Origin of the sequence: Streptomyces sp. BK208 (assembly GCF_004364245.1) — a bacterium.
Classification (GTDB): Bacteria; Actinomycetota; Actinomycetes; order Streptomycetales; family Streptomycetaceae; genus Streptomyces.
On sequence record NZ_SOAV01000012.1, the window covers coordinates 229,394 to 285,623 of the forward strand.

Consider the following 56,230-nt stretch of genomic DNA (forward strand, 5'->3'; position numbering starts at 1 on the left):
GCCGCCGGCGCAGGGGTCGTGGGAGTGACGCGTGCGGCGCCCCGGGCCGGGAGCCGCCGGGTTCGGGATTCGGCGATCGGGAACTCGGGGAGCCCTTGCGGTGTATGACAGGGAGAACCCGCCGCGTCGAAGGGACCAAGATCGTGCAACGTCGAGCCGTGCCGGCCGTGCTGGCCGCCGCTCTCCTGCTGACGGCCGGCTGCTCCTCCGACTCCTCCGGCGGCGCGGATCCGTCGGGTGCGGACGGCGGCGCCTCGGCCCCGGCCCGTACGGGGGCGCCGTCCTCGGCCGCCGGATCGCCCACCGAGCAGGCCCCGCCCGCCAAGGGGTCGGTGAAGGTGCTCCGGACGGTCGCCACGGGGCTGAAGAGCCCCTGGGGGATCGCCCCGCTGCCGGGCGGTGACCTGCTGATCTCCTCCCGCGACGAGGCCACGGTCACCCGCGTCGACGCGAAGACGGGCGAGAAGACGGAGCTGGGCGGGGTGCCCGGGGTGTCGCCGTCCGGCGAGGGCGGCCTGCTCGGTATCGCGCTCTCCCCCGACTACGCCTCGGACCACATGGTCTACGCGTACTTCACCTCGGCCTCGGACAACCGCGTCGTGCGCATGCTGTACGACGAGAAGAAGCCGCCGGGCGAGCAACTGGGCGCGCCGGACACGGTCTTCCGGGGCATCCCCAAAGGCGTGATCCACAACGGCGGGCGGATCGCGTTCGGCCCCGACAAGATGCTCTACGCGGGCACGGGCGAGAGCGGTGACACGGGGCTGTCGCAGGACAAGAAGTCCCTCGGCGGGAAGATCCTGCGCCTGACCCCGGACGGGGAACCGGCGCCCGGCAATCCCTTCCCCGACTCCCCCGTGTACTCCTACGGCCACCGGAACGTGCAGGGGCTGGCCTGGGACGACAAACAGCGGCTGTTCGCGTCGGAGTTCGGCCAGGACACCTGGGACGAGCTGAACGCGATCAAGCCGGGTGACAACTACGGCTGGCCCGAGGCGGAGGGCAAGGGCGGCGGGTCCGGGTTCCAGGACCCCGTCGCGCAGTGGAGGACCGACGACGCCTCCCCCAGCGGCATCGCCTGGGCCGAGGGCTCCGTGTGGATGGCGGGGCTGCGCGGCGAGCGGCTGTGGCGGATCCCGCTGAAGGGCACGGAGGCGTCCGCGGACCCGCAGGCCTTCCTGGAGGGCGAGTACGGCCGGCTGCGGTCGGTGGCGCCGGCGGGCGGCGACAAGCTGTGGCTGGTCACCAGCAACACGGACGGGCGCGGCGACGCGAAGGGCGACGACGACCGGGTCCTGGAGCTGGAGGTGAGGTAGGCGGCGGTCTACGCGTCCCCCGGCTCCGGGTCGGCGTCCCGGGCTTCGGGGGCGTCGGCGGCGTCGGTGCGGGGCCGCTGGACGACCACCTTGCCGGAGGTGAGGTCTATCGGGCCGTGGCCCGGGTCGCCGTCGCCGACGTCCGTACGGGTCAGCTCCAGGCGGTTCTGCTCGTCCCGGGTGTGTTTGCGGCCGGGGGCGAACAGTTCCTCGAACGGGTTGAACACGGTGCCTCCGTCGCTCGGCGTCCCTTACAGCGTAAGCCTCACTCCGCCGGACGGGACGTGACCGGTTCGGCGGGGAACAGCGCCAGCCGGTGGGCGAGGGCCGCCGCCTCGCCGCGGCCGGAGACGCCCAGCTTGGCCAGGATGTTGGACACGTGGACGCTGGCCGTCTTGGGCGAGATGAACAGCTCCTCGGCTATCTGGCGGTTGGTGCGGCCGTTGGAGACCAGCCGCAGGACGTCGCGTTCCCGGCCGGTGAGGCCCAGGGCCTCGGCCGGGTCCGCCGGCTCGGACGCGGGCGCCGGTCCGCCGGGGTGACCCAGGGTGAGGCGGGCGCGGCGGCCGAGCAGGGCGACGGCGTCGGACAGCGGACGCGCGCCGAGGTGGTCGGCGACGGTGCGGGCCAGGCGCAGCAGCTCCGTGGCGCGGGCGCGCTCGTCCTCGCCGCCGGTCGCCAGGAGGGCGCCGGCCAGCCGCTGCCGGACGCGGGCGAGTTCGTAGGGGCGCTCCAGGCACTCGAAGGCGGTGACGGTCTCCGACCACAGCTGCGGGGTGTCGTCGCCCCGGGCCCGGTGCAGTTCGGCGCGGACCCACCGCTCGTGGGCGGCCCAGACGGGGACGCCCGTCGTCAGGTGCTTCGCGGCGTCGGCGAGGCGCTCCAGGATCTCCGCCCGGCCCTCCTCGGCGGCGGGCAGGGTGCTCGCGTCGGCCTCGGCTTCGGCGGCGGCCAGCAGCAGCGGCCAGCCGTAGCGCTGGGTGCCGGGCGGGAAGCCCGCGTCCAGGACGCGGACGAGTTCGGCGCGGGCCTGCGGGAGGCGGCCGTCGGCCGCGGCGAGGCCGATGGTGAGGGCGGCCAGCGGCAGCTGGTACTGCGGCATGGGGTCCTGGGTGCCGTAGGCCGCGCGCGCCTCGGCGAGCAGCCGTTCGGCCTCGGCCCGCTCGCCGCGGGCGAGGGCGACGGCGGTGCGTTTGAGCGCGGCGCCGCCGCGTGGTGCGGGGCTGCGGCCCGGTGCCGCGGCGACGTCCGCGGCCTGGAGCGCCTCCTCCCAGCGGCCCAGGGAGATGAGGGAGTCCGCCAGGTTGCCCCACACCCAGGCCTCGGACTCCAGCAGGCCCATCCGCCGGGTGAGGTCGATGCCCTCGCGCAGGATGACGAGCGCGTCCCGCGAGCGGCCGACGCTCTCCAGGGACGAGGGCAGGTTGACGTGAGTGCGCGCGATCACCGTGGACCGGTTCTGCGCCACCACCCGATCCCTGACCTGGAACATCTCGGCGAGTCCCGCGTCGATCTGCCCGGCGTCCACCATGAGGCCGCCGAGGGTGAGCCGGGCGTTCAGCTCGATCTCTTCGGCGCCCACCATGCGCGCGTACTCGACGGCCCGTTCGGCCGCGATCATGGCGTCGGGCCCCGGGCTGTGCAGCATCGACCAGTTGGCGGACATGGCCAGCACCTCGGCGTGCACCTGGGACGGCGGCAGGCCGCGGACCAGCTCCTGGGCGATGCCCAGTTCCCGCCAGCCGTCGCCGCGGCCCTGCGCCTGGACGAGCAGCGAACGCTGGGTCCAGAACCAGGCCGCGCGCTGCGGGTCCCGGCCGCCCGCACCCGTCCCGCCGACCGAGTCCTGTTCGTCCTCCAGCAGGCGCAGCGCCCGCTTGGTGATCTTCAGGGCCCGCTCGCGCTCCCCGCACAGCCGCCCGGCGACGGCCGCCTCGGCCATCAGGTCCAGGTAGCGCAGGGGTTTGGTGGCGGGGTCGCAGCCGCAGGGCGGGTAGACCTCGGTGTGGTCCACGGGGCGCAGGGTGGCCCGGACGTCGTCCGGCACGGCTTCCCACAGCTCCATCGCGCGTTCCAGCAGCCGCAGCTGCTCGGAGTACGCGTGCCGGCGGCGGGCCTCGACGGAGGCGTCCAGGACGGCGGGCAGGGCCTTGGCGGGCACGTGGGCGTGGTACCAGTAGCTGGCCAGGCGCATCACGCGCTCGGCGGCGGGCACCAGCGTGGGATCGGCGTCGAGGGCTTCGGCGTAGCGCCGGTTGAGGCGGGAGCGTTCGCCGGGGAGCAGGTCGTCGCCGACGGCTTCGCGGACCAGGGAGTGGCGGAAGCGGTAGCCGTCCCCGTCGGGTGCGGGCAGCAGGATGTTGGCGTTCACCGCGGAGCGCAGCGCCTCGATGAGGTCGTCCTCGGCGAGCCGGGCGACGGCGGCGAGCAGCCGGTACTCGACGGTGGAGCCGCCCTCGGCGACGATCCGGGCGACCCGCTGGGCACCCTCGGGCAGGGCTTCGACGCGGACCAGGAGCAGGTCGCGCAGGGAGTCGGTGAGGCCGGTGCAGCTGCCGACGCGCGCGGCGACGGCGAGTTCCTCGACGAAGAAGGCGTTGCCGTCGGAGCGTTCGAAGATCTCGTCGACCTGGAGCGGGTCGGGTTCGTGGGCGAGGATGCCGGCGATCTGGCGGCTCACCTCGTCGCGGGTGAAGCGGCCGAGTTCGAGACGGCGGACGGTGCGCAGCCGGTCGAGTTCGGCGAGCAGGGGGCGCAGCGGGTGGCGGCGGTGGATGTCGTCGGAGCGGTAGGTGGCGAGGACGACGAGCCGGCCGGTGCGCAGGGTGCGGAAGAGGTAGGCGATCAGGTGGCGGGTGGAGGCGTCGGCCCAGTGCAGGTCCTCCAGGACGAGGACGACGGTGTGCCGGGCGGCGACGCGCTCCAGGAGGCGGGCGGTGAGCTCGAAGAGGCGGGCCATGCTCTCCTCGTCGTGCCGGCCGCCGCCGGTGACCGGGGCGCCCTCGGCCAGTTCGGGCAGCAGCCTGGCCAGCTCCTCCTCCTGCCCGGCGGCAGCGGCGGCCAGTTCCTCGGGCAGTTGTCTGCGCAGGGCGCGCAGGGCGGTGGAGAAGGGCGCGAAGGGCAGCCCGTCGGCGCCGATCTCGACGCAGCCGCCCAGGGCGACGACGGCGCCTCGCCGGCCCGCGGCGTCGGCGAACTCCTCGACGAGGCGGGTCTTGCCGACGCCGGCCTCACCGCCGAGCAGCACGGCCTGCGGCTCTCCCCCGGGGGAGGACGCGCGGGCGGTGTCCGCTCCGGCGGCGCGGGCGAGCGCGTCGTTCAACGTGTCCAGTTCGCCGACGCGGCCGACGAACACGGGACTGACGGACCTGGTCTCCACGGACCCGAGCATCGCACGCGGGTACGACAGGGGGTCACCGGTTTTCGACGGGTGGACGGGGTGGAGGAGGGGAGCGGTGTGCAGGGGGGCGGTGTGCAGGGGGGCGGGAACGACGGCGGGGAGGGAGGCCGTGCGGCCTCCCTCCCCGGCTCCCCCGTTCACGCGGCCCGGGCGAACCGGGGCCGGCGCGGTCGCGGCGTATGGCTCTCCGCCTCGACGCCGCCGTGCCGGGCTTCTCGGCGGGCGGCGCGGCGGGCCCGGACCACCTCGCGGGCCAGCCGGGCCTCGTCGGCGCGGCGGATCAGCTCGGCGGAGCGGAACTGCTGGATCTCGTACTCGTACATGGTGTGTCCCTCGGTCTGTCGTCGGTTTCGGCTTCGCTCGTTCGCGATGCCTCAACCTTCGTCTCCCAGGGGGGTGGACCACATCGGGTAAGTTCCGCATCTTCGGCGCCGCACGGGGCCTTAGACGTGCGTGAGGGGTCTTAGGGCGCGCGCCACAGGCGTGCTCCGGCCCTAAGACCCCTCAGAGATGCCCGGTTTTCAGCCGGTGGAGGGCAGTCCCAGCAGGACGTCCGTGTACTTCAGGACGGCGAGCAGCAGGCCGATGACGCCGAGGGCGACGCCCGCCCAGGCGACCGACTTGATCCACGGGGCCTGCGGGCGGCCGGGCGCGCCGAACGCGGGGCGGGCCAGCACGACGACGCCGACGACCAGCGCGACCAGCGCGAAGACGCCGCCCCACATGGCGGTGGCCTGCCAGGCGTTTCCGTAGCCCTTCTCGATCAGGGTGCCGACGTCGGACGACGAGGACGTCTGCAGCTGGCCCATCAGCGACTCGCGCGCGGAGGCGACGGTGCCGACCCAGCTGCCGGTCAGGGAGACGATGCCCAGGGCGGCGGAGACGACGGCGCCCGCGCCCTGGCCGACGCCGGTGGGGCCGGCCTCGGTCGCGTCGGTGCCGTCGCTCTCGTCCGTGACGTCGGCGTCCTCCGGCGTGCCGGTGCCGTCGGCGTCCGTCCCGGCCTGTTCGTCCGTCTCGGCGGTGGTGGCCGCCTCAGGGGCTTCGGCGGCCTCGGTGGACTCGGTGGCCCCGGTCGCCTCGTCCGTCTTGTGCGTGTCGGTCTTCACGCCGGTCTCGTCCACTGTCTTCGTTCCCATGCCTCGCACCGTACGGACGCTGTCTGAGAGGTCCCTTAATGATCCCTGTGTGCGGCACGCGCGCGTACCTCGCGTGCCGCACGCCACTCGGGTGCGAGCACCGCCCACACCTCCATGTCCTGGCGCGTGCCCCGGTAGGGGAAGCTCTCGCGCAGCACGCCCTCACGCATCATGCCGAGTCGCCGCGCGGCGTTGACACTCGGGGTGTTCGCCGAGGAGGCGCGCCACTCCACGCGGTGCATGCCGCGCTCGTCGAAGGCCCAGTCGATCAGCACCCGGGCGCCGCGGGTGACCAGGCCGCGGCCCGTCCCGGCGGGCTCCAGCCAGCAGCCGATCTCGCAGACGCCGGAGGAGGCGTCGAAGACGCGGTAGAGCAGGCCCCCCACGAGCGTGCCGTCCAGCCACAGCCCGTGCAGGAAGCCGGCGTCACGGGCGCGCCGGTCGGCGTAGGACTGGAGCACCTCGCGTGCGGAGCCGACGTCGGTGGCCGTCGCCCCGAAGGGGATGTGCTCGGTGATGAAGTCCCTGCCGCGGTCCAGATGGGCCAGGAACTCCTCGGCGTGCCAGGTCTCCAGCGGGCGCAGTTCGGCTCCGTCGTCACCCAGTGGTATCGCGTACATCCCGGCGTCGCTCCTCCTCCGCGAGGACGTCCGCCACCTCGGCGTCCGTCACGGCGGCCAGCCTCTCATGGGCGGAGCGGCACTCGGGCGGCTCGATGCTGATGCGCGGCAGGACGGCGTCCAGGCGGCGCGGCAGCCACCAGTTGGCGCGGCCGAGCAGGTGCATGAGGGCGGGCACCAGGAGCGTGCGCAGCACGAAGGCGTCCAGGGCGACGGCGGCGGCGAGCGCGATGCCGAACATGGCGATCACCCGGTCGCCGCTGAGGACGAAGGCGAGGAAGACCGAGATCATGATGACCGCCGCGGAGTTGATCACGCGGCCGGTCTCGGCGAGTCCCACCCGGACGGCGCGGCGGTTGTCGCCGGTCTCCAGCCACTCCTCGTACATCCGGCTGACGAGGAAGACCTGGTAGTCCATGGAGAGCCCGAAGAGCACCGAGACCATGATCACGGGCAGGAAGGGTTCGATCGGTCCGGCGCTGCCGAGGCCGAGCAGTTCGCTCCCCCAGCCCCACTGGAAGATCGCCACGACCACGCCGAAGGCGGCGGCCACCGCGGCGACGTTCATGGCGGCGGCCTTGAGGGGGATGCCGACCGAGCGGAAGGCCAGCAGGAGCAGCAGGCAGCCCAGGCCGACGACGACGCCGACGAAGAGGGGCAGCTTGCCGACGATGACGTCGGCGAAGTCGTCGTAGCCGGCCGTCACGCCGCCCACGTGCACGTCGAGCGCGGTGCCGGACTCGGCGCGCGGCAGCACCTCGGAGCGCAGCCGCTCCACCAGCTCGCTGGTCTGCCGCGACTGCGGCGCCGACTCGGGCACGACGGTGAGGTACGCGGCGTCGCCGCCGGAGCTGTACGTCACCGGTGTCACCGAGGAGACACCCTCGGTGGTACGCAGGGTCGCGTCGAGGTTGTCGAGGGCGAGGCGGTCCTCGGCACCGCGGACCTCGGTGACCAGGGTGAGCGGCCCGTTGACGCCCGGACCGAAGCCGTCGGCCAGCAGGTCGTAGGCCTGGCGGGTGGTGGTGCCCTTGGGGTCGTTGCCCTGGTCGGAGGTGCCCAGGCGCAGGCCGAGGGTGGGCAGGGCGAGGACGGTGACGACGACGAGGGCGAGGACGCCGAGCAGCTTGGGGTGGCGCTCGACGAAGGCCGACCAGCGGGCGGCGAACCCGGCCGCCACCTCGGGCTCGGGTCCGTGCTCGGCGAGCCGGCGCCGCTCGCGCCGGCTGAGGGCGCGCGGGCCGATGTACGACAGCAGGGCCGGCAGCAGCGTCACGGAGGCCGCGACGGTGAGCAGCACGGTCAGCGAGGCGGCGACGGCGACGCCGTTGAGGAAGCTCAGCCGGAGGATCAGCATGCCGAGGAGGGCGATGCACACGGTGGCGCCCGCGAAGACGACGGCCCGTCCGGTGGTCGCGACGGCCTCCGCGGCGGCGTCGGCCACGGACAGGCCGCGCTTCAGCCCGCGCCGGTGCCTGGTGACGATGAACAGGGCGTAGTCGATGCCGACGCCGAGCCCGATGAGGGTGCCGAGCATGGGCGCGAAGTCGGCGACGGTCATAGCGTGACCGAGGAGGGTGATACCGGCGTAGGCGGTGCCGACGGAGACCAGCGCGGTGGCGATGGGCAGCAGGGCCGCGGCGACGGTGCCGAAGGCGAGGAACAGGACGACGGCGGCCACGGCCACGCCGACGGCCTCGGCGAGGTGGCTGCCGCCGGACTCGGTGAGCGCTATGGCACCGCCGCCCAGTTCGACGCGGAGCCCGTCCGTCTCGGCCGCCCCGGCGGCGTCGACCACGGCCCGCGCCTCGCCCGCGTCGACGTCCTGGGAGGCGTCCTCGAAGGTGACCGTGGCGTACGCGGTGTCGGCGTTCTCGCTGATCAGAGGCGAGTCGGGGTCGTCGTACGGGTTGGTCACCGCGGCCACCGAGGGCAGCTCCGCGATGCGGTCCAGCGTGCGGGTCATGGTCTGTTCGACGTCGGCGGCGCGGACGGTGCCGGTCGTGGTGTGCCAGACGATCGTGTCGCTGTCGCCGTCGAGGCCGGGAAAGCGGGATTCGAGCAGCCGGGAGGCGCGGTCGGAGCCGGTGCCGGGGATCCCGTAGTCGTTGGAGTACGCGGAGCCGGCGACGACGGCGGCCGTGCCCACGCCGCCGAGGGCGAGCAGCCAGAGCAGGACGGCTACGAGGCGACGTTGAACACACCAGCGTGCGAGGGCTGCCACGAACGTGCTCCCAGGGATGTCTGATTGTGGATCTTCGACCGGGAACACACGGAAGGCCGGGTACGCCGGAAAAGGGCGTCCATGGTGTGAACGACCCGCAAAGAACGCATGAGCTATGCGGAATCACTCTTGCAGGCAGAAGTGATCCTTTGCGGACTTAGTGGGCTTGTTCACAACAACGGCCCTGGGGGGACGCGCCGTGCTCGGCGCGTCCCCCCAGGGCTCGTGGTGTACCGGGGATCAGCCTTCGGTGACGCCCAGCTTCTCCAGGATCAGTTCCTTGACGCGGGCCGCGTCCGCCTGGCCCCGGGTCGCCTTCATCACGGCGCCGACCAGGGCTCCGGCCGCGGCCACCTTGCCGCCGCGGATCTTGTCGGCGACGCCCGGGTTGCCGGCGATGGCCTCGTCGACGGCGGCGGTGAGCGCGCCCTCGTCGGAGACCACCTTCAGGCCGCGCTTGTCGACGACCTCGTCCGGGGTGCCCTCCCCGGCGAGGACGCCGAGGATGACCTGGCGGGCCAGCTTGTCGTTCAGCTCGCCCTTCGTCACCAGTTCGGCGACACGGGCGACCTGGACCGGCGTGATGGCCAGCTCGTCGAGCGACTTGCCCGACTCGTTGGCGCTGCGGGCCAGCTCGCCCATCCACCACTTGCGGGCGGAGGCCGCGTCGGCCCCGGCGTCGATGGTGGCGACGATCGGGTCGAGCGCTCCGGCGTTGAGGATGGACTGCATGTCGTTGCCGGAGATGCCCCACTCCTCGCGGAGCCGGTTGCGGCGCACCAGCGGCAGCTCGGGCAGCCGCGTCCGGAGCTCCTCGACCCACTCGCGGGACGGGGCCACGGGCACCAGGTCGGGCTCCGGGAAGTACCGGTAGTCCTCCGCCTCCTCCTTCACGCGGCCCGAGGTGGTGGACCCCGTGTCCTCGTGGAAGTGGCGGGTCTCCTGGATGATCGTGCCGCCGTCGTTCAGCACCGCGGCGTGCCGCTGGATCTCGAAGCGGGCGGCGCGCTCGACGGAGCGCAGCGAGTTGACGTTCTTGGTCTCGCTGCGGGTGCCGAACTTCTCCCGGCCGTGCGGGCGCAGCGACAGGTTCACGTCGCAGCGCATCTGGCCCATCTCCATGCGGGCCTCGGACACGCCGAGGGCCCGGATGAGTTCGCGCAGCTCGCGGACGTAGGCGCGGGCGACCTCGGGGGCGCGCTCGCCCGCTCCCTCGATCGGCTTGGTGACGATCTCGATGAGCGGGATGCCGGCGCGGTTGTAGTCGAGCAGGGAGTGCGAGGCGCCGTGGATGCGGCCCGTCGCGCCACCGACGTGCAGCGACTTGCCGGTGTCCTCCTCCATGTGGGCTCGCTCGATCTGGACGCGGAAGGTCTCCCCGTCCTCCAGCTGCACGTCGAGGTAGCCGTCGAAGGCGATCGGCTCGTCGTACTGGGAGGTCTGGAAGTTCTTCGGCATGTCCGGATAGAAGTAGTTCTTCCGGGCGAAGCGGCACCACTCGGCGATCTCGCAGTTCAGCGCGAGACCGATCTTGATCGCCGACTCGACGCCGGTCGCGTTGACGACCGGGAGCGCACCGGGCATGCCGAGGCAGACGGGGCAGGTCTGGGTGTTGGGGTCGGCACCGAGTGCGGTCGAACAGCCGCAGAACATCTTGGTGTGGGTGCCGAGTTCGACATGGACCTCGAGGCCCATGACGGGGTCGTACGACGCGAGTGCGTCCTCGTACGACACCAGGTCGGTCGTGGTGGTCACGGTGAAACTTCCCTCTCAGCCCAGCAGGACGTCGTCGTCGCCGAGACGCTTCAGCTCGCGGTACAGGATGGCGAGGTTGGTGACGACGGCGGCGCCGGTGACGACGGCGTCGAGCAGCCGCAGCGTGTCGCTCTCGCTCCGGGCCTTCTTGATCTGCTTGTAGACCCCGACGGCGCCGAACGCCGACGTGGCCATCGAGACGTACAGACCGGACTTGGACTTCTTGAAGCCCTTGGCCTTGGTCAGTGCACTCACAGCGACGGAGCCTCCTCGATCAGCGGGTGGCCCCACTTTTCCACGAAGGCGGCCTCGACGGCGGCGCCGACCTTGTAGAGCCGGTCGTCCTTCATGGCGGGGGCGATGATCTGCAGACCCACCGGCAGGTTGTCCTCGGGGGCGAGGCCGCAGGGCAGCGACATGGCCGCGTTGCCCGCCAGGTTGGTGGGGATGGTGCACAGGTCGGCCAGGTACATCGCCATCGGGTCGTCGGCGCGCTCGCCGATCGCGAAGGCGGTGGTCGGGGTCGTCGGGGAGACGATCACGTCGACCTGCTCGAAGGCCCGCTCGAACTCCTGCTTGATGAGGGTGCGGACCTTCTGGGCGCTGCCGTAGTACGCGTCGTAGTACCCGCTCGACAGGGCGTACGTGCCGAGCATGATGCGGCGCTTGACCTCCGGGCCGAAGCCGGCCTCGCGGGTCAGGGAGGTGACCTCCTCCGCGGAGTGCGTGCCGTCGTCGCCGACGCGCGCGCCGTAGCGCAGGCCGTCGAACCGGGCGAGGTTGGAGGAGCACTCGGAGGGCGCGATCAGGTAGTACGCGGAGAGCGCCAGGTCGAAGGACGGGCAGTCCAGCTCGACGATCTCGGCGCCCAGCGACTTCAGCAGTTCGACGGACTCGTCGAAGCGCTGGACGACACCGGCCTGGTAGCCCTCGCCGCGGAACTGCTTGACGACGCCGACGCGCATGCCCTCGACGTTGCCGTTGCGCGCGGCCTCGACGACGGCGGGGACCGGGGCGTCGATGGAGGTGGAGTCCATCGGGTCGTGCCCGGCGATCACCTCGTGCAGCAGGGCCGCGTCCAGGACCGTGCGGGCGCAGGGGCCGCCCTGGTCGAGGGAGGACGAGAAGGCCACCATGCCGTAGCGGGAGACGCCGCCGTACGTCGGCTTGACGCCGACCGTGCCGGTGACGGCCGCGGGCTGGCGGATGGAGCCGCCGGTGTCGGTGCCGATGGCGAGCGGGGCCTGGAAGGCGGCGAGGGCCGCGGAGGAGCCGCCGCCGGAGCCGCCGGGGATCTTGGTGAGGTCCCAGGGGTTGCCGGTCGGGCCGTAGGCGCTGTTCTCGGTGGAGGACCCCATGGCGAACTCGTCCATGTTGGTCTTGCCGAGGATGACGACGTCGGCGGCCTTGAGCCGCTGGGTGACGGTCGCGTCGTACGGCGGGATCCAGCCCTCGAGGATCTTCGAGCCGACGGTGGTGGGGATGCCCTCGGTGGTGAAGATGTCCTTGAGCGCGAGGGGGACGCCGGCCAGCGGGCCGAGCTTCTCGCCGCGCTCGCGCTTGGCGTCCACCGCACGGGCCTGGGCGAGGGCTCCCTCGCGGTCGACGTGCAGGAAGGCGTGCACCTTCTCGTCGACGGCCTCGATGCGGGCCAGGTGGGCCTCGGTGACCTCGACCGCGGTCAGCTCGCCGGAGGCGATCTTCGCGGCGATCTCGGCCGCGGTGAGCTTGATGATGTCGCTCATGGCGGTTACTCCTCCCCCAGGATCTGCGGCACCTTGAAACGCTGCTGCTCCTGGGCCGGGGCGCCGGAGAGCGCCTGCTCGGGCGTGAGCGACGGACGGACCTCGTCCGGCCGCATGACGTTCGTCAGCGGGAGCGGGTGCGAGGTCGGCGGTACGTCTTGGTCGGCGACCTCGCTGACGCGGGCGACCGCGCCGATGATGTCGTCCAGCTGTCCCGCGAAGTGCTCGAGCTCTTCGGGCTTCAGCTCCAGACGCGCCAGCCGGGCGAGGTGGGCGACCTCCTCGCGCGTGATGCCAGGCATGCAGCGTTCCTCTGGGTGAGTGTGTGGTCGGGGCACGTCGGCCGGGGCAAGTCGCTTGCCCCCGTCGCGTCGGCCCGATCGGTTTGGCCCAATCCTATGGGGCCGGGCACCGTGGCCGTTAAACGGTTTCCCCGGGAGCGGCTCCACGGCGCCGCGCGTCCCGGGCCGTGCTGCTCGGGAAGTGGTTGCCGTACCGCTCCTGCACCTCCGGCAGGCTCCCCCGGGTGGCCTCAGTGAGGGCGATGCGCCGCAGGTGACGGACGTACTCGCGGCGTTCGGTGCCGGCCGGCCGTGCGGGGCGGGCTCAGACCGCGAAGAGCAGCCCGGCACTGATCAGGACAACGACCGCGGTGGCGAGGTGGATCCCGAAGGCCACCGCCTTCTCACCCCCGTGGCGCAGCACGACGAGCGTGTCCGCCAGCGGGATCAGGGCGACGCAGAGCATGAACCACGCCTCGGGGCGGGCGCCGGCGAAGGCCAGCAGCGCCAGTCCCACCACGCCGAGCGTGCCGTCCCTGACGCCCTTGACCGTCAGATAGGCGCCGGCGTCGCCGCCGGGGTCGGCCGGGACGCCGTAGCCGGCGGCGGCCGGGCCGGGCTGGAACAGGAAGCGGTAGCCGAGGAACAGGCAGAACAGGTTGAGCACGACGGCCAGGGTGTACGCGGTGATGGTCATGACCACTCCTTGCTAGCAGCGCTAGTGATGAGAGTGACGCTAGCAGAGCGTCGACAATATGGCTAGCGCTGCTAGAATCGGGGTCATGACGATCCAGACGCGCCGGGAGCGCGAACGAGCGGAGCGTGAGCGGCTCATCGTGACGGCCGCGCGGGACCTGGCCGAGGCGGAGGGCTGGGACGCGGTCACCACGCGTCGGCTGGCCGCCGAGATCGAGTACAGCCAGCCGGTGCTGTACAGCCACTTCAAGGGCAAGGGCGCGATCATGGCGGCGGTCGCGGTACGGGGCTGCGAGGAGCTGACGGTCGAGCTGCGGGAGTCGGCGGCGGCGGCCGAGGGGGCGCAGGCGACGCTGGCGGCGATCGGCCGGGCGTACACGGACTTCGGACGCCGGCGGCCCGCGCTCTACGACGCGATGTGCACGCACCTGGTGGACCTGCCGTTCGCCACCCCCGAGGCTCCGGCTCCGCTCCAGGAGGCGTTCGGCGAGATGCTGCGGGCCGTGGAGGCCGTCGCGGGCGAGGGGGAGGACCCGGGGCTGCTCACGGAGACGTTCTGGGCCGGGCTGCACGGGCTGGTGACGCTGATGCGCAGCGGCCGGCTCCCGCAGGAGGCCCACGACCGGCGGCTCGCCCTGCTGATCGGGCGCTTCGCACCGGGGAGCAGCGCGAGCTGAGCGGCGGCGAGCGGCGGGGCCGGCGAGAGTCCGGAGCCGCGCGGCACGGCAACGCCACCGGGTCGCGCGGCACGGCGGTCCGCGGTCGCGCCACGACGGCGGCCCGGAGTCACGCGGCACGGCGACGGTCCGCGGTCGCGCCACGGCAGCGGCCCGGAGCCACGCGAGACGGCGGCCGTTCGAGGTCGTGCGGGACGGGTCGGCGGGCTGTCGCGGGTGTGGTGCGGGACGGGTCGGCGGGCTGTCGCGGGTGTGGTGCGGGCCTGGGGCAGGTCACTCGTCGCTCGCCGCTGCCGGGAGGGCGGCGGCGGTCCGGACCCAGCCCCGCGAACCTCGGGCGAGCAGCCAGGCGGTGGTCTCCTCGGGCGGCATCGCGGCCGCGACCAGCCAGCCCTGTACGGCGTCGCAGCCCAGGTCGCGCAGGCGCTCCCAGGTCTCGTCGTCCTCCACGCCCTCGGCGACGACGAGCAGGCCCAGCGAATGGGCGAGGTCGACGGTGCAGCGCACGATCTCGGCGTCCTCGTTGTCGATGGCCAGCCGGGCCACGAACGAGCGGTCGATCTTCAGCTCGCTGACGGGGAGCCTGCGCAGGTGGACCAGGGAGGAGTAGCCGGTGCCGAAGTCGTCCAGGGACATCTTCACGCCGTGCCCGGTCAGCGCGTTGAGGGTGTCGGCCGCGCGCTGCGGGTCCTCCAGCAGGACGTGCTCGGTGATCTCGAGTTGGAGCGCTCCCGCGGGAACGCCGTGCCGGGCGAGCCGTGCGGCCACCGAGCCCGCGAAGCCGGGGGTGTGCACGTCGCGCGGGGAGACGTTGACCGCGACCGGCACGAACAGGCCCTGGGAGCGCCACCGGGCGACCTGGCCGAGCGCGGTCTCCAGGACGTACTCGGTGAGGTGGGGCATCAGCCCGGACGACTCGGCGATGGCTATGAACTCGTCCGGGGGGACCTTGCCGCGCTCGGGGTGCACCCAGCGCACCAGGGCCTCCAGGCCGGCGACCTGTCCGTCGAAGCGGACCTTGGGCTGGTAGTGCAGCTGCACCTCGTGGGCGTCCAGGGCGCGGCGCAGGTCGCCCAGGAGGCCGAGCCGGTCGGGGGTGTTGGAGTCCCGCTTGGACTCGTAGACCTCCACGCCCGTGCGGTCCCGCTTCGCCTGGTACATCGCCACGTCCGCGCGGCGCAGCAGTCCCTCGGCGTCCAGCGCGTGGTCGGGGAAGACCGCGACGCCCGCGCTGGCCTCCAGGACCAGGGTGAGACCGTCCAGGTCCATCGGGGAACTGAGCGCGGACACCAGCCCACGGGCTATCCGGGTCGCCGACGTGGTGGAGTCGGCGACGGGAAGTAAGACGGCGAACTCGTCCCCGCCGAGCCGCGCGGCCTCGGCCCCGCGCGGCAGGGCCTGACGCAGCCGGTCGGCGGTCTGCAGCAGCAACCGGTCACCGGCGAGGTGTCCGAGCGTGTCGTTGACCGACCGGAAACGGTCGAGGTCGATCAGCATGAGGGCGGCGCGGGCGCCGATGCGCTCGGCGTCGTCCAGCGCGGTCCAGGTGCGCTCCAGGAGCCACTGCCGGTTGGGCAGTCCGGTGAGCGGGTCGCGCAACTGCTCCTCGGCGCGGGCTCGGGCGATCCACAGCGTGGAGTCGAGGGCGATGAGGGGGATGGCGAACAGCGGCAGCAGCAGCGGCTTGGCGACGGCGACGACGCAGACCAGCGGGGCGATGCCGAGCAGGGCGACGGCGACCAGGCCCTGCCGGACCAGGGCGGTGCGGGCGACGGTGGGCAGCCCGGGGCGCGGGGTCTGCACGTACCACAGCAGGGTGCGGGTGACGGCGAGGTAGGCGACGGCGACGAGCACCACCTTGGGCACCGCGTACACCCCCCAGGTGTCGGGGTCCCAGGGCTGCTCGACCGACGGTACGGAGCCGCAGACGCCGAGCAGCAGGGCCCCCGCGGCGATGCCGAGGATGTCCACGGCTCCGTGCACGACGCCGTGCCGCCAGGGGCCCCGCCGGGCTATGGCGACCAGGACGACGACGGTGAGGCTGACCATGCCGGCCGGCAGCCAGCCGTACAGCAGCAGGACGGCGAGGGTGAGGGCGGCGCCCGAGCCGGTGCCGCCCCACCAGCGGGAGCGGCCGAGCATGACCAGGTGGCCGACGACGATGCCGGCCAGCACGGCCAGGGACCAGCCGACGGTGCCGGACGGGAAGAGGGCGTGGCCGTCGCTGAACGCCCGGTAGAAACCGGCGCCCAGGACGAAGGCGGCGGTCGCGACGATCGCCGCCGGCAACGCGGGCCAGGACAGGTGCCGTTCACCGTCCGGGTCGGCCGGGCCCGCGGTGGGTCCGGCGGCCGGCGGCATGCGGGTGCCCGCAGCGGGATGCGGGGCGCCCCCGGCGCGTTGCCCGGGCCTCAGGCTCACGTGCCACGCGCCCACCCTGCGACGCAGGCTCAGCCGTGAGCCCGCGGCGGCGCTCTCGGTCGGTTCCATTCCCGTCCCTCTCACAGCCGGCGGTGCCCACACCACACGGCCCCCGCCTCGACCACCTTCAACGGCTTGGCGTCGAAGTCCCCTCCCCCTGTCGCTCGGGGCAGGGGGGCGCCCCGACCGCAGCTGGGCACGGCGGGCGCACACCTCAACAGTAGGCCGCGGAAGGCTTCCAGGGGCACTGGTCGTCGACGGTTGCCCGAATGCCACCCGGCCACCCGTATGCATCTGATATGCGCCGATCGGGCGGCCTTCAACCGCTATTCCTCAGCCGAAAGCGCGACATCCGCCGCCGCTTCGGCTCCTTGTTCGAGCAGAACGACGAAGCCGTCCTCGTTCAGAACCGGAACCTTCAATTGCATCGCCTTGTCGTACTTCGACCCGGGGTTGTCACCGACCACGACGAACGACGTCTTTTTGGACACCGATCCGGTCACCTTGGCGCCGCCGTTCTGCAGGGCGTCCTTGGCACCGTCCCGGGTGAAGTTCTCCAGGGTGCCGGTGACCACGACGGTGAGCCCTTCGAGCGGGCGCGGTCCCTCGTCCTCCCCCGTCGAACGGTCCTCCAGCGGGACTCCGGCCGCCTTCCACTTCCGGACGATCTCGCGGTGCCAGTCCACGGCGAACCACTCCTTGACGGCGGTGGCGATGGTGCCGCCCACCCCGTCCGTGCTTGCCAGCTCCTCCTCGGTGGCCTGCTCGATGCGGTCGATCGAGCGGAACTCCCGGGCGAGGGCCTGGGCGGCGACCGGTCCGACGTACCGGATGGAGAGGCCGTTGATGAAGCGGGCGAGGGGGCGGGCCTTGGCCTCCTCGATGTACTTGAGCAGCGCGAGGGTGTTCTTCTTCGGCTCGCCCTCCTTGTTGGCGAAGACCGTGGCGATCTTCTCCTCGCCGGTCTTCGGGTCGCGCTTGGGCAGCCCGCTGTCCGGGTCGAGGACGTACGCCTTGATGGGTAGCAGCTTCTCGACGGTGAGGTCGAAGAGGTCGCCCTCGTCCACCAGCGGGGGCTCGGCCGGCTCCAGCGGCGCGGTCAGCGCGGCGGCCACGACGTCGCCGAAGTGCTCGATGTCCAGGCACTCCCGCCCGGCGAGGTAGGACAGCCGCCCGCGCAACTGGGCCGGGCACTTGCGGGCGTTGGGGCAGCGGAGGTCGATGTCGCCCTCCTTCATGGCCCGCAGCGGCGTCCCGCACTCGGGGCACTCGGCCGGCATCACGAACTCCCGCTCGCTGCCGTCCCTGAGGTCGGCGACCGGTCCGAGGATCTCCGGGATCACGTCACCGGCCTTGCGCAGCACCACGGTGTCGCCGATGAGCACGCCCTTGGCCTTGACGACCTCCTGGTTGTGCAGGGTGGCGAACTCCACCTCGCTGCCGGCCACCGTGACCGGCTCGACCTGCGCGTACGGGGTGACGCGGCCGGTGCGGCCGACGCCCACCTTGATGTCGAGGAGCTTGGTGTTGACCTCCTCCGGCGCGTACTTGTAGGCGATGGCCCAGCGGGGCGCGCGGGCCGTGGAGCCGAGCCGGCCCTGGAGGCGGATCTCGTCGAGCTTGACGACGACACCGTCGATCTCGTGGGCGACGGAGTGCCGGTTCTCGCCGTAGTACGCGATGAACTCGCGTACGCCGTCCAGGCCGTCGACCACCCTGTTGTGCGGGGAGGTGGGCAGGCCCCAGGTCTTCAGCAGGTCGTACGCCTGGGAGAGGCGGGTCAGGCCCGAGTAGCCCTCCAGGATGCCGATGCCGTGGACGACCATGTGCAGCGGGCGGGAGGCGGTGACGCGCGGGTCCTTCTGGCGCAGCGAACCGGCCGCCGCGTTGCGCGCGTTGGCGAAGGGCTTGTCCCCGGCCTCGTTCAACCGGGCGTTCAGCTCCTGGAACTTCTCCATCGGGAAGTAGACCTCGCCCCGGATCTCCACGAGGTCGGGGACCTTCTCGCCCGCCAGGCGGTCGGGGATCTCCGCGATGGTGCGGACGTTGGGCGTGATGTCCTCGCCGGTGCGGCCGTCGCCGCGGGTGGCGGCGCGGACGAGGCGGCCGCGCTCGTAGGTGAGGTTGACGGCGAGTCCGTCGACCTTCAGCTCGCACAGGAAGTGGTACTCCTGCTCGCCCAGCTCCCGGGCGATGCGGTCGAACCAGGCGGCCAGCTCGTCGTCGTTGAAGGTGTTGTCCAGGGAGAGCATCCGGGTGGGGTGCTGCACGGCCGTGAACTCGGTCGCGTAGGAGCCGGAGACCTTCTGGGTCGGGGACTCGGGGGTGCGCAGCTCCGGGTACCGCTCCTCCAGCTCCTCCAGGCTGCGCAGCAGCCGGTCGAACTCCGCGTCGCTGACCACCGGCGCATCGTTCACGTAGTACCGGAAGCGGTGCTCCTCGATCTGCTCGGCGAGCCGCACGTGCCGCTCCCGCGCCTCGGCGGGCACGCTGGTCGTCTCCGCCTGCTTGTCGCCCTGCTTGTCGCCGGCCACCGTATGGTCCTCCCGTTACTCTGGGTTGTCCGCGAGGGATCTCGCCGCCCGGACGCAGTGGGCGAGCGCGTGCCGGGCGTAGTCCGGGGAGGCGCCCGCGAGTCCGCACGCCGGAGTGACGGTGACCGCCTCCGCGAGCAGCTCCGGTCGCAGCCCCAGCCTGCGCCACAGCGTTCTGACACCCATGACGCTACCGGCAGGGTCTGACAACGCGGAGTCCGTGCCCGGCACGACACCGGCGAACAGCCGGGTGCCGCCCTCGACGGCCTCACCGATCGCGTCGTCGTCACGCTCGGTGAGCAGCGAGAAGTCGAAGGAGACGCCGGCGACGCCGGCCCGGCGCAGCAGGGCGAACGGCACGTCCGGTGCGCAGGAGTGGACCACGACGGGGCCGCCGTCGTGCACCCCGCCGACCTCGCGCAGCGTCGCCTCCACCACCTGGCGGTCGACGGCCCGGTGGGTGCGGTAGCCGCTGGCGGTGCGGACCTGGCCGCGCAGCACGGCGGTGAGGGACGGTTCGTCGAGCTGGAGCACGGGCCGGGCGCCTGGCACCCGGCGGCGCAGCTCGGCGAGGTGCAGGCGCAGGCCCTCGGCGAGCGAGGCGGCGAGGTCGCGGCAGGCGCCGGGGTCGGAGAGGACCGCCTCGCCGCCGCGCAGTTCCAGGGCGGCGGCGAGGGTCCACGGGCCGACGGCCTGGACCTTGAGCGGCCCCTCGTAGCCCTGGGTGAACTCCTCCAGCGCGTCGAGGTCCTCCCCGAGCCAGGCCCGGGCCCGCTTGGTGTCCCGCCCGGGCCGGTCGCCGAGCCGCCAGCCGCTGGGCTCCACGCGCGCGTAGAGCTCGACGAGCATCCCCGCGGTGCGGCCGATCATGTCGGCGCCGGGGCCGCGGGCGGGCAGTTCGGGGAGGAAGGGGAAGTCCTCGAAGCTGCCGGTGGCGGTCCTGGCGGCCTCTCGGGCGTCCTGGCCCGGGAGGCTGCCGACGCCGGTGGCGGGACCGAAGCGGGGGCTGGTCTGGCTGTTGTCGCTCACCCGGCCAGCCTAAGCCGCCGTCACCGCCCCGGGCGCACCGTCAGGTCGTTGACCTCCGCGTCCCTCGGCAGGTCCAGGGCCATCAGGATGGTCGTGGCGACGGACTCGGGGTCGATCCACTGCGCCGGGTCGTACGCCTTGCCCTCCTGCTGGTGGACCTTCGCCTGCATGGGGCTGGCGGTGCGGCCCGGGTAGACCGAGGTGACGCGGACGCCGTTCGCGTGCTCCTCCTGGCGCAGGGCGTCGGCCAGGGCCTTCAGGCCGTGCTTGGAGGCTCCGTACGCGGCCCAGCCGGCGTGGGCGTTGAGGCCGGAGCCGGAGTTGACGAAGAGCACCTGGCCCTGGGCGACGCGGAGCTGCGGCAGCAGGAGGCGGGTCAGCTCGGCGGGGGCGACCAGGTTGACGTTGAGCTGGTTGGTCCAGGTCTTCGGGGTGAGGTCGCCGACCGGGCCGAGGTCGACGACGCCGGCGATGTGCAGCAGCGAGTCCACCCGGTCGGGCAGGCTCTGGTGGGACAGGGCCCAGGACAGCTTGCCCGGGTCGGAGAGGTCGCCGACCAGCGTCTTCGCGCCGGGGAACGCGGCGGCCAGCTCCTTCGCGCGGCCCGCGTCGCGCGCGTGCAGCACGATGTCGTCGCCGCGCTCGTGCAGGCGGCGGGCGACGGCCGCGCCGATGCCGGAGCCCGCTCCGGTGATCACATGTGTAGCCATGCCCGCCATGCTCGCATCACCGGCGCCTCACTCGATGCCCTGGCTCTCCTCCAGGTAGGCGAGCGCGCCGACCGGCTCCTCGGCGAAGAACACCAGCTCGGTGAGGGGGCGGGGCAGGAAGCCCTCGTCCTCCATGCGGCGGAACTGCTCCCGGAGGCCGTCGTAGAAGCCCGCGGTGTTCAGCAGGACGACCGGCTTGTCGGTGTGCCCGTGCTTCTTCAGCTCCAGGATCTCGGTGGCCTCGTCGAGGGTGCCGGTGCCGCCCACCATGATGACGACGGCGTCGGCCTTCTGCAGCAGCAGCCGCTTGCGCTCGGCCAGGTCCTTCGCGATCACCATCTCGTCGGCGCCCTCGCGCGCCTTCGCCGCCAGGAAGTCCACCGAGACCCCGAGCAGCCGTCCACCGGCCTCCTGCACGCCGTCGGCGACGACCTTCATCAGACCGGTGTCGGAGCCGCCCCAGACGAGGGTGTGGCCGCCCTTGCCGAGCAGTCCGCCGAACTCCTTCGCGGGACGCGTGTAGCGCTCGTCGAGGTCGGCGGCGGAGAGGAAGACGCAGATGTTCATGGCTCAACGGTACGGCTCGGCCGGAACGGGAAGAACCCGGCGTCCGGGCGCGCTGTAGTGACGGACGGCACTGCCTCCGGGAGGACGATCGTGACCAAGGGACTCAAGGGACTCAAGGCACTCAAGGGACACCGCATCACCGTCGAACCGAGCGGCCGGCACGTGCGCGTGGTGCACGGCGAGCAGGTGCTGGCGGAGAGCGACGGGGCGCTGGTCCTGCACGAAACGGGCTGTCCCGACCGGTACTACATCCCGCCCCAGGACGTGCGCCTCGACCTGCTGACGCCGTCCGGCACGACCACCCACTGCCCCTTCAAGGGCGACGCCTCCTACTGGTCGCTGCCGGACGCGGCGGACCTCGTCTGGGCGTACCCCGATCCGAAGCCCGAGGTGGCGGAGATCAAGGACCATCTCTGCTTCTACGAGGTCGAGGTGTCCTGAGGCGACGGTCCTGAGGCGACGGCCGGGCCGTCCGTGTCCTGACCGATGATTCGCGTGCCGTAGGGCAGTCTGCACAGGCATGGAGAAGAAGACTGTTTCGCGCGACGGCACCGGCATCGCCTACCAGCGCTCCGGGAGCGGGCCGGCGGTCGTGCTGGTCAGCGGCGCGATGTCGACGGGTGCCACGATGGCACCGCTGGCCGCCGAGCTGTCGGACCGTTTCGACGTCGTCGTGTACGACCGCCGTGGGCGCGGCGGGAGCGGTGACACGGCGCCCTACGCGGTGGAACGCGAGGTCGAGGACCTGGCGGCGCTGATCGACGTGCTGGGCGGCGAGGCGTCGCTGTTCGGCATGTCGTCGGGCGGGGCGCTGGTGCTCCGGGCGGCGGCGAGCGGCCTGCCGGTGCGCCGGGTCGCCGTGTACGAGGTGCCGTACGCCGGGGACGACGAGGCCGTGCGGGCCGGGGCCGAGTACACCGAGCGGCTGACCGAAGCCCTGGGGGCCGGCCGGCGCGGGGACGCCGTGGAGCTGTTCCTGCGCCGCACCGGGCTGGGCGAGGAGATGATCCGGGGGGCCAGGCAGTCCCCCATGTGGGCGGGGATGGAGTCGGTGGCGCCCAGCCTGGCGTACGACGACGCCGTGATGGGCGACGGCCGGGTGCCCACGTCCGCGATCTCCTCGGTCACCGCTCCCCTGCTGGCCCTCGCGGGCGGCGCGAGCGACGCGTGGTGGCACGAGGCCGCCCGGGCGATCGCCGGGGCGGCCCCGGACGGGAGGTACGGCACCGTGGAAGAGCAGACCCACAGGGTGGAGCCGGGCGTCCTGGCGCCGGTGCTGGCGGAGTTCCTCACCGGGTGAGCCGCCGGGGCCGACGAGTGGCCCCCGGTGCCCGCCGGGCGGCTCGGGCCGCGCCTGCCGTCGCGCACACCCCTGGCGCCGGTGTGGGCGGAGTTTCCCACCGGGCCGGCCGACAGGCACGAGAGCGCCGCCACGACGTCCGGCTGACGGCTGACGACTGACGGCTCAAGTCCCCCCGGCCGTCGCGCATGTCGAGGACGCCGATACCGCCCAGGATCCACCGGGCCGGCCGGCAGGCACGACGGCGCCGCCACGCCCGCCGGGCGGCTCAGGCCGCTCCGGCCGTCGCGCGCGTCGTGGACGCGATGGTCGCCGAGCCCACCACGCGCGTGCCGTCGTACAGCACGATCGCCTGGCCGGGGGCGACCCCGCGCACCGGCTCGGTGAACGTCACCTCCAGGGTGCCGTCGACCAGTTCGGCGCGGACCTCGGTCTCGCCGCCGTGGGCGCGGAGCTGGGCGGTGTAGGTGCCGGGGCCTGTGGGGGCGGCACCGCACCAGCGGGGCTTGATCGCGCGCAGGGCGTCGACGTCGAGGGCCTCGGCCGGACCGACCGTCACGGTGTTGTCCACCGGGGAGATGTCCAGGACGTAGCGCGGCTTGCCGTCGGGGGCCGGGGTGCCGATCCTGAGGCCCTTGCGCTGGCCGATGGTGTAGCCGTAGGCGCCCTCGTGGGTGCCGAGCCGGTTGCCCGCCTCGTCGACGATGTCGCCCTCGGCCTTGCCCAGCCGGCCGGCGAGGAAGCCCTGGGTGTCGCCGTCGGCGATGAAGCAGATGTCGTGGGAGTCGGGCTTCTTGGCCACCGCGAGGCCCCTGCGCTCGGCCTCCGCGCGGATCTCGTCCTTGGTGGTGACCGTGTCGCCGAGCGGGAACATCGCGTGGGCGAGCTGCCGGTCGTCGAGCACGCCGAGGACGTAGCTCTGGTCCTTGGCCATGTCGGAGGCGCGGTGCAGCTCGCGCACGCCGTCCTCGCGCAGGATCACCTGGGCGTAGTGGCCGGTGCAGACGGCGTCGAACCCGAGGGCCAGCGCCTTGTCGAGCAGCGCGGCGAACTTGATCTTCTCGTTGCAGCGCAGGCACGGGTTGGGGGTGCGGCCCGCCTCGTACTCGGCGACGAAGTCCTCGACCACGTCCTCCCGGAAGCGGTCGGCGAGGTCCCACACGTAGAACGGGATGCCGATGACGTCGGCGGCGCGGCGGGCGTCGCGCGAGTCCTCGATGGTGCAACAGCCCCGGGCGCCCGTGCGGAAGGACTGCGGGTTCGCGGAGAGCGCCAGGTGGACGCCGGTCACGTCGTGCCCCGCCTCGGCCGCGCGGGCGGCGGCGACGGCGGAGTCGACTCCGCCCGACATGGCGGCGAGGACGCGGAGGGGACGGGTGCGCTGCGGGGTCTCAGTCATAACCCCTCCAGGGTACGGGGAGGCGGGAACCGGAGCGCGCGAGTATGCGTTGAAGATCGTATGGGGGCTAAGCAGGGATCCTCGGGCGGATCCGCGGGCGGCGGGCCGGCGGACGGCGACCGGCGCATCGGCCGGCGGGCGCTGATCGTCGGCGGTGCGGCGGCGGCCGCGGGCACCGCCGTGCTGGCCCGTGACGAGCTGTCCCGCCTGTGGTGGCGGACGCCGGGGGTGGACCGGCCCCGCGAGGAGGGCGCCGTCGACTACGCGGGCGCGCGCTGGGTGGCCGCCTCGGACGCGAACTGGCGGCGGGCGGACCGGCCGGACGACTACGGCATCGACATGGTGATCGTCCACGTCACCCAGGGCAGCTTCGCCAGTGCGGTGCGCGCCTTCCAGGACCCGGGGCACAAGGCGGCCGCGCACTACATCGTGGGACAGGACGGGCGTGTCACCCAGATGATCCGCGAGCTGGACGTGGCGTACCACGCGGGCAACCGCGACTACAACGAGCGCAGTGTCGGCATCGAGCACGAGGGTTTCGTCGACCGCCCGCGGGACTTCACCGACGCGATGTACGCCGCCTCCGCGCGCCTGACGGCGGGCATATGCGCACGCTACGACATACCCGTGGACCGCGAGCACATCCTCGGCCACGTGGAGGTGCCGGGGACCGACCACACCGACCCGGGGCCGCACTGGGACTGGGACCGGTACCTGAAGCTGGTGCGGCGAGCCGCCACCGGCGGCCCGTCGAAGCCGCCGGCGAAGGCCTGAGCCCTCCGGCGGCGTCCGCGGCCGACGGCTCCTACGACAGTCCCGCCGCGCGGGCGCGTTCCACCGCGGGGCCGATCGCCTTGGCGAGCGCCGCCACGTCGGCCGCGGTCGAGGTGTGGCCCAGCGAGAAGCGCAGGGTGCCGCGGGCCAGGGCGGGGTCGGTGCCGGTGGCCAGCAGGACGTGGCTGGGCTGGGCGACGCCCGCGGTGCAGGCGGAGCCGGTGGAGCACTCGATGCCCTGCGCGTCGAGCAGCAGGAGGAGGGAGTCGCCCTCGCAGCCGGGGAAGGTGAAGTGGGCGTTGGCGGGCAGGCGCCCCTCCCGGACCGGGTCGCCGCCGAGGATCGCGTCCGGGACCGCCGTGCGGACGGCGTCGACCAGGTCGTCGCGCAGGGCACCGATCTCGCGGGCGAACCACGCGCGCTGCTCGGCGGCGAGGCGCCCGGCGACGGCGAAGGAGGCCACGGCCGGGACGTCGAGGGTGCCGGAGCGCACATGGCGTTCCTGTCCGCCCCCGTGCAGGACGGGGACCGGGGTGTACTCGCGGCCCAGCAGCAGCGCGCCGATGCCGTAGGGGCCGCCGATCTTGTGGCCGGACACCGTCATCGCCGCGAGCCCGGAGGCGGCGAAGTCGACCGGGAGCTGGCCGAAGGCCTGGACCGCGTCGGCGTGCAGCGGCACGTCGAACTCGGCGGCCACGTCGGCGAGTTCCCGCACCGGCATGATCGTGCCGATCTCGTTGTTGGCCCACATCACGGTGGCGAGGGCGACGTCGCCGGGGTCGCGGGCGATGGCCTCGCGCAGCGCGTCCGGGTGGACGCGGCCGTACGCGTCGACCGGGAGGTACTCGACAGTGGCGCCCTCGTGCTCGCCGAGCCAGTGCACGGCGTCGAGGACCGCGTGGTGCTCGACGGGGCTGGCCAGGACCCGGGTGCGGGCCGGGTCGGCGTCGCGGCGGGCCCAGTACAGGCCCTTGACGGCGAGGTTGTCGGCCTCGGTGCCGCCGGAGGTGAGGACCACTTCGCTGGGGCGGGCGCCGAGCGCCTCGGCGAGGCTCTCACGGGCCTCCTCGACGGTGCGCCTCGCCCGGCGGCCGGACGCGTGCAGGGAGGAGGCGTTGCCGGTGACGCTCAGGTGCGCGGCGAGTGCCTCGACTGCCTCGGGAAGCATCGGGGTGGTCGCGGCGTGGTCGAGGTAAGCCATGGTGCGGCCGATTCTACGGGCGGCCCCGCCCGGTCCCGGACCGAGGCCCGCCTCGTCGCACGGGGGTGCGACGGCTCACAGGCTCCACGACAGGGTGCTGTCCGCGGACATGAACGCCACCAGGACCAGCAGGTCGGCGACGCCCAGGCCGAGGCCGAGGAGGGCCCGGCCGCGGCGGGCGGTGCCGCGCCACAGCGCGACGCTCGCGAGGGCGATGGCGATCGGGCCCAGGAAGACGTTGAGGACGAGCAGGCCGAGCAGACCGAGGACGAAGGCGGCGACGGCCATGCCGTCGGTGTCGTGGATGCCGGTGCGGCGGGCGGCGCGGGTGGTGCGGGAGGAGTCGGTGGAGTCGGTGGAGTCGGTGGAGTCGGCGGTGCGGTTGGCCGGTGCGGTGAGCTGCATGGTGGTCTCCCTGCCGTGCGTCGGTGGGCCGTTGCGTCGGTGGAGGTGCGTCGGGGCGCGAGCTGCGTCAGGACGCGAGGCGCGTCAGTGCGCGGAGGTGCTCCGCCGGCGGCCGTGCCGCTCGCGGAGCGCGAAGACGCCGAGCCAGACGGCGATGACCAGGCCGGCCGCGACGGAGAAGGTGAGCGGTGCGTGGGCCACGGCGCCCAGGACCACGCCGAGGAGCAGGAGTGCGACGACGAGGAACAGCATGGAACGGATCCCCCAATCTTGCGTGGGCACTTCGGTGAACGTTTGTGGTTACAGTTGTTTACTGACTTCCCAGTCTAGCGCGCTCCATGGCTTTCCAATTCCGGAGAACAGTTGTTAACTGCATGGCATGAGTCACACCTCCGGCGTTCGGCAGGCGCAGAAGCAGAAGACCCGGCAGGCACTCCTGGACGCGGCGCTCGGCCTGCTGGAGGAGCAGAGCCTGAGCAGCCTGGGGCTGCGTGAGGTCACCCGCGCCGTGGGGGTCGCGCCGACCGCCTTCTACCGGCACTTCCACTCCACGGCCGATCTCGGCGTGGCCCTGGTCGAGGAGGCGCTGGGCAGCCTGCACCCGATGATCCGGATCACGATGTCACCGGCGGAGGACGACGAGGAGCGCATCGCCCGCGCGGTCGAGTTGATCGCCGGTCACGTGGCCGCGCACCCGGCTCACGTCCGTTTCGTGGCCCGGGAGCGGCACGGCGGAGTGCAGCCGGTGCGCCGGGCCATACGTGAGCAGCTGGCGCGGTTCGCCGAGGAGGTGCAGGCCGAGCTGGCCACGGACGCGTCGGCGGCGGGCTGGAGCGAGACCGACCTGCGCATGCTGGCGAGCCTCTACGTCGACCAGATGCTGATCACGGCGTCCCTCTTCCTGGAGACGCTGGACGCCCCCGAAGACGAACGCCGCCGGGCCGTCGAGACGGCACGGCGGCAACTGCGGCTGATCAGCGTCGGCCGCACGCACTGGCTGGACTGAGACGTCGCCGGTTCAGCCGAGCCGCACCCGGGCCAGCTGACGGGACTGGGCGACCAGGCGGTCGGCGCTGTCCCAGACCTCGGCGTCCTCCTCCAGGAAGCCCCCGGCGAGGTTGCGGGTGGCGACGGAGACCCGCAGCGGGCCCGGCGCCGGACGGCAGCGCACGTGCACGGTCAGCTCGACCGTCGGCACCCAGCCCTTGAGTCCCAGCTCGAAGGCGGTCGGCGGCAGCGCGTCCACCGCGAGGAGCAGCGAGAGCGGGTCGGCGTCGCGGCCGTCGGCGAGCCCGAACCAGGCCCGCATCTCGCCCCGGCCCGAGGGCTGTCCCAGCGCCCAGCCCAGGGTGGCGGGGTCCAGCTTGAGCTTGAGGCGGTCGGTGATGGCCGAGCTGCCCTCGACGGGGGCGGGACCGTCCTCCGGACCGAAGCACTGGTCCGGCGGCGGGATGGCGGGCGGCTTCGCCGAGGTGCGGACGTCGTCCGGCAGGGCGTCGAGGTCCCCGTAGGAGGCGAGGACGCGGATGCGCTCGACCTCGCGGCCCTCGTCGTCGTACTGGAAGAGGGAAGCCTGGCCGGTGGAGAGGGTGCGTCCGGTGCGGACGGTCTCGGTGCGCACGACCGCCGGGCCCGGCCGGGAGGCGGTGAGGTAGTGCGCCGAGACGGTGAAGGGGTCGGGGTGCGGGAGCGCGTCGCCGAGGGCCCGGCCCAGGACGGCCAGCAGATAGCCGCCGTTGACGGCGTTGATGATGGTCCAGCCGGCCGACAGGTCGATGTCGTAGACCCCGGGGGCGCGCCGGGTGACGGCGGTGTCCCGGTCGAACTCGCTGTCGCCGATGGTGGCCCGTGTGGCCGCTGCGGAGGCTGCTTCTGGCATGACAGCACGGTACAACAGGAAACTACTAAGCGGTAGCTTTTCTCTGTCGTTCCCGCGCGCTGAGATACGCCTCCAGTTCCGCCGCCCCGGCCACCATCGCCCGGCCCCGGGCGGTCACCCGCTCCTGCCACTCGCGCAGGGCGGTCTCCAGCGGCTCCACTCCCCCGGCCGACCGCACCTGGGCGATGACGGACGCGATCCGCTCCAGTGGATATCCGCCCCGCCGCAACTGGTGCGCGAGGCGGGCGTCCCGTACGTCGGCGGCGTCGTAGCGGCGGTATCCGGTGACCGGGTCGCGGCGTGGGCGCACCAGTCCGGCCCGCTCCCACGCGCGCAGGGTCGCGGGCCGGATGCCCAGCTCCGCCGCGAGGGATCCGATGAAGCCGCCCGCCGTACCCGGCACGTCCCCGGCGGCCTCGGGCACCAGGTCCCGCAGCGCGCCCTCCACGGCCTCCAGCGTCCGCCGGTCGTCGAGCAGCCGGGCGTGGCTCTCGTCGATCAACCGGAGCCCCTCGTCCACCGCGTCCTCGTTCACGGCCCGCATCACCGAGCCCGCCGTCCGGTGGCCGTGGCCCGCCAGCAGGGCGAGGAAAGCGTCCAGGGCCCGGGCGTGCAGCGCGGTGTAGACGCGGTAGCCGTGGGCCGTTCGCTCGGCGGCCGGGAGGATGCCGGCCGCCTCGTAGTTCCTGACGGCCTGCGCCGACAGACCGTGCGCGCGCGCCAGGTCCACCGGCCTGAGTTTCCTCGCGCTTTGAGGGTTGGCGGCCATGATCCCCCTGTTCTCAAGACGAAGTCTCAACCGGTAGTTCAACGATACCGTTGAAGCCATGGCCGAACGCACCGAGACCACAGCCGACATCGCCGACATCGCCCGTCCCCTGGACGCGGCCGCCGTCATGCGGCTGTTCCCCGCCCCGCCCCGGCTGCTCGCGCTGGGCGAGCCCACGCACGGCGAGGACGCCCTGCTCGACGTCCGCAACGCCCTCTTCCGGCAACTCGTCGAGCGGCACGGCTACCGGACGATCGCGATCGAGAGCGACTGCCTGAGAGGGCTGGTCGTGGACGACTACGTCACCTGGGGCACCGGGACCCTCGACGAGGTCGTGGAACGGGGATTCAGTCACCCCTGGGGACCGAGCGCCCCCAACCGGGAGCTGGTGCGCTGGATGCGCGCGTACAACGAGGACCGGCCCGTGGAGCAGCGGATCCGCTTCGCCGGTTTCGACGGCCCGCTGGAGATCACCGGCGCCGAGAGCCCCCGGCAGGCCCTCACCGCCCTGCACGGCTGCCTCGCTGCCTGGCTGGACCCCGGCCTGCTCCCCTGCACGGCGGGGACACTGGACCGCCTGCTCGGCACCGACGACCGGTGGACCGAGCCCGAGGCGATGATGGACCCGGGGCGGTCGGTGGGACGGTCGGCCGGGGCCAGGGAGTTGCGGACGCTCGCCGAAGACCTCGTGTCGCTGCTGGACGAGCAGACACCGCACCTGCTCGCGGCCTCCTCCCGGGACGAGTGGGAGCGGGCCCGCCTGCACGCCCGTACCGCCACCGGCCTGCTGACGTACCACCACGCGATGGCCGACGACTCCCCGGCCCGCATGACCAGGATGCTCGGCGCGCGGGACCGGATGATGGCCGGCAACCTCCTCGCGCTCGCCGAACGGGGGCCGGCCTTCGTCCACGCCCACAACTCCCACCTCCAGCGCGAGAAGAGCTCGATGCGGATGTGGCAGGGCCCGCTGGAATGGTGGAGCGCAGGGGCCCTCGTCGGCGCCCGGCTCGGCGGGGAGTACGGCTTCGTGGCCACGGCCCTGGGCACGATCCGGCACCAGGGCGTGGACACCCCGCCGCCGGACACCGTCGAGGGGCTCCTGTACGCGCTCCCCGACGACCCCTGCGTCGTCGAGCCCGCGCGACTGGCGGACGCCCTCGGCGATCCGCGGCCCGCGCCCCGGGTCTCCTCCTGGTTCGGCTACGCCCCGCTCGACCCCGGTCACCTGGACACGGTCGACGGTGTCGTCTTCGTCAAGGACATGCCGCACCCCTGACGGATGCCGGGGTCAGTCCCCCTCGACCACCGTCGACCTGCGGTTCCAGGCGCGGGGCGCCCGCCAGTGGTAGCGCATGGCGAGCAGCCGCAGGACGAAGGCGGTGACGACCGCCAGACCGCTGGTGAGCGGGGTGAGCGCCTCGTAGCGGATGCACAGGGCGACCATCGCGGAACCGACGATCGCCGGGACGGCGTACAGGTCGCGGTCCCAGCGCAGCAGTGAGGGCACCTCGTTGGCGAGCACGTCGCGCAGCACGCCGCCGCCCACCGCGGTGGTCAGTCCCAGGCAGGCGGAGGCGGTCAGGCCGAGACCGTAGTCGTACGCCTTGGTGGTGCCGGCGACGCAGAACAGGCCGAGCCCGGCCGCGTCGAAGATGTTCACGCCGGTCTGGAGGCGCTCCACGTGGGGGTGGAGGAAGAACACCAGCAGTGTCGCGAGCAGCGGGGTGAGGAAGTACCCGAGGTCGGTGAAGGCGGCGGGCGGCACCGCGCCGATCACCAGGTCCCGGAACAGTCCGCCGCCCAGCGCGGTGACCTCGGCGAGGACGGCGATGCCGAAGACGTCGAAGTTCTTGCGTACGGCCAGCAGCGCGCCGGAGATGGCGAACACGAAGATGCCGACCAGGTCGAGCGTGTGCTGGACGGTGGGACTGAAGAGTTGCTCGTACACCCTTCCATTCTTACCTGCCAGTGAGCCCCCGCCTTGCAAACGAAGGCGGGGGCTCACGGGCAGTCGGGTGAGTGCGGTCACTTCTCCTTGGCGGGAGGCTCCTCGTCACCGTTCTCGGCGCCGGCGGCACCCTCGGCGGCGGGCTCGGCACCTTCGGCGGCGGGTTCGGCACCCTCGGCGGCGGACTCGGTCCGCCCGGCGGTGGGCGCCGCCTTCTCGGCAGCCGGCTCAGCCCCCTCGACAGCGGGCTCGGTGCCCCCGGGGGCAGACGCCGCCTTCTCACCGGTCGGCTCAGCCTTCCCCGCGGTGGGCTCCGCCTTCCCGCCGGTCGGCTCAGCCTTCCCCGCGGTGGGCTCCGCCTTCTCGCCGGTCGGCGCCGCCTCCCCAGCAGGCGCCGCCTTCTCGGCAGCCGGCGCCGGCTTCCCGGCGGCGGGCTCGTCGGTGTCGTCCGACGCGGTGGACGCCGAGGCCTCGACCTCCGCCGCCACCGCCGCCGAGGTCGCCGCGGACTCGGCCAGCGCCTGATCCGACACCAGCTCCGCCGCCTCCTTCGCGGCGGTGAGTAGGACGACGTCCTGCGGGGCCTGGTCCGCGAAGTTCTCGGGGTGGTGGCAGGCCACCTGCTGGCCCGGCCGCAGCTCCTTGAGCGGCGGCTCGGTGGTCGTGCAGATCTGCGTCGCCTTCCAGCACCGGGTGTGGAAGCGGCAGCCACTGGGCGGCGCGATCGGCGAGGGCACGTCGCCCTTGAGCAGGATGCGCTCGCTCTTGGCCGACTTGCGGGCCGGGTCCGGGATCGGGACGGCCGACATCAGCGCCTTGGTGTACGGGTGCATCGGCGACTTGTAGAGCAGGTCCCGGTCGGCCAGCTCCATGATCTTGCCGAGGTACATCACCGCGATGCGGTCCGAGACGTGCCGCACGACGGACAGGTCGTGCGCGATGATCACGTACGTCAGACCCAGCTCGGTCTGGAGGTCGTCGAGCAGGTTGACGACCTGGGCCTGGATGGACACGTCGAGCGCGGAGACCGGCTCGTCGGCCACGACCAGCTTCGGGTTGAGCGCGAGCGCGCGGGCGATGCCGATGCGCTGGCGCTGGCCGCCGGAGAACTCGTGCGGGTAGCGGTTGTAGTGCTCGGGGTTGAGGCCGACCACCGACAGCAGCCGCTGCACCTCCTTCTTGACCCCGCCCTCGGGCACGACGCCCTGGAGCTTGAAGGGGGCGCTGACGATCGTGCCGATGGTGTGGCGCGGGTTCAGCGAGGAGTACGGGTCCTGGAAGATCATCTGCACGTCGCGGCGCAGCGGACGCATGCCGCCGACCCCGAGGTGGGTGATGTCCTTGCCCTGGAACTCGACCTTGCCCGCGGTCGGCTCCAGCAGCCGGGTGATCAGCCGGCCCATGGTCGACTTGCCGCAGCCGGACTCGCCCACGACGCCCAGCGTCTCGCCGGAGCGGACCTCGAAGTCGATGCCGTCGACGGCGCGGACCGCGCCGACCTGGCGCTGCAGCAGGCCCTTCCTGATCGGGAAGTGCTTCTGCAGCCCGGTCACCTTGAGCAGGGTCTCGCCGGGGGCGGCGTCCTTGGTCAGGGTGGCACCGCTGGTCTGTGCGGGGATGGTCACCGCTTTGTCCTCTGCCTGGTCGCTCACAGCTTCGGCGCAATCTCTTCGGTCCAGATACGCTCCCGCTGCTCCTGCGACATGTGGCAGGCGGCCCAGTGCTGGCTGCCGACCTCGGACAGCTCGGGGCGGACCGTGCGGGTGACGTCGTCCTTGGGCACGTCGGCGTACGGGCAGCGCGGGTTGAAGGCGCAGCCGGACGGGAGGTTGATGAGGGAGGGCGGCGATCCCTTGACCGGGATGAGGCGTTCCTGCTGGTCGCGGTCGAGCCGCGGCATCGAGCCGAGCAGACCCCAGGTGTAGGGGTGCCGGGGCTCGTAGAACACCTTCTCCGCCGGACCGCGCTCGACGCACCGGCCGCCGTACATCACCAGGAGGTCGTCGGCCAGCTCGGCGACGACGCCCAGGTCGTGGGTGATGATGATGACCGCGGAGCCGAACTCCTTCTGCAGGTCCCGGATGAGGTCGAGGATCTGCGCCTGGACGGTCACGTCCAGGGCGGTGGTCGGCTCGTCCGCGATGAGCAGCTCGGGGTTGTTGACCAGCGACATCGCGATCATCGCGCGCTGGCGCATACCGCCGGAGAACTCGTGCGGGTAGCTGTCCACCCGCTTGTCGGGCTGCGGGATGCCGACCCGGTCGAGCATCTCCACCGCGCGGCGCTTGGCGGTCTTCTTGTCCACCTTGTGGTGGATGCGGTACGCCTCCACGATCTGCTGGCCGATCGTGTAGTACGGGTGCAGCGCCGACAGCGGATCCTGGAAGATCATCGCCATCTCGCGGCCGCGCAGCTTGCGCACGTGGTCGGGGTCGGCGGACAGCAGCTCGGTGCCGTCCAGCCAGATCTCGCCGGATATCTGCGCCTTGCGCTTGCCGTACTGGCCGGCGGTGTGCAGGCCCATGATGCCGAGCGAGGTCACCGACTTGCCGGAGCCGGACTCGCCCACGATGCCGAGGGTCTTGCCCTTCTCCAGCTGGAAGGAGAGCCCGTCGACGGACTTGACCAGGCCGTCGTCGGTCGGGAAGTGGACCTTGAGGTCGCGTACTTCCAGGAAGGCGGTCGGCGCGGGCGAGGCGCCGGTGGGCTCGCCCACCGCTGCCCCGCTCTTGCTCAGTTCGGTCATGAGAGCCTCACTCGGGGGTCGATCACGGCGTACAGGACGTCCACCACGAGGTTGGCGATCAGCACCGCGAGAGAAGTGATCAGGACGACGCCCAGGATGAAGGGCAGGTCGTGGTTCTTGATCGCGTCCAGCACCTTCTGGCCGAGGCCGGGGAGGCTGAACGTGGTCTCGGTCAGGACCGCGCCGCCCATCAGGGCGCCCAGGTCCATGCCGAGCATGGTGAGCAGGGGGGTCAGGGTCGAGCGCATCGCGTGCTTGCTGATGACGACCTGTTCCTTGAGGCCCTTGGCCCGTGCGGTGCGGATGTAGTCCTCGCCGAGGATCTCCAGCATGGTGGCGCGGGTGATCCGGGCGTACATCGCGGCGTACAGGAAGGCCAGCGTGATCCAGGGCAGGATCATGCCGCCGAACCAGCCGCTGAAGCTGTCCTCGAGCGGTACGAACTCACCGTCGATCCAGCCCAGTCCGTAGGAGAAGATCGCCAGGCTGAGCAGACCGGTGAAGTAGATGGGGAGCGAGACACCCGCCAGGGCGACGACCATCGCGCCGCGGTCCCACAGCGTGCCGCGCTTGAGGGCGGACAGCACACCGGCGGCCACACCGAAGATCAGCCACAGCACGGCTGCGCCGAGCGCGAGAGCCAGGGTCACCGGGAAACGCTCGGTCAGGACCGGCCAGACCGACTGCTCGGTCTTGAAGGAGTAGCCGAAGCAGGGCGCGGCGCAGTGGGTCACGTCGCCGCCGGCCGCGTAGGTGCGGCCCGCGAAGATGCCCTTGAAGAACTCCCAGGCCTGCACGAGGACCGGGTCGCCCAGACCCAGCTTCTCCCGCACACCCTCGACGGCGGCGGGGTCCGCCTGCTTGCCGACGAAGTTCAGGGCGATGTCGACCCCTGCCCACTTGGGGACGAGGAAGAAGATGCAGAAGACCACCAGGACGATGACCACGAGCATCACTGCGGCGGCGAACAGCCGCCTGATGAGGTAAGCGAGCACGGGTTGCGGCCCGCTGCGCCCCGCGGGCCGCCGGAGATTGTCCGACGGCCCACGGTCACGCCGCGCCGGCCTTCACCTGCCTTTCGTGCCGTACGGCGGGTGTACCGGTTACTTCTTGGGGTTCTTCAGGCCGAGGTTGACGAAGTCGTACATACCGCTGTACGCGTCGGTGGTGTAGACGTTCGCCACGTTGCTGGAACGCCAGTTGATGAACTTCTCGAAGACGAAGGGCAGGTAGTACGCGCCCTCCATCACCTTGTGGTTGATCTCCGAGGCGATCTTCGTCTTGCCGGAGTCGTCCAGCTCGGTGAGGTAGTCCGCGAAGAGACCGTCGATCTTCTTGTCGTCGATCATCGCGAAGTTGTTGTTACCGCTGTCGAGGATGTAGTCGCTGTGCCACAGCGGCAGACCGTAGCCCTGCACGGACGGGAAGTCCGGGCCCCAGCCCATGATGATGATGCCGTAGCCCTTCTTCTGCACGTTCGAGGGGCTGCCGATGACGCTGGCGTACTGCGAGCCGTCGTACTGGTCGATCTCGACGTCGACGCCGATCTTCTTCAGCGAGGCCTGGAGGGACTCGGCGGTGGCGACCTCGACCGGCTTGTTGTTGCGGACCGCGACGGTGGTCTTGAAGCCGTTCGGCTTGCCGCAGGCCTTCAGCTCTTCCTTGGCCTTCTCGACGTTGCCCTTCTTGTTGGCACCGGCCATCTCGTACGGGTCGTACTTCTGGCCCTCGGAGCCCGGAACGGCGGGCGGCAGCATGTTGGTGCCGATGTCACCGCCGGCCACCGGGCCGCCGCGCGCGGTCTGCAGGGAGACGTGGTCGGCCCCGTAGAGCACGGCCTTGCGGCAGTGCAGGTTGTCGAAGGGCTTCACGTTCTGCGGGAACGTGGCGTACCGGATGTAACCCGAGACCGGGTTGTCCAGGTTCGCCTTGTGCTCCTTCAGCGCCGTGGTGCGACCCTGCGGGGACAGACCGGTCTGGGCCAGGTCGATGTCGTAGTCGCCGGCGATCAGGCGGGCGTCCAGGTCGTTGGCGTTGGTGAAGAACTTGATCGTGATCTTGTCCGGGTACGCCTTGCGGACCGGGTCCGAGCTCTGCTTCCACTCGGCGTTGCGGACCAGGGTCAGGTCCTTGCCGGGGTTGTAGGACTCGAACTTGTACGGGCCCGAGGAGAACGGGTGCAGGCCGTACTTGGACTTGGTGTCCTTGTCCTGGCGGACCGGGGAGGCCGAGGTCAGCGCGAGCATCTCCTCGAAGTCCGAGTTGGCCGCGGGCAGGTGGAAGACGATCGTCTTGTCGTCCGGCGTCTCGATCGCCTTCAGACCGAGCTTGTCCTTGGACTTGTCCTTGTACGGGCCCTGGTACTCGTCCTTGGGGTCGAGCACCTCCTTGAGGTACGTCGGGCCGCCGGACAGCACGTCCTGCGCCCAGACGCGCTCGATGCCGTACTTGACGTCCTTGGAGGTGATCGGCTTGCCGTCCTCCCAGGTGACGCCGTCACGCAGGGTGTACGTGTAGGTCTTGCCGTCGTCCGAGACCTTGGCGACGTCGGAGGCGAGGTCGGGGGTGACCTCCGCACCGGTCTTGCCCGGCTCCGTCTTGTTCGTGACGAGCTGGCGGCTGTAGTAGCGGGAGAAGTTCCACATGAAGCCGTAGTAGCCGCGCGTGGTGTCCCACGAGTCGGCGTCCTGCGAGCTGGCGAACTTCAGCGTGCCGCCCTTCTTGGCCTCGGAGGCCTGGGCGACCTTGTTGTTGGCCGCGTCGAAGCCGGCCGCGCCGTTCTTCGAACCGCTGCCGCCGTCGTCGTCGCCGCCGCCGCCGCACGCCGCCGTGGTCAGCAGCGCGGCGACCACTGCGGCAGCGGCCAAAGCCTGCTTGCGCCGCCCTGAGGTGCGTTGGGTAGTCACGATCTCGGATCCTCCGGATTAGATGAGAGACCCCGTGCAGGTGCCACGGGTCGCCTTGCGGTACGGCGGGTCAGCGGGAGCCCTTCGGGTCCAACGCGTCGCGCACGCCGTCACCGAAGAGGTTGAAGGCAAGAACGGTGATGAAGATCGCCACACCGGGGACCACCATGTACATGGGGTCCGACTTGTAGTAGTCGATCGCGCTCGAGAGCATCTGCCCCCAGGACGACGTGGGCGGCTTGACGCCCACGCCGAGGAAGCTGAGCGCCGCCTCGGTGAGGATGTTGGTGGGGATCATCATCGTCGTGTAGACGATGATCGGCGCCACCAGGTTGGGCAGCAGTTCCTTGAACAGGATGTAGAACCGTCCGGCCCCCAGCGACCGGGCCGCCTCGACGTACTCCCGTTCCCGCATGGAAAGGGTCTGTCCGCGGACCACTCGGCCGATGTAGGGCCAGCCGAAGAAGCCGATGACCACGATCATCATGAGCAGGCGGACGCCCGTGCCGCTCAGTCCCAGCATGGAGTCGGGCAGGACGGAGACCAGCGCGATGATGAACAGGAGCTGGGGGAAGGCCAGCAGGCCGTCCATGACGCGGCTGATGAGGGAGTCGACCCAGCCGCCGAAGAAGCCGGCCAGGACACCGAGGACGGTGCCGATGATCACGGCGACCATCGCGGACAGGAAGCCGACGAGCAGCGAGATCCGGGCGCCGTGGACGATGCGGGCGAAGATGTCACGGCCGTTGACCGGCTCCACGCCCAGCCAGTGGTCGCCGCTGATGCCGCCCATGGAGCCCGTGGGGGTGCCGAACAGCGGGTCGATCATGTCCTCGTTGTACGCGTTGGGCTCCTGCCCGTACAGGGAGGTGATCACGGGCGCCAGCACGGCGATCACGATGAGCACCAGCACCACGATGCCGCCCGCGAGCGCCAGCTTGTCCCTCTTCAGGCGCTCCCAGGCGATCCGGCCCAGTGAGCGCCCTTGTACCGACTTGGCCTCGGCGCCGGCGACCGCCGCTTCCTCTGCCGCACTCGGGGCCGCTTCCGCGGTCGGCTCGTGCAATGGTGCCGTCATCTGGCAGGGACCCCTCTCAACCGGCGGTAGCCGGCCCGCACTTGCCGCTGTAGCGGCGTGATCAGTCCGTCGTACAAAGAGGCGAGCATCCACCCCTTGTTGCGGGAGTCTTCAACGCTTTGGCGATCTGTAGCCAGTGCTGACGGGGAATGGATGCGCAAACGTGATGCTGTTCGAGGTGTTCCGTTATCCGGACAGTGGGTAACGGGGGCCGGACGCGGGCGAGTTGGGACATCGGGGACAAGGGGGCGCTTTGCGTCGTCATCTACGCGCGAAGATGCCCTCCGCTGCCCCCGCCCCGGGGCCCTGCCCGGCGAGCGGGCCGACGGTTTCGACCGTCAGTGACGGCCGCCGGCCGGAGGGTATCCGTACCCGCCCGCCGGCGCCTGGGCGGGGGCGGCCGCGTGGGCCTCGCGGTCGTAGAACGGACGGGCGTTGGAGCGCAGCCACAGGGCGACCGGGTCGTGGGCGTCGGTCATCGCCACCGTCGACACCGGCAGCCCGTCCGGCACCGCGCCGACGGACTGCTGCATCATCGCGCGCACCGCGTCGACGGCCGGCGGGGAGGTGTCGTACACGTCGAGGCCGATGGCGAGGTACGGCGCGCCCAGCGCCGGCTGCACCCAGGCTCGGCGCAGCGCGCGGACCGCCGGGGTGCGATGGGCGTTCTGCGCGAGCAGGGCGTAGAACTGCGGGATTTCGATGGCCGGTTCGGACAGGCGCAGGGGACCCGCAGGCTGACGGTCCAGTCCCGAGGCGATACGCCGCAGGTCGAGCCAGGGAATGCCGACGCCGCCACCGGGGGCGTGCGGGTTGAGCCACAGGCCGTAGTGGTCCGGGTAGAGGGCGCGGGCCACCTCCAGGCCGTCGACCACCTCGTACGACCGGTTCCAGCCGCTGGCGGACAGCTCCTGGGCGGAGGTCACGCAGGGCGCGTAGCCGTAGCCCTGGACCTCCATCTTCCCGTACTGGGCGTCCGGCGAGCCGGCCTGGCCGTGCCACAGCAGCATCCAGACCTGGCCGGAGGCGGGGGTGGCGAGGGCGCGCAGCAGGGCCTCGTAGGCGTCGTAGCGCCCGGGCGTCACCTGGCGCAGCATGTGCTCGACCTGCCCGGTCGTGGTGCCGCTGGCGCTCACGCGTATCGCCCCTTCGAGAAGTCCCCCGTTGTCGGAACCAGCTTACGGCTCCGCCGGGAGCGGGGGGCTATGCGCTCGGGGCGTGCTGCCGTCCCGGGCGCGGTGGTCCCGGCGCGGCCCGTCGCGCCCACGCGGCGCAGCCGCACACGTCGCGGCACCGCGCCCCTCGGCCGCGTCGTCCTGACCGGCGGTCAGAAGCCCTGGTCGTAGAAGGGCCTGACCGTTTCCCGCATCCAGTCGCAGACCGGGTCCTGGGCCGCCTCCAGGAGGACCAGGTTGACCTGCCACTTCAGCGGGGACTTGGCCAGGGCCCGGCCCAGGGCGTCCAGGGGGAGGGCTCGGGCGTCACCCTCCCAGCGGGAGAGCTCGACGCCTATGTAGAGGACCGGGTCGGCGGTCTCGACGGCGGCCAGGCAGCGGCGCGCGCTGCGGACGACGCCGGTGGCGGCGAACTCGGCGGAGGCCGCGGCCAGGAAGTCCACCGGGTCGTCCTGCCAGTCCGGCTCGAAGAGACGGACCCGGCCACCGGACGCGGGCCCGTCCAGCGAGGTGCGCCCGGCCCGGCACAGCTCGGCCACGGCCGGCGGCGGCAGCGGGATGCCGACGACGCCCTCCGGGTTCACCACGATGCCGACCTGCGGGGGCAGCCCGCGCGCGAACTCCACGGCGGGGGCGACGGTGTACGCCATCTGCGCCCCGGCGACCTGCCGGAACTGCTCCTCGGAGCTGAACACCGGCACGTAGGCCTGACCGTCGATCTCCAGCGAGGGCAGGTCGAGGGGGCCGCTGTGCGGGCCGCCGCCGTTGGGCAGGGGTATCCACAGGAAACTGCGGCCGAGGACCTCCACGATCCGGCCGCCGGCCGTCGGCACGCCGAGGGAGACGGACAGCACCTCTTCCAGCTCGTTGCCGGGCCACCCGCCGTGCGGATGGGGGTGTGCCTGTGCCGGGAAGTCCATCTGCCTACCTACCGCCTGCCTGGTACCGCTGTCCGTGGCTGAAAGGCTAACCCGTCCGGCCCGGGGCCCTCCCGTGTGTCATCCCGTGAAGGAGATCCGCCGCAGGGCGTCGGCGGCGGCCCGGTCCAGGACCACCGCGGAGGCGCAGCCGGCCGGCAGGGCGCCCTCCGTCACCGCGCGCAGCAGGCGGGCGTTGGCCGTGCGGTGCCTCAGGAACGCGTACCGCGACACGCCCCGGCCGCGCTCGCGCTGGCCGGCCAGGGCCTCGCCGGGAGCGACGTCGAGGAGCAGCAGGTGCAGGGCGCCGCCCCGACGGCGGGCGGTGCGGGCCAGCCAGCCCCGCACCCAGGTCTGGGTGCCGCAGTCGTGCACGACGACGCCCTCACCGGAGCGCAGCGCGCGGCGCAGCCCGGCGTAGTGGGCGAGGCGGACGAGGGGGCGGTAGAGCGCGTAGGGCAGCAGGCGCGGCATGCGGCGGTCCCAGCGGTCGCGCGCGTCCTGGGAGTCGACGCGCCCGCCGCGCACCGTGCGCCGCATCAGCGTGGACTTGCCGCTGCCGGGCAGGCCGGTGATCACCACCAGGTCCCGGGGCCCGAAGAGCAGGGCGTGCGGACTGCGGCCGTCGCGGTCCCGCAGGTCGCGGACGACGGGAGCGGGCAGTGCGGTGCCCGCCCGGGAGGCCGGGGCGGCGGGCTGCTCGGGCAGCGCGAGTCCCGAGGTCGTGGCGCAGGCCGTGGTCCTGTTCACCGTGATCGTCCTCCCCTGGGGCGGTTCACGAGTCCCTCTCCCCGTCGAGTGTAAAGAGAAGGTAATGCGCGGGTCTCGCGTTTTGGTTCGCTTACTGCCACAAGCCGGTTACAGATCACGGTCTCCCACGAAAGAGCCGGTCGTGCAATGATGGCGGCGCCAACTGCATACCGGCCGTTTGAATCCGCGCGGGAGAGTCCCCGGCCGCGCCGGGGCGCCGAAGGAGCAAGTCCCTCCCTTGAATCTCTCAGGCACCGTTACCGCGCGGGCGAGGCACATCTGAAAAGCGGGCCGCCCCCGACGGCGGTCCCACCCAAGGTGCAAGCCCTGATCGCCGTTCTCCGGTGGACGGGGCGAACCTCTCAGGTTCCGATGACAGATGGGGAGGATCGACCTCGCCACGTCCTGTCATGGGAGACGACCGACCGATGAGCAGCACCGAACCCCGCCGTACCGCACTCGATGCCACGCATCGCGCACTGGGCGCGACGATGACCGACTTCGCCGGCTGGGACATGCCCCTGCGCTACGGCTCCGAGCGGGACGAGCACCTCGCGGTGCGCACCCGCGCCGGTCTCTTCGACCTCTCGCACATGGGCGAGATCACCGTCACCGGGCCGCAGGCGACCGAGCTGCTGAACCACGCGCTGGTCGGCAACATCGGCACCGTGAAGCCGGGCCGCGCCCGCTACACCATGATCTGCCGCGAGGACGGCGGCATCCTGGACGACCTGATCGTCTACCGCCTGGACGACACCGGGGCCGAAGCCGCTCACTACATGGTCGTCGCCAACGCCTCCAACGCCCAGGTCGTGCTCGACGCGCTGACCGAGCGGGCGGCCGGCTTCGACGCCGAGGTGCGCGACGACCGCGACGCCTACGCGCTGCTCGCCGTGCAGGGCCCCGAGTCCCCCGCCATCCTGGCGAGCCTCACCGACGCCGACCTGGACGGCCTGAAGTACTACGCCGGACTGCCCGGCACGGTGGCGGGCGTCCCGGCGCTGATCGCGCGCACCGGTTACACCGGCGAGGACGGCTTCGAGCTGTTCGTGAAGCCGGAGCACGCCGTCGAGCTGTGGGAGGCGCTGACCCGGGCGGGTGAGGGCGCCGGCCTGGTGCCGTGCGGCCTGTCCTGCCGGGACACGCTCCGCCTGGAGGCGGGCATGCCGCTGTACGGGCACGAGCTGACGACCGCGCTGACGCCGTTCGACGCCGGTCTGGGCCGGGTGGTGAAGTTCGAGAAGGAGGGCGACTTCGTCGGGCGCGCCGCGCTGACGGAGGCCGCCGAGCGCGCCGCCACCCAGCCGCCCCGCGTGCTGGTCGGCCTGGTCGCCGAGGGCCGCCGGGTGCCGCGCGCCGGTTACCGGGTGGTCGCGGACGGCGAGGTGATCGGCGAGGTCACCTCCGGCGCCCCGTCCCCGACGCTGGGCAGGCCGATCGCCATGGCCTACGTCGACCCCGCGCACGCGGCCCCGGGCACGGCGGGTGTCGGTGTGGACATCCGGGGCAGTCACGAGCCGTACGAGGTCGTGGCGCTGCCGTTCTACAAGCGCCAGAAGTAGCCCCGGCGGCGCCGCCCCGCGGCGTTCGTCCCCTCCCCCCTCACCCCCTTCACCAGCCCCTTCCTCGCGTACAGGAGAATTCAGGTCATGAGCAACCCCCAGCAGCTGCGCTACAGCAAGGAGCACGAGTGGCTGTCGGGCGCCGAGGACGGCGCCTCGACGGTCGGCATCACGGAGCACGCGGCCAACGCGCTCGGTGACGTCGTCTTCGTCCAGCTCCCCGAGGTCGGCGACCAGGTGACCGCGGGCGAGACCTGCGGCGAACTGGAGTCGACCAAGTCCGTCTCCGACCTCTACTCCCCCGTCTCCGGTGAGGTCACCGAGGTCAACGAGGACGTCGTCAACGACCCGTCGCTGGTGAACAGCGCCCCCTTCGAGGGCGGCTGGCTGTTCAGGGTGCGGATCACGGACGAGCCGGCCGAGCTGCTCTCCGCCGACGAGTACACCGCCTTCACCGCCGGCTGAGGAGTCCCGACCGCATGTCGCTTCTGAACACACCCCTGCACGAACTGGACCCGGACGTCGCGGCCGCCGTCGACGCCGAGCTGGACCGCCAGCAGTCCACCCTCGAGATGATCGCCTCGGAGAACTTCGCCCCGGTCGCGGTCATGGAGGCCCAGGGCTCGGTCCTCACCAACAAGTACGCCGAGGGCTACCCCGGCCGCCGCTACTACGGCGGCTGCGAGCACGTCGACGTGGTCGAGCAGATCGCCATCGACCGGGTCAAGGCGCTCTTCGGCGCCGAGCACGCCAACGTGCAGCCGCACTCGGGTGCCCAGGCCAACGCGGCCGCGATGTTCGCGCTGCTCAAGCCCGGCGACACGATCATGGGTCTGAACCTCGCCCACGGCGGGCACCTGACCCACGGCATGAAGATCAACTTCTCCGGCAAGCTCTACAACGTCGTGCCCTACCACGTGGGCGAGGACGGCCAGGTCGACATGGCCGAGGTGGAGCGTCTGGCCAAGGAGACCAAGCCGAAGCTGATCGTGGCCGGCTGGTCGGCGTACCCGCGTCAGCTGGACTTCGCCGCGTTCCGCAAGGTCGCGGACGAGGTCGGCGCGTACCTGATGGTCGACATGGCGCACTTCGCCGGTCTGGTCGCGGCGGGCCTGCACCCGAACCCGGTGCCGCACGCCCACGTCGTCACCACGACCACCCACAAGACGCTCGGCGGCCCGCGCGGCGGTGTGATCCTCTCCACGGCCGAACTGGCCAAGAAGATCAACTCCGCCGTCTTCCCCGGTCAGCAGGGTGGCCCGCTGGAGCACGTGGTGGCCGCCAAGGCCGTCGCCTTCAAGGTCGCCGCGAGCGAGGACTTCAAGGAGCGCCAGACCCGTACGCTGGAGGGTGCCCGCATCCTGGCCGAGCGCCTGGTACGGGACGACGCCAAGGCGGCGGGCGTGTCCGTCCTGACCGGCGGCACGGACGTCCACCTGGTCCTGGTGGACCTGCGCGACTCCGAGCTGGACGGTCAGCAGGCCGAGGACCGCCTCCACGAGGTCGGCATCACGGTCAACCGCAACGCCGTCCCGAACGACCCGCGTCCGCCGATGGTGACCTCCGGTCTGCGCATCGGTACGCCGGCCCTGGCGACCCGAGGCTTCACCGCCGAGGACTTCGCCGAGGTCGCGGACGTGATCGCCGAGGCGCTGAAGCCGTCCTACGACGCGGAAGCCCTCAAGGCCCGGGTGAAGACCCTGGCCGACAAGCACCCGCTGTACCCGGGTCTGAACAAGTAGACACCGCGTCCGAGGGTGGGGCGCCCCGTCCGCCACAAGCGGGGTCCGGCGCCCCACCCGAAGCACCCCCTCCGCACCACCCCCGTTCTGAGGAGTCCCCGTGGCCATCTCGGTCTTCGACCTGTTCTCGATCGGCATCGGCCCGTCGAGCTCGCACACGGTCGGCCCGATGCGCGCGGCCCGCATGTTCGCCCGCCGCCTGCGCAACGAGGAGCTGCTGGACTCCGTCGCCTCGGTCCGCGCCGAGCTGTACGGCTCGCTCGGTGCCACCGGCCACGGCCACGGCACCCCCAAGGCGGTGCTGCTCGGCCTGGAGGGCGACTCGCCGCGCACGGTGGACGTGGAGAGCGCGGACGACCGGGTGGAGACGATCAGGTCGTCCGGCCTGATCAGCCTCCTCGGTGACCACGAGATCGCCTTCTCCTACGACGACGACATGGTCCTGCACCGCCGCGAGACCCTCCCCTACCACGCCAACGGCATGACGCTGTGGGCGTACGACGCCGAGGGCGCCGAGGTGCTGACCAAGACCTACTACTCGGTCGGCGGCGGCTTCGTCGTCGACGAGGACGCGGTGGGCGCGGACCGCATAGTCCTGGACGACACCGTCCTGAAGTACCCCTTCCGCACCGGCGACGAGCTGCTCCGCCTGGCCCGCGAGACGGGCCTGTCCATCTCCGCCCTGATGCTGGAGAACGAGCGGGCCTGGCGCGACGAGGACGAGATCCGCGCCGGGCTGCTGGAGATCTGGCACGTGATGCAGGCGTGCGTGGAGCGCGGCATGACCCGCGAGGGCATCCTGCCGGGCGGCCTGAAGGTCCGCCGCCGCGCCGCGAACACCGCCCGCAAGCTGCGCTCCGAGGGCGACCCGCAGGCCCTGGCGATGGAGTGGATCACCCTCTACGCGATGGCCGTGAACGAGGAGAACGCGGCGGGCGGCCGGGTCGTCACGGCCCCCACCAACGGCGCGGCCGGCATCATCCCCGCGGTCCTGCACTACTACGTGAACTTCGTCCCCGGCGCCGACGAGGACGGCGTGGTCCGCTTCCTCCTGGCGGCCGGCGCCATCGGCATGCTCTTCAAGGAGAACGCCTCCATCTCCGGCGCCGAGGTCGGCTGCCAGGGCGAGGTCGGCTCCGCCTGCTCGATGGCGGCCGGCGCCCTCGCCGAGGTCCTCGGCGGCTCCCCGGAGCAGGTGGAGAACGCCGCCGAGATCGGCATGGAGCACAATCTCGGCCTGACCTGCGACCCGGTCGGCGGCCTGGTCCAGATCCCGTGCATCGAGCGCAACGGCATGGCCGCGGTCAAGGCGGTCACGGCCGCCCGGATGGCGATGCGGGGCGACGGGTCCCACAAGGTCTCCCTCGACAAGGTCATCAAGACCATGAAGGAGACGGGCGCCGACATGTCGGTCAAGTACAAGGAGACGGCGCGGGGCGGGCTCGCGGTGAACATCATCGAGTGCTGACCGGGGGGTCCGACCGGCCAGGAGGCGGGTGCGTCGCGCGTCCGAGACGTCTCGGTGTCTCGGCATCTCGGCATCTCGGCATCTCGACGTCTCACATCGTGACATCGGCTTTCCGAAAAACAAGACGACTGAGATCGTTGCAGGGCCCATGTTTCGCACGTGAAAGACCGAGCCATGCCCGCACCTGCCTCCGGCCCAGCAGCACAGACACCCGTCAATCCCCGGTCGCGGGTCATCGTCGCCAGCCTCATGGGCACGACGATCGAGTTCTACGACTTCTACATCTACGCGACCGCCGCCGTCCTCGTCTTCCCGAAGCTCTTCTTCCCGAGCAGCGACCCCACCACGGCGCTGCTGTCGTCGTTCGCGGTCTTCGGCGCCGCGATGGTCGCCCGGCCGATCGGTGCCGTCTTCTTCGGGCACCTCGGCGACCGGCTCGGCCGCAAGAGGACGCTGGTCGTCTCGCTGCTCACCATGGGCATCGCCACCTTCCTGATCGGCGCCCTGCCGACCTACACGCAGGCCGGCTGGGTCGCCACCGCCTTGCTCGTGCTGCTGCGGATCGCGCAGGGCTTCGCGCTCGGCGGCGAGTGGAGCGGGGCCGCGCTGGTCGCGACCGAGAACGCGCCCCGCGGCAAGCGCGCCCTGTACGGGACCTTCCCGCAGCTCGGCGCCCCGCTCGGCTTCATCATCGGCAACGGCCTGTTCCTGATCATCGGGGCGCTGCTGCCGTCCACCGCCGGTGCCGACCCCACCCAGCCGTCCGAGGCCTTCACGAGCTGGGGCTGGCGCATCCCGTTCCTGTTCTCCGCCGTGATGGTCGCGATCGGCCTGTGGGTGCGCTCGCGGCTCGTGGAGTCGACGGTGTTCGCCAGGACCCGCGAAGCCGGCAAGGTGCACAAGCTCCCGCTGGCCACCGTCGTCCAGGGCCACTGGAGGCAACTGGTCCTCGGCACCTTCATCATGCTGGCGACGTACGTGCTCTTCTACCTGATGACCACGTTCTCGCTGAGCTACGGCCGCGCCGCGAAGGACGCCGACGTGCCGGGCCTCGGGTACAGCTACACCACGTTCGTCCTGATGATGATCTTCGGTGTGCTGTTCTTCGCCGTGTTCACCCTGGCCTCCGGCCCTCTCGCCGACAAGTACGGGCGCCGCACCACCCTGGTCTGGATCACCGCCGCGATCGCGGTCTTCGGCCTGGTCTGGGTGCCGCTGATCGGCCTGGGCACGCTCGGCGTGGTGCTGTGGCTGGTGCTCGGCTTCACGCTGATGGGCATGACGTTCGGGCCGATGGGCGCGCTGCTGCCGGAACTGTTCCCGACGAGTGTGCGCTACACCGGCTCCGGCATCTCCTACAACGTCAGCTCGATCCTCGGCGCGGCCGTCGCCCCGTTCATAGCGGTGGCGCTGTGGGAGGCCGCGGACGGTTCACCGTGGCTGGTCGGCGTCTACCTCTCCGCGATGGCCGTGCTGACGCTGACCGCCCTGCTGCTCGGCAAGGAGACCAAGGACGTCTCCCTGGACGAGGGCGAGCCCGGCTCCGTGGAGCCGGGCCCCCAGGCGGCCGGGGAGAGCCCCCGGACCGCGCCCGAGGCCGCCTCCCCCGCCTCCTGACCCGCCCGGCGGCGGTCCGCCGTCCCACGGCACGCCGGGCGGCCCTCCCGCGCCTCAGATGCCGCAGTTGGGCGCCGACCAGTACGGGGACGGGTCGAGGGCCACGTGGGTGTGGTCGTTGTGGTCGGGGTAGCCCGGGCCGAGGATCTCCGAGAAGCCGTGCGTCCTGGCCTGCTGGGCGAGGCGGCAGAAGCTGGGCGAGCCGGTGAGGTCGGCGGCGTCGCCGTAGAGGTGACGGCTGGTGGACGAGCCGCCCACCGCGCTGTTGCAGGCGCGGGAGCGGAAGCCGCTGGAGATGGTGAGCGGCACGTCGCCGAGGGCGTGCCGCATCGCCTCCAGCTTCCACATGGTCTTCAGCGCGTTCGACTTGGCGGTGGCGGCGGAGACCGCGCCGCCGGACCAGTCCGAGTTGCACTTGTTGAGCTCCGCGTAGGTGAAGTGGACGGGCGTGCAGTCCGCGTCCTGGAGCGCGTAGATCTTGCTGAAGGTCGCCGGACCGGCGACGCCGTCCGCGCCCAGGCCGTAGGCGGCCTGGAACTTCTTCACGGCGGCGGTGGTCCGGGCGCCGTACTGGCCGTCGTAGGAGAGCCGCTCGCCGGAGGTGACCCAGCCGGCGACGCGGATCTGGAGCTGCGTCACGTCGCTGCCGGAGGAGCCCTCGGAGAGGGTGCGGTTCCAGGTGTAACAGGAGTCGGCGTGCGCGGCGCCGGCGGTGGCGCCCACTCCGATCACTGCTCCAGTCATGAGCATGACAAATGAGAGAAGGAGACGTGACACGCGTCTGAACATCCCGGCCTCCCGACCGTCGAGTCGTCCCTGATCCGGAGCCCAGCGTGCGGCACCGCGCTACGCGCGTCAATGGCGCCCGGACGAACCGAAGTCGACTTTTCCGCTTCCGGCGGGGATCACCCGTGCCATCGTGGGGAATAAGCAACTCCCGTCCGCCCCACCGTTCTTCAGGGAGGCCCCATGCTGCGCGGCATCGACGTCAGCGCGTACCAATCCTCCAGCTACGGCACCGACGGCCTCTCCTTCGTCTTCGTGAAGGCGACGGAAGGCCGCTCGTACGTCAACCCCAAGCTCGCGGCCCAGACGGCGCGGGCCCGCGACGCCGGACTCGTCGTCGGCTTCTACCACTTCCTGTGGCCGGGCAACCTCACCGCCCAGGCCGAGTACTTTCTCTCCAAGGCCCCGGACCGCAAGGGCGACATCCTCGCCGTCGACTGGGAGACGAACGGCGAGGGCACGCACCCGAGCAACGCGGAGAAGGACAGCTTCATCAGGAAGCTGAAGGCCCTGCGGCCGGACAACCGGGTCCTGCTCTACTGCAACCGCAACTTCTGGCTGAACGTCGACACCACCTCGTACGCCGGTGACGGCCTCTGGATCGCCGACTACGTCTCGGCGGGCAAGCCGCGTATCCAGGCGAAGTGGCGCTTCCACCAGTACACGGACGATCCGGTCGACACCAACGTGGCCGACTTCGCGAGCAAGGCCGCGCTGAAGGAGTGGGCGCAGAGCGCCTGACGGGCGGGGTCAGCCCCGGAAGGCGGCGGGCCGCTCCGGGGACGCCTCGGCCAGCGCCTCGGTGACGCCGTCGACGCCCTCGCGCAGGCCGTACACCGGGGTGTCGGGCTGCTGGCGCCAGGAGTCGTCGATGCCGCCGGCGTCGACGGTGTCGAAGCCCAGCTCGTCGATCAGGGCGCGGACCTTCGTCTTGGCAGCCTCGTCGTCGCCGGCCACCGGGAGCGCGATCCGGTCGGGCGCACCGGCCGGCCGGGGGCGGTCGAGGATGTCCTGGGCGTAGGTGCCGTTGAAGGCCTTGACCACCGGGTGACCGAGGTGGCGTTCGGTCCAGCGGCTCTCGGTGAGGCCCTCGTCCTCGATGGCGGCGATCCGGCCGTCCCGCTGCTGCGGGTAGTAGTTGCCGGTGTCGATGACCGCGACGCCGTCGGCCGCCCCGTCCAGGAGGCCGGACGGGAGGTCCGGGACCCGCTTGAGCGGGATGGTGACGACCACGATCTCGGCGCCGCGCGCCGCCTCCTCCACCGGTACGGGGGTGGCTCCGGTCTCGTCCGCCAGCGCGGTCAGGGTGTGGGGTCCGCGCGAGTTGGCGACGGAGACGTCGTGTCCGAGGGCGGTGAGCCGCCGGGTGAGGTTGCCGCCGATGTTGCCCGCGCCGATGATGCCGATCTTCATGATGCCGACTCGCCTGCTTCCGGAGGTCGTGTCGTGCGGAGCCCCCGTGGCTCGCGCCCGTGACCTGCGTCAACCTCCGGCAGAGGTGCGCTATTCCGCGCAGAGGCGCCCGTCCGGGTGACCGGCGGGCGCCCCTCGTGGCACGTCGTCGCTACTTGTTCAGGTGGGCCCAGAACTCGTCGAACGACAGCTTCTTGTCACCGTCGAGGTCGCGGCCGGCGATGATCGCCTCGGCCACCGACTCGGTGACGTTCCAGTCGCCGCCCTGGGCGAGCGCGGTCTTGAACTCGGCCGCGGTGATCTGGCCGTCACCGTCCGTGTCGATGCGGTCGAACTGCTTGCGTGCTTCCTCGATGTCGGCCACCGGTCCGCCCCTCGTTCCGTGCATTGGGTCCATCTGACGCAGGTCAGACTAGCTGCCGGTCCTAGCCTCCAGGGCGGCGACCACCCACCCGAACCGGTCCTCGTGGGCGGCGGACGGCGGACGGCGGACGGTTCCTGGCTCGCGGGTGGCGCCGGTCAGTGCCAGGGCCGGTAGTGCGGGTTGCTCTCGCACTCGCTCATGATCTCGGTCCTGGTCTGCCGGTCGACCGGGCACACGCCGATGACGTACGTGCGATGGATGCCGCCGGGGAAGGCGACCTCGGCCTGGTCGGCCCACCGGTGGGTGTCGCCGATGGTCTTGTTGACGTCGATGCCGCCCGGGGCGTCGATGTAGTAGTTGTAGCCGGACTTGTACCAGGTCTTGTACAGGTCGTGGTCGTAGCTCGTCGAGACGAACGGCGAGGACTGGTTGACCAGGACGTACTTCTCGACGTCGTACTGGCCGTTCACGACGTCCTTGGCGTGGAAGCCCTCTTCGAAGACGACCTGCGGTCCGCGGGTGTCGCTGCGGTAGAGCGTGCCGCAGGTGGTGCGCCAGACCGGCTCGGGGGTGATGCGGTCGACGTCGACACCTCGGTCTGCCGCGGCCTTGGTCCTGTCGTCGAACTGGGGGCAGGCCGGGGCGGCCTTGGCGGGGGTCGTCGCCGGGGGCGCGGCCGCACCGGGGGCGGTGGCGGCGGTGGTGGCGAGGACGGCGGAGAGCGACAGGACGGCGGCGGCGGTCCGGCGGCGCAGGCGAGTGGTGATCATGCGGATACGATCGCGGCCGCGGAGGGATGCGTTCCGGATTCTCACCCGTAGGTGGCGTGTCCGGGGAACGGGGTTGCTTCGGGCGGCAGATGGGCGGTCAGCGGTCCGTGACCCGGATCTCGAACCAGGTGGTCTTGCCGCGCGGCAGCAGGTCCACGCCCCACCGGTCGGAGAGCTTGTCGACGAGGAAGAGGCCCCGCCCGCTGATGTCCGTCTCCTGCACCGGCATCAGGCAGGGCAGTCCCCGGGAGGGGTCGCGGACCTCGACGCGGATCCAGCCGGGGCGGCGGCGCATGTGCAGGCCGAAGACGCGGGCGCCGGTGTGCCGTACGGCGTTGCCGACCAGCTCGGAGACGAGCAGGACGACGTCCTCCGTGACCTTGGGGCCGAGCTTCCACTGGCGCAGGACGACGACCTGGGCCAGCCGGCGTGCGGAGGCGGCGGACTCGGGGCGGGAGGGTAACGGAACCTCGCGCTCCGTCGGGTTGCCGAACAGGTCCAGCGCCTCGAGTGCGCGCTCGTCCTCGACCGCCGGCGACCAGCGCGCCGCGGTCGCACGTCCGGCTCCCCGCGGCTGTTCCGTATCATCCAGCCCCGCCATGCCCCCATCATGGCCGCCTTCCAAGGGCTCCGGGGCGGTTCCCGGGGAATACGCCCCCGCGGGCGCGGGGTGGACAGACGGTCGACCGGCATATGCCAGAGGCAGTTCGGAACCGGAAACAGGCCTACTGACCTGGGGGAACGGCTCGGCCGGAGACAAGCGACGGACTCCCTCGACAAGGCGCGCTTAATGGTGCGTTAAGGCTCCCATAAACCGCCCCGTCGAGGGGGCCGGATCAGACATCACGTCAACAGCGAGTGCGGCGCGCGGACTTCGTCCCGGACGCGGCTCCGCACCCGGCGCGGGTCAGAGGAACTTCGCCTTGCCGGGGCCCTCTTCCACGAAGCTGCGCATGCCGCGCTCACGGTCCTCCGTGGCGAACAGGCCGGCGAACCAGTTCCGCTCGACGGCGAGGCCGGTCTCGATGTCCGTCTCCAGACCCGTGTCGATCGCCTCCTTCGCCGCGCGCAACGCGATGGCGGGCCCCTTGGCGAGCCGCGCCGCCCACGCGTGCGCCTGCTCGTAGACCTCGGCGGCCGGCACCACGCGGTCCACCAGCCCGATGGCCAGCGCCTCGTCGGCCTTCACCTGGCGGCCGGTGAAGATCAGGTCCTTGGCCTTGGAGGGGCCGACCAGCCGGGACAGCCGCTGGGTGCCGCCCGCGCCGGGGATGAGGCCGAGCAGGATCTCGGGCTGGCCCAGCTTGGCGTTCTCCCCGGCGATGCGGAAGTCGGCGCAGAGCGCCAGTTCGCAGCCCCCGCCCAGCGCGTAGCCGGTCACGGCCGCGACCACCGGCTTGGGGATGCGGGCCACCGCGGTGAAGGAGTCCTGCAGGGCACGGGACCGCGCGATCATCGCCGCGTGGTCCATCACCTGCATCTCCTTGATGTCCGCGCCCGCCGCGAACACCTTCTCGCCGCCGTGGATCACGACGGCGCGTACGTCGTCGCGCCGGGTGACCTCCTCGGCCAGCTCCTTCAGCCGGTCCTGGGTGGCGACGTCAAGCGCGTTCATGGGCGGGCGGTCCAGGCGCAGCGTGCCGACGCCGTCCGCGACTTCGAGAATTACGGTCATGCCCAGCAGGTTAACGGGGACTAACGGGGACGGCCCCGGTGCCGTGCCTCACATCGAGGGCACGCGCCGGGGCCGTACGCCTTGTCTGCCGCCCGCGCTCAGGCCTTCCACTTCTCCCAGGACATGTTCCAGCCGTTGAGGCCGTTGTCGGGAGCGATGGTGGCGTCCTCGGAGTTCTTCACCACGACCACGTCGCCGATGATCGAGTGCTCGAAGAACCAGCTGGCCGGGGTCCCCTCGTCCCAGCCGCCGCGCACGTCGCGCAGGCCGATGCAGCCGTGACTGGCGTTGCTGTTGCCGAAGACGCCGCCGCCCCAGTAGTTGCCGTGGATGAAGGTGCCGGAGGTGGACAGCCGCATGGCGTGCGGGACGTCCTTGATGTCGTACTCGCCGCCGTAGCCGACGGTCTCGCCGTTCATCCGGGTCACCGCGAGCCGCTCCGTGATGACCATCTGGCCGTTCCAGGTCTCGTAGCCGGGTGCACCGGTGGTGACCGGGATGGTCTTGATGGTCCTGCCGTCGCGCACGACCTTCATCGTGTGCTTCTTGGCGTCCACGACGGAGACCTGGCTGCGGCCCACGGTGAAGGAGACGGTCTTGGCCTGCTTGCCGTAGACGTCGTCCCGGCCCTCGACGCCGTCCAGGTCGAGGTCGACGGTGACCTTGGTGCCGGGCTTCCAGTACTTCTCGGGACGGAAGTCGAGGCGGTCGTTGCCGAACCAGTGGCCCTCGACCTCGACGGCGGGCTCGGTCTTGACGGTGATGGCCTTCTCGACGTCTGCCGGGTTGGTGATGCCCCGGGTGAAGCGGATCGAGAACGGCATGCCGACACCGACCTTCGAGCCGTCCTCGGGCGTGAAGGTGCCGACGAAGGTGTTCTTCGGCGTCAGGGTGGTGAAGCGGGAGTCCTCGGCGGCCGTGCGCCCCTCGGAGTCCTTGGCCACGGCGTGCACGCTGTACGTGGTGGAGGCGGCCAGGTGGGTGGACGGCGTCCAGGAGGCGCCGTCCCCGGATATCTTCCCGTCGACCTTCGCGCCCTTGGTGTCCTTGACGACGACCTCGGTGAGCCTGCCGTCCGCGGCGCCGATCTTGAGGGCGCCCTTGGTGTCGACCGCCTTCGCCCCGTTCTCCGGGGCGATGGTGACGACGGCCCGGGACTGCTCGCTCTGCGCCGCGGTGGCGTCCTTGCCCTTGTCCCCCTTGCCGTCCCCGGTCCCCGAACCCGAGCCGCCGCCACCGCACGCGGTGACGGTCAGCATCAGCAGCCCGATCACCGCCCCCGCCATCGGACGCACGTTCACCCTTGTCTCCCCTCGCCGGGCCTGGTCGGGCCCGCACCCCGGTGCGCCCGCTCGCGCACCGGCGCATCGTAACCGCAGGCCAGGGGGATGAGGGACTGGTGAATTGTCACCGTTCCGTACCGAGTTGGCGGATCGGTGGTGCCGGGTGCGTCGGCGTCACTTCACCGCGCCGCCCGCCTTCCACTGCTTCCATTTCATGTTCCAGCCGCCCAGCCCGTTGTCGGGGTCGACCGTCCTGTCCTTGCTGTGGACCACTTCGACGACGTCACCGATGAGGCTGCGGTCGAAGAACCAGCCCGCCGGGGTGTCGGAGCCGCCGCCCTTGTCGTCGCGCAGTCCGACGCAGCCGTGGCTGACGTTGGCGCGGCCGAAGGTGTCGGCGGGGGCCCAGTAGTTGCCGTGCAGGAAGGTGCCCGAGCTGGTCAGGCGAATGGCGTGCGGGACGTCGGGGATGTCGTACTCGCCGCCGAAGCCGACCGTGCGGCTGTTCATGCGGGTGACCTCCAGCATCTCGGTGATCACCATCCGGCCGTTGTAGGTGGGCGTCGTCGGCGCCCCCGCGGTGATCGGCACGGTGGCCAGCAGGGTGCCGTCCCGGCGCACCTCCATGGTCCGTTCGAGGGCGTCGACGCGGGAGACCTGGCTGCGGCCGACGGTGAAGGAGATCGTCTTGTGCTGGAGCCCGTAGACCCCCTTCGCGCCCTCGACGTCCCGCAGGTCCAGGGCGACGGTGACCTCGGTGCCGGGCTTCCAGTACTCCTTGGGGCGGAAGTCGAGGCGGTCCTTGCCGAACCAGTGGGGGCGGACCTCGGTGGCGGGCTTCGCGGTGACGCTGACGGCGCGTTCGACGGCGGCGCGGTGGGTGATCTCCCGGTTGAACTCCAGCGAGACGATCATGCCGGTGCCGACGACCGAGCGGTTCTCGGGGGCGGCGTAGGCGATGAAGCGTTCCTCGGGCACCTCGGTGGTGAACGTGGTGTGCCGGGCCGAGCGGCGTCCCCGGCCGTCCAGGGCGACGACGTCGACGGTGTACTTGGCGGCGAGGGCGAGCTCGCCGTCGTCGGGCCGCCAGCCCAGGCCGTCCTCGGAGATCCGGCCGGGCACCGGGGTCTCCCGGGCGTCCTGCGACCTGACGACCTTCACCGATTCCAGGCGTCCGTCGGGCACCCGCACCGACAGTTCCCGGTCTCGCCCGACGGCCTTACTCCCGTCGTCGGGGGTGACGCGGATGACGTCCTCGGGGGCGGGGCGCTTGCCGAACATCTCGCCGATGCCCGAGCCGACGCCACCGCCGTCCGAGGTGCATCCGGCGGCCCCGGCCAGCAGTCCTGCCCATGTCAGTAGGGCGCCGAGAGCGGCCCCCGCGCGCCGTGCGCGCCCGTGTACGTGCCTCACACCCACCCGTAACGACCGGTCGGCCCTGGGGAAACGTGAGTGCGAGCCACCCGGTGGGCAGAACTGTGGGGAGGACGACGCGACGGGGAGCAGCGGCCGGGACGCCGTACGCCCTCCTGCCGGACGTCGTTCCACGAGCCGTGGGAGGCTGACAGGTGTCCAGCGCAGCCGAGCAGGAGGCGGTGGCCGGGAAGCGGGCCGCCGCGGACGGGCGGAGCACCGCGGACGGTCGGACCGTCGCGGACGGGCGCCCGGCCGTCGTGGTGAACGGCGGGCGGCGGGCCGCGCCGCCGCCCGCCGCGCCGGCCTGGCCGGGTACCGCGGTGCCGCTGGGCGCCCGGTTCCGGACCGGCCCGGACCAGGTGGCGGGGACCAACTTCGCGCTGTGGGCGGGCGGGGCGGAGGCGGTGGAGCTGTGTCTGTTCGACGGGCCGGGCCCCGGTGCCGGGGAGCGACGGGTGCCGCTGACGGAGCTGACGCACGAGATCTGGCACGGTTTCGTGCCCGGCGTCGCGCCCGGCCAGCGCTACGGCTACCGGGTGCACGGCCGCTGGGACCCGTGGACCGGCGCCCGCTGGAACCCGGCGAAGCTGCTGCTCGACCCGTACGCCCGCGCCGTGGACGGCGACTTCGCGCTGCCGCCCGAGGTCTACGGGCACGTGCGCGACTGGCCCGAGCAGCGGGTGGCGGACACCGTGCGCGACGACCGGGACTCGGCGCCGTACGTCCCCAAGGGTGTCGTGGTCCACGACGACGCCACCGACGACGAATGGACGTACGACCGGCGGCCCAAGACGCCGTGGGCGGACTCGGTCATCTACGAGCTGCACGTGCGCGGCTTCACCAAGCTCCATCCGGACATCCCGCCCGAGCTGCGCGGCACGTACGCGGGCCTCGCGCATCCGGCGGCGATCGAGCACCTGACGCGGCTCGGCGTGACGGCGGTGGAGCTGCTGCCGGTGCACCAGTTCGCGCACGAGAGCCACCTGCTGGACCGCGGCCTGAAGAACTACTGGGGGTACAACTCGGTCGGCTACTTCGCCCCGCACGCCGCCTACGCCGCCTCCGGCACCACCGGTGGACAGGTCGGCGAGTTCAAGCGGATGGTGCGCGCGCTGCACGAGGCCGGCATCGAGGTCATCCTCGACGTGGTCTACAACCACACCGCGGAGGCGGGCGAGCTGGGCCCGACCCTCTCCCTCAAGGGCATCGACAACCGCGGCTACTACCGCCTCCAGCCGGACGCCCGCCGGTACGCCGACTACACCGGCTGCGGCAACACCCTGCACGTCGTCCAGCCGCACGTGCTGCGCCTGATCACGGACTCGCTGCGGTACTGGGTCACGGAGATGGGCGTGGACGGCTTCCGCTTCGACCTGGCGGCGGCGCTGGCCCGCTCGATGCACGACGTCGACATGCTCTCCCCGTTCCTCGCGGTGATCGCCCAGGACCCGGTGCTGCGCCGGGTGAAGCTGATCGCCGAGCCGTGGGACGTCGGCTCGGGCGGCTACCAGGTGGGCGCGTTCCCGCCGCTGTGGACCGAGTGGAACGACCGCTTCCGCAACGCGGTGCGGGACTTCTGGCGGCACGCGCTGCCGGACGTGCGGGAGATGGGGTACCGCTTGTCGGGCTCCAGCGACCTGTACGCGTGGGGCGGGCGCAGACCGTACGCCTCGGTCAACTTCGTCACCGCCCACGACGGCTTCACCCTGCGCGACCTGGTGTCGTACGAGCGCAAGCACAACGAGGCCAACGGTGAGGGCAACCGGGACG

53 protein-coding genes, 1 pseudogene and 1 riboswitch (2 of these 55 cut by a window edge) are annotated in these 56,230 nt (G+C 71.9%); of the genes and pseudogenes, 15 read left to right on the top strand and 39 right to left on the bottom strand.

Annotated elements, in window-relative coordinates; all coding sequences use genetic code 11:
• Positions 1 to 28, top strand: partial view of an aldo/keto reductase gene (locus tag EV562_RS27450; RefSeq protein ID WP_133889536.1) — the final stretch only. 971 nt of this gene lie to the left of the window's left edge; the window shows 28 of its 999 coding nt (coding positions 972-999); its start codon lies beyond the left edge, outside the window; the stop codon is at positions 26 to 28.
• 76 nt (positions 29 to 104) lie between these two features.
• The gene (locus EV562_RS27455; protein ID WP_133889537.1) at positions 105 to 1,316 is read left to right on the top strand and encodes a PQQ-dependent sugar dehydrogenase; all 1,212 of its coding nucleotides are present in this window, start codon (positions 105 to 107) and stop codon (positions 1,314 to 1,316) included.
• 8 nt (positions 1,317 to 1,324) lie between these two features.
• Here the strand turns inward: EV562_RS27455 and EV562_RS27460 are convergent, their stop codons facing one another.
• The 11 genes from EV562_RS27460 to EV562_RS27515 form a co-directional block, all read right to left on the bottom strand.
• On the bottom strand, positions 1,325 to 1,543 hold the full coding sequence (locus tag EV562_RS27460; protein ID WP_133889538.1) for a DUF6191 domain-containing protein: 219 nt from the start codon (positions 1,541 to 1,543) through the stop codon (positions 1,325 to 1,327).
• Positions 1,544 to 1,581: 38 nt separating this feature from the next.
• Positions 1,582 to 4,707, bottom strand: a complete 3,126-nt coding sequence (locus EV562_RS27465; protein WP_166662017.1) for a LuxR family transcriptional regulator — start codon at positions 4,705 to 4,707, stop codon at positions 1,582 to 1,584.
• 146 nt (positions 4,708 to 4,853) lie between these two features.
• Positions 4,854 to 5,039: a hypothetical protein gene (locus EV562_RS27470; protein WP_133889540.1), complete on the bottom strand. Its 186-nt coding sequence runs from the start codon at positions 5,037 to 5,039 to the stop codon at positions 4,854 to 4,856.
• Positions 5,040 to 5,237: 198 nt separating this feature from the next.
• Positions 5,238 to 5,855, bottom strand: coding sequence for a hypothetical protein (locus EV562_RS27475; RefSeq protein ID WP_133889541.1), 618 nt, complete (start codon positions 5,853 to 5,855; stop codon positions 5,238 to 5,240).
• Positions 5,856 to 5,890: 35 nt separating this feature from the next.
• Positions 5,891 to 6,475, bottom strand: coding sequence for a GNAT family protein (locus EV562_RS27480; protein ID WP_133889542.1), 585 nt, complete (start codon positions 6,473 to 6,475; stop codon positions 5,891 to 5,893).
• Positions 6,453 to 8,699, bottom strand: coding sequence for an MMPL family transporter (locus EV562_RS27485; RefSeq protein ID WP_133889543.1), 2,247 nt, complete (start codon positions 8,697 to 8,699; stop codon positions 6,453 to 6,455). Before EV562_RS27485 ends, EV562_RS27480 begins: the two co-directional genes overlap by 23 nt.
• A 240-nt stretch (positions 8,700 to 8,939) precedes the next feature.
• Positions 8,940 to 10,454, bottom strand: a complete 1,515-nt coding sequence (gatB, locus tag EV562_RS27490) for an Asp-tRNA(Asn)/Glu-tRNA(Gln) amidotransferase subunit GatB (RefSeq protein ID WP_133889544.1) — start codon at positions 10,452 to 10,454, stop codon at positions 8,940 to 8,942.
• Between the two features lie 15 nt (positions 10,455 to 10,469).
• Entirely contained in the window at positions 10,470 to 10,709 is a 240-nt protein-coding gene (locus tag EV562_RS27495) for a hypothetical protein (RefSeq protein WP_133889545.1), read from the bottom strand.
• On the bottom strand, positions 10,706 to 12,199 hold the full coding sequence (gene gatA, locus EV562_RS27500; RefSeq protein WP_133889546.1) for an Asp-tRNA(Asn)/Glu-tRNA(Gln) amidotransferase subunit GatA: 1,494 nt from the start codon (positions 12,197 to 12,199) through the stop codon (positions 10,706 to 10,708). The genes EV562_RS27495 and gatA overlap by 4 nt, the downstream gene beginning before the upstream one ends.
• 5 nt (positions 12,200 to 12,204) lie before the next feature.
• Positions 12,205 to 12,501: an Asp-tRNA(Asn)/Glu-tRNA(Gln) amidotransferase subunit GatC gene (gatC, locus tag EV562_RS27505; protein ID WP_003973500.1), complete on the bottom strand. Its 297-nt coding sequence runs from the start codon at positions 12,499 to 12,501 to the stop codon at positions 12,205 to 12,207.
• 304 nt (positions 12,502 to 12,805) lie between these two features.
• Entirely contained in the window at positions 12,806 to 13,177 is a 372-nt protein-coding gene (locus EV562_RS27515; protein WP_133889547.1) for a DUF4267 domain-containing protein, read from the bottom strand.
• 85 nt (positions 13,178 to 13,262) lie between these two features.
• Between EV562_RS27515 and EV562_RS27520 the strand changes: the two genes are divergently transcribed.
• Complete coding sequence (locus tag EV562_RS27520) at positions 13,263 to 13,853, top strand: TetR/AcrR family transcriptional regulator (RefSeq protein WP_133889548.1); 591 nt, start codon at positions 13,263 to 13,265, stop codon at positions 13,851 to 13,853.
• Positions 13,854 to 14,126: 273 nt separating this feature from the next.
• On the opposite strand, the gene EV562_RS27525 is transcribed toward EV562_RS27520, so the two are convergent.
• The 5 genes from EV562_RS27525 to EV562_RS27545 all read right to left on the bottom strand — a co-directional run bounded on the left by EV562_RS27525 (position 14,127) and on the right by EV562_RS27545 (position 21,114).
• On the bottom strand, positions 14,127 to 16,343 hold the full coding sequence (locus tag EV562_RS27525) for a bifunctional diguanylate cyclase/phosphodiesterase (RefSeq protein ID WP_133889549.1): 2,217 nt from the start codon (positions 16,341 to 16,343) through the stop codon (positions 14,127 to 14,129).
• A gap of 257 nt (positions 16,344 to 16,600) precedes the next feature.
• On the bottom strand, positions 16,601 to 18,808 hold the full coding sequence (gene ligA, locus EV562_RS27530; RefSeq protein ID WP_133889550.1) for an NAD-dependent DNA ligase LigA: 2,208 nt from the start codon (positions 18,806 to 18,808) through the stop codon (positions 16,601 to 16,603).
• A gap of 15 nt (positions 18,809 to 18,823) precedes the next feature.
• Entirely contained in the window at positions 18,824 to 19,837 is a 1,014-nt protein-coding gene (locus EV562_RS27535) for a methionine synthase (protein ID WP_133889551.1), read from the bottom strand.
• A gap of 20 nt (positions 19,838 to 19,857) precedes the next feature.
• Positions 19,858 to 20,547, bottom strand: coding sequence for an SDR family oxidoreductase (locus tag EV562_RS27540; RefSeq protein WP_166662018.1), 690 nt, complete (start codon positions 20,545 to 20,547; stop codon positions 19,858 to 19,860).
• A gap of 27 nt (positions 20,548 to 20,574) precedes the next feature.
• Positions 20,575 to 21,114: a TIGR00730 family Rossman fold protein gene (locus EV562_RS27545; protein WP_133889553.1), complete on the bottom strand. Its 540-nt coding sequence runs from the start codon at positions 21,112 to 21,114 to the stop codon at positions 20,575 to 20,577.
• A gap of 90 nt (positions 21,115 to 21,204) precedes the next feature.
• On the opposite strand from EV562_RS27545, the gene EV562_RS27550 reads away from it, so the two are divergent.
• Entirely contained in the window at positions 21,205 to 21,555 is a 351-nt protein-coding gene (locus EV562_RS27550; protein WP_133889554.1) for a DUF427 domain-containing protein, read from the top strand.
• Between the two features lie 79 nt (positions 21,556 to 21,634).
• A complete protein-coding gene (locus EV562_RS27555; RefSeq protein ID WP_166662019.1) occupies positions 21,635 to 22,414 on the top strand; it encodes an alpha/beta hydrolase in 780 nt (259 codons plus the stop codon).
• A gap of 268 nt (positions 22,415 to 22,682) precedes the next feature.
• Here EV562_RS27555 and mnmA read toward each other — a convergent pair whose 3' ends face one another.
• Positions 22,683 to 23,813, bottom strand: coding sequence for a tRNA 2-thiouridine(34) synthase MnmA (mnmA, locus tag EV562_RS27560; protein ID WP_133889555.1), 1,131 nt, complete (start codon positions 23,811 to 23,813; stop codon positions 22,683 to 22,685).
• Between the two features lie 60 nt (positions 23,814 to 23,873).
• Here mnmA and EV562_RS27565 point away from each other — a divergent pair, with 60 nt between their 5' ends.
• Positions 23,874 to 24,587, top strand: a complete 714-nt coding sequence (locus tag EV562_RS27565) for an N-acetylmuramoyl-L-alanine amidase (protein WP_133889556.1) — start codon at positions 23,874 to 23,876, stop codon at positions 24,585 to 24,587.
• A gap of 31 nt (positions 24,588 to 24,618) precedes the next feature.
• Here the strand turns inward: EV562_RS27565 and EV562_RS27570 are convergent, their stop codons facing one another.
• From EV562_RS27570 to EV562_RS27580, 3 genes are all read right to left on the bottom strand, one after another.
• Positions 24,619 to 25,788: a cysteine desulfurase family protein gene (locus EV562_RS27570; RefSeq protein WP_133889557.1), complete on the bottom strand. Its 1,170-nt coding sequence runs from the start codon at positions 25,786 to 25,788 to the stop codon at positions 24,619 to 24,621.
• A 75-nt stretch (positions 25,789 to 25,863) separates the two neighbouring features.
• Positions 25,864 to 26,193 (bottom strand): DUF4190 domain-containing protein, encoded by a 330-nt coding sequence (locus EV562_RS35720; protein WP_133889558.1) that lies wholly within the window; start codon positions 26,191 to 26,193, stop codon positions 25,864 to 25,866.
• A gap of 84 nt (positions 26,194 to 26,277) precedes the next feature.
• Positions 26,278 to 26,475: a hypothetical protein gene (locus EV562_RS27580; RefSeq protein WP_166662005.1), complete on the bottom strand. Its 198-nt coding sequence runs from the start codon at positions 26,473 to 26,475 to the stop codon at positions 26,278 to 26,280.
• A gap of 97 nt (positions 26,476 to 26,572) precedes the next feature.
• Here EV562_RS27580 and EV562_RS27585 point away from each other — a divergent pair, with 97 nt between their 5' ends.
• Entirely contained in the window at positions 26,573 to 27,199 is a 627-nt protein-coding gene (locus tag EV562_RS27585; protein WP_133889560.1) for a TetR family transcriptional regulator, read from the top strand.
• Positions 27,200 to 27,211: 12 nt separating this feature from the next.
• On the opposite strand, the gene EV562_RS27590 is transcribed toward EV562_RS27585, so the two are convergent.
• Entirely contained in the window at positions 27,212 to 28,072 is an 861-nt protein-coding gene (locus EV562_RS27590) for a thioesterase family protein (RefSeq protein WP_133889561.1), read from the bottom strand.
• 25 nt (positions 28,073 to 28,097) lie between these two features.
• A complete protein-coding gene (locus tag EV562_RS27595) occupies positions 28,098 to 28,841 on the bottom strand; it encodes a TioE family transcriptional regulator (protein WP_133889562.1) in 744 nt (247 codons plus the stop codon).
• Between the two features lie 58 nt (positions 28,842 to 28,899).
• Between EV562_RS27595 and EV562_RS27600 the strand changes: the two genes are divergently transcribed.
• Positions 28,900 to 30,120 carry an erythromycin esterase family protein gene (locus tag EV562_RS27600; RefSeq protein ID WP_133889563.1) on the top strand — a complete coding sequence of 407 codons (1,221 nt, stop codon included), beginning with the start codon at positions 28,900 to 28,902 and terminating at the stop codon, positions 30,118 to 30,120.
• A 12-nt stretch (positions 30,121 to 30,132) separates the two neighbouring features.
• On the opposite strand, the gene EV562_RS27605 is transcribed toward EV562_RS27600, so the two are convergent.
• The 9 genes from EV562_RS27605 to EV562_RS27645 all read right to left on the bottom strand — a co-directional run bounded on the left by EV562_RS27605 (position 30,133) and on the right by EV562_RS27645 (position 40,364).
• The gene (locus EV562_RS27605; RefSeq protein WP_133889564.1) at positions 30,133 to 30,792 is read right to left on the bottom strand and encodes a trimeric intracellular cation channel family protein; all 660 of its coding nucleotides are present in this window, start codon (positions 30,790 to 30,792) and stop codon (positions 30,133 to 30,135) included.
• 77 nt (positions 30,793 to 30,869) lie between these two features.
• Positions 30,870 to 32,417 carry a dipeptide ABC transporter ATP-binding protein gene (locus EV562_RS27610; protein ID WP_243860188.1) on the bottom strand — a complete coding sequence of 516 codons (1,548 nt, stop codon included), beginning with the start codon at positions 32,415 to 32,417 and terminating at the stop codon, positions 30,870 to 30,872.
• A gap of 23 nt (positions 32,418 to 32,440) precedes the next feature.
• Positions 32,441 to 33,538, bottom strand: coding sequence for an ABC transporter ATP-binding protein (locus EV562_RS27615; protein WP_133889566.1), 1,098 nt, complete (start codon positions 33,536 to 33,538; stop codon positions 32,441 to 32,443).
• Positions 33,535 to 34,533 carry an ABC transporter permease gene (locus tag EV562_RS27620; protein WP_133889567.1) on the bottom strand — a complete coding sequence of 333 codons (999 nt, stop codon included), beginning with the start codon at positions 34,531 to 34,533 and terminating at the stop codon, positions 33,535 to 33,537. The genes EV562_RS27615 and EV562_RS27620 overlap by 4 nt, the downstream gene beginning before the upstream one ends.
• Positions 34,534 to 34,641: 108 nt before the next feature.
• Positions 34,642 to 36,444, bottom strand: coding sequence for an ABC transporter substrate-binding protein (locus EV562_RS27625; RefSeq protein ID WP_133889568.1), 1,803 nt, complete (start codon positions 36,442 to 36,444; stop codon positions 34,642 to 34,644).
• Positions 36,445 to 36,514: 70 nt separating this feature from the next.
• Entirely contained in the window at positions 36,515 to 37,522 is a 1,008-nt protein-coding gene (locus EV562_RS27630; protein ID WP_133889569.1) for an ABC transporter permease, read from the bottom strand.
• A gap of 338 nt (positions 37,523 to 37,860) precedes the next feature.
• Complete coding sequence (locus EV562_RS27635; RefSeq protein ID WP_133889570.1) at positions 37,861 to 38,658, bottom strand: enhanced serine sensitivity protein SseB C-terminal domain-containing protein; 798 nt, start codon at positions 38,656 to 38,658, stop codon at positions 37,861 to 37,863.
• A gap of 191 nt (positions 38,659 to 38,849) precedes the next feature.
• Positions 38,850 to 39,617: an enhanced serine sensitivity protein SseB gene (locus EV562_RS27640; protein WP_133889571.1), complete on the bottom strand. Its 768-nt coding sequence runs from the start codon at positions 39,615 to 39,617 to the stop codon at positions 38,850 to 38,852.
• A gap of 78 nt (positions 39,618 to 39,695) precedes the next feature.
• Positions 39,696 to 40,364: an AAA family ATPase gene (locus tag EV562_RS27645; RefSeq protein ID WP_133889572.1), complete on the bottom strand. Its 669-nt coding sequence runs from the start codon at positions 40,362 to 40,364 to the stop codon at positions 39,696 to 39,698.
• A 179-nt stretch (positions 40,365 to 40,543) separates the two neighbouring features.
• Positions 40,544 to 40,637, top strand: a riboswitch (glycine riboswitch).
• 155 nt (positions 40,638 to 40,792) lie between these two features.
• Here EV562_RS27645 and gcvT point away from each other — a divergent pair.
• From gcvT to EV562_RS27670, 5 genes are all read left to right on the top strand, one after another.
• On the top strand, positions 40,793 to 41,926 hold the full coding sequence (gene gcvT, locus EV562_RS27650; protein ID WP_133889573.1) for a glycine cleavage system aminomethyltransferase GcvT: 1,134 nt from the start codon (positions 40,793 to 40,795) through the stop codon (positions 41,924 to 41,926).
• 87 nt (positions 41,927 to 42,013) lie between these two features.
• Entirely contained in the window at positions 42,014 to 42,391 is a 378-nt protein-coding gene (gene gcvH / locus EV562_RS27655; RefSeq protein WP_133889574.1) for a glycine cleavage system protein GcvH, read from the top strand.
• A gap of 14 nt (positions 42,392 to 42,405) precedes the next feature.
• The gene (gene glyA / locus EV562_RS27660) at positions 42,406 to 43,668 is read left to right on the top strand and encodes a serine hydroxymethyltransferase (RefSeq protein ID WP_133889575.1); all 1,263 of its coding nucleotides are present in this window, start codon (positions 42,406 to 42,408) and stop codon (positions 43,666 to 43,668) included.
• A 100-nt stretch (positions 43,669 to 43,768) separates the two neighbouring features.
• Entirely contained in the window at positions 43,769 to 45,136 is a 1,368-nt protein-coding gene (locus tag EV562_RS27665) for an L-serine ammonia-lyase (RefSeq protein WP_133889576.1), read from the top strand.
• A gap of 174 nt (positions 45,137 to 45,310) precedes the next feature.
• A complete protein-coding gene (locus EV562_RS27670) occupies positions 45,311 to 46,753 on the top strand; it encodes an MFS transporter (protein WP_243860190.1) in 1,443 nt (480 codons plus the stop codon).
• Positions 46,754 to 46,807: 54 nt separating this feature from the next.
• On the opposite strand, the gene EV562_RS27675 is transcribed toward EV562_RS27670, so the two are convergent.
• Positions 46,808 to 47,542 carry a D-Ala-D-Ala carboxypeptidase family metallohydrolase gene (locus EV562_RS27675; protein WP_133889577.1) on the bottom strand — a complete coding sequence of 245 codons (735 nt, stop codon included), beginning with the start codon at positions 47,540 to 47,542 and terminating at the stop codon, positions 46,808 to 46,810.
• A gap of 180 nt (positions 47,543 to 47,722) precedes the next feature.
• Between EV562_RS27675 and EV562_RS27680 the strand changes: the two genes are divergently transcribed.
• Entirely contained in the window at positions 47,723 to 48,280 is a 558-nt protein-coding gene (locus tag EV562_RS27680) for a glycoside hydrolase family 25 protein (RefSeq protein WP_133889578.1), read from the top strand.
• A 9-nt stretch (positions 48,281 to 48,289) separates the two neighbouring features.
• Here the strand turns inward: EV562_RS27680 and EV562_RS27685 are convergent.
• The 7 genes and pseudogenes from EV562_RS27685 to EV562_RS27715 form a co-directional block, all read right to left on the bottom strand.
• Positions 48,290 to 48,958 (bottom strand): annotated as a pseudogene (locus EV562_RS27685) (NAD(P)-binding domain-containing protein); the annotation flags it as partial.
• Positions 48,959 to 49,103: 145 nt separating this feature from the next.
• Complete coding sequence (locus EV562_RS27690) at positions 49,104 to 49,316, bottom strand: EF-hand domain-containing protein (protein WP_133889609.1); 213 nt, start codon at positions 49,314 to 49,316, stop codon at positions 49,104 to 49,106.
• A gap of 155 nt (positions 49,317 to 49,471) precedes the next feature.
• On the bottom strand, positions 49,472 to 50,086 hold the full coding sequence (locus tag EV562_RS27695) for an ADP-ribosyltransferase (protein WP_133889580.1): 615 nt from the start codon (positions 50,084 to 50,086) through the stop codon (positions 49,472 to 49,474).
• A gap of 97 nt (positions 50,087 to 50,183) precedes the next feature.
• Positions 50,184 to 50,687, bottom strand: a complete 504-nt coding sequence (locus EV562_RS27700) for an ATP-binding protein (protein ID WP_166662020.1) — start codon at positions 50,685 to 50,687, stop codon at positions 50,184 to 50,186.
• 306 nt (positions 50,688 to 50,993) lie between these two features.
• Positions 50,994 to 51,761: an enoyl-CoA hydratase-related protein gene (locus EV562_RS27705; protein ID WP_133889582.1), complete on the bottom strand. Its 768-nt coding sequence runs from the start codon at positions 51,759 to 51,761 to the stop codon at positions 50,994 to 50,996.
• Positions 51,762 to 51,859: 98 nt separating this feature from the next.
• Positions 51,860 to 53,047, bottom strand: coding sequence for an Ig-like domain-containing protein (locus EV562_RS27710; protein WP_208298437.1), 1,188 nt, complete (start codon positions 53,045 to 53,047; stop codon positions 51,860 to 51,862).
• Positions 53,048 to 53,218: 171 nt separating this feature from the next.
• On the bottom strand, positions 53,219 to 54,457 hold the full coding sequence (locus EV562_RS27715; protein ID WP_133889584.1) for an Ig-like domain-containing protein: 1,239 nt from the start codon (positions 54,455 to 54,457) through the stop codon (positions 53,219 to 53,221).
• A gap of 155 nt (positions 54,458 to 54,612) precedes the next feature.
• On the opposite strand from EV562_RS27715, the gene glgX reads away from it, so the two are divergent.
• Positions 54,613 to 56,230 carry the 5' portion of a glycogen debranching protein GlgX gene (gene glgX / locus EV562_RS27720; RefSeq protein ID WP_133889585.1) on the top strand. It continues 689 nt past the right edge of the window, so the window shows 1,618 of its 2,307 coding nt (coding positions 1-1,618); its start codon is at positions 54,613 to 54,615; the stop codon falls past the right edge of the window.

Excerpts from the sequence above, each read along its gene's own strand:
- EV562_RS27455 (WP_133889537.1), top strand. The coding sequence starts at position 105 with ATGACAGGGAGAACCCGCCGCGTCGAAGGGACCAAGATCGTGCAACGT.
- EV562_RS27465 (WP_166662017.1), bottom strand. The coding sequence starts at position 4,707 with ATGCTCGGGTCCGTGGAGACCAGGTCCGTCAGTCCCGTGTTCGTCGGC.
- EV562_RS27470 (WP_133889540.1), bottom strand. The coding sequence starts at position 5,039 with ATGTACGAGTACGAGATCCAGCAGTTCCGCTCCGCCGAGCTGATCCGC.
- EV562_RS27475 (WP_133889541.1), bottom strand. The coding sequence starts at position 5,855 with ATGGGAACGAAGACAGTGGACGAGACCGGCGTGAAGACCGACACGCAC.
- EV562_RS27480 (WP_133889542.1), bottom strand. The coding sequence starts at position 6,475 with ATGTACGCGATACCACTGGGTGACGACGGAGCCGAACTGCGCCCGCTG.
- gatA (WP_133889546.1), bottom strand. The coding sequence starts at position 12,199 with ATGAGCGACATCATCAAGCTCACCGCGGCCGAGATCGCCGCGAAGATC.
- gatC (WP_003973500.1), bottom strand. The coding sequence starts at position 12,501 with ATGCCTGGCATCACGCGCGAGGAGGTCGCCCACCTCGCCCGGCTGGCG.
- EV562_RS27515 (WP_133889547.1), bottom strand. The coding sequence starts at position 13,177 with ATGACCATCACCGCGTACACCCTGGCCGTCGTGCTCAACCTGTTCTGC.
- EV562_RS27520 (WP_133889548.1), top strand. The coding sequence starts at position 13,263 with ATGACGATCCAGACGCGCCGGGAGCGCGAACGAGCGGAGCGTGAGCGG.
- EV562_RS27525 (WP_133889549.1), bottom strand. The coding sequence starts at position 16,343 with ATGGAACCGACCGAGAGCGCCGCCGCGGGCTCACGGCTGAGCCTGCGT.
- EV562_RS27540 (WP_166662018.1), bottom strand. The coding sequence starts at position 20,547 with ATGGCTACACATGTGATCACCGGAGCGGGCTCCGGCATCGGCGCGGCC.
- EV562_RS27545 (WP_133889553.1), bottom strand. The coding sequence starts at position 21,114 with ATGAACATCTGCGTCTTCCTCTCCGCCGCCGACCTCGACGAGCGCTAC.
- EV562_RS27555 (WP_166662019.1), top strand. The coding sequence starts at position 21,635 with ATGGAGAAGAAGACTGTTTCGCGCGACGGCACCGGCATCGCCTACCAG.
- mnmA (WP_133889555.1), bottom strand. The coding sequence starts at position 23,813 with ATGACTGAGACCCCGCAGCGCACCCGTCCCCTCCGCGTCCTCGCCGCC.
- EV562_RS27565 (WP_133889556.1), top strand. The coding sequence starts at position 23,874 with ATGGGGGCTAAGCAGGGATCCTCGGGCGGATCCGCGGGCGGCGGGCCG.
- EV562_RS27570 (WP_133889557.1), bottom strand. The coding sequence starts at position 25,788 with ATGGCTTACCTCGACCACGCCGCGACCACCCCGATGCTTCCCGAGGCA.
- EV562_RS35720 (WP_133889558.1), bottom strand. The coding sequence starts at position 26,193 with ATGCAGCTCACCGCACCGGCCAACCGCACCGCCGACTCCACCGACTCC.
- EV562_RS27585 (WP_133889560.1), top strand. The coding sequence starts at position 26,573 with ATGAGTCACACCTCCGGCGTTCGGCAGGCGCAGAAGCAGAAGACCCGG.
- EV562_RS27590 (WP_133889561.1), bottom strand. The coding sequence starts at position 28,072 with ATGCCAGAAGCAGCCTCCGCAGCGGCCACACGGGCCACCATCGGCGAC.
- EV562_RS27595 (WP_133889562.1), bottom strand. The coding sequence starts at position 28,841 with ATGGCCGCCAACCCTCAAAGCGCGAGGAAACTCAGGCCGGTGGACCTG.
- EV562_RS27600 (WP_133889563.1), top strand. The coding sequence starts at position 28,900 with ATGGCCGAACGCACCGAGACCACAGCCGACATCGCCGACATCGCCCGT.
- EV562_RS27615 (WP_133889566.1), bottom strand. The coding sequence starts at position 33,538 with ATGACCGAACTGAGCAAGAGCGGGGCAGCGGTGGGCGAGCCCACCGGC.
- EV562_RS27630 (WP_133889569.1), bottom strand. The coding sequence starts at position 37,522 with ATGACGGCACCATTGCACGAGCCGACCGCGGAAGCGGCCCCGAGTGCG.
- EV562_RS27640 (WP_133889571.1), bottom strand. The coding sequence starts at position 39,617 with ATGGACTTCCCGGCACAGGCACACCCCCATCCGCACGGCGGGTGGCCC.
- gcvT (WP_133889573.1), top strand. The coding sequence starts at position 40,793 with ATGAGCAGCACCGAACCCCGCCGTACCGCACTCGATGCCACGCATCGC.
- gcvH (WP_133889574.1), top strand. The coding sequence starts at position 42,014 with ATGAGCAACCCCCAGCAGCTGCGCTACAGCAAGGAGCACGAGTGGCTG.
- glyA (WP_133889575.1), top strand. The coding sequence starts at position 42,406 with ATGTCGCTTCTGAACACACCCCTGCACGAACTGGACCCGGACGTCGCG.
- EV562_RS27670 (WP_243860190.1), top strand. The coding sequence starts at position 45,311 with ATGCCCGCACCTGCCTCCGGCCCAGCAGCACAGACACCCGTCAATCCC.
- EV562_RS27675 (WP_133889577.1), bottom strand. The coding sequence starts at position 47,542 with ATGTTCAGACGCGTGTCACGTCTCCTTCTCTCATTTGTCATGCTCATG.
- EV562_RS27680 (WP_133889578.1), top strand. The coding sequence starts at position 47,723 with ATGCTGCGCGGCATCGACGTCAGCGCGTACCAATCCTCCAGCTACGGC.
- EV562_RS27695 (WP_133889580.1), bottom strand. The coding sequence starts at position 50,086 with ATGATCACCACTCGCCTGCGCCGCCGGACCGCCGCCGCCGTCCTGTCG.
- EV562_RS27700 (WP_166662020.1), bottom strand. The coding sequence starts at position 50,687 with ATGGCGGGGCTGGATGATACGGAACAGCCGCGGGGAGCCGGACGTGCG.
- EV562_RS27705 (WP_133889582.1), bottom strand. The coding sequence starts at position 51,761 with ATGACCGTAATTCTCGAAGTCGCGGACGGCGTCGGCACGCTGCGCCTG.
- EV562_RS27710 (WP_208298437.1), bottom strand. The coding sequence starts at position 53,047 with ATGGCGGGGGCGGTGATCGGGCTGCTGATGCTGACCGTCACCGCGTGC.